52 protein-coding genes and 1 tRNA gene are annotated in these 51,168 nt (G+C 55.2%); 39 read left to right on the top strand and 14 right to left on the bottom strand.

Annotated elements, in window-relative coordinates; all coding sequences use genetic code 11:
* The first annotated feature begins 121 nt into the window (after positions 1–121).
* Together LIO98_RS13055 and LIO98_RS13050 are read left to right on the top strand one after the other, a co-directional pair.
* Entirely contained in the window at positions 122–853 is a 732-nt protein-coding gene (locus LIO98_RS13055; protein ID WP_291957980.1) for an oligopeptide/dipeptide ABC transporter ATP-binding protein, read from the top strand.
* A 44-nt stretch (positions 854–897) separates the two neighbouring features.
* Complete coding sequence (locus tag LIO98_RS13050) at positions 898–1,989, top strand: dipeptide epimerase (RefSeq protein WP_291957975.1); 1,092 nt, start codon at positions 898–900, stop codon at positions 1,987–1,989.
* Between the two features lie 117 nt (positions 1,990–2,106).
* Here the strand turns inward: LIO98_RS13050 and LIO98_RS13045 are convergent, their stop codons facing one another.
* Positions 2,107–2,664: an XRE family transcriptional regulator gene (locus tag LIO98_RS13045; RefSeq protein WP_291957971.1), complete on the bottom strand. Its 558-nt coding sequence runs from the start codon at positions 2,662–2,664 to the stop codon at positions 2,107–2,109.
* Between the two features lie 371 nt (positions 2,665–3,035).
* On the opposite strand from LIO98_RS13045, the gene LIO98_RS13040 reads away from it, so the two are divergent.
* The 4 genes from LIO98_RS13040 (at position 3,036) to LIO98_RS13025 (ending at position 7,688) form a co-directional block, all read left to right on the top strand.
* Positions 3,036–3,545, top strand: a complete 510-nt coding sequence (locus LIO98_RS13040; protein ID WP_291957968.1) for a TRAP transporter small permease — start codon at positions 3,036–3,038, stop codon at positions 3,543–3,545.
* Positions 3,535–4,851, top strand: coding sequence for a TRAP transporter large permease subunit (locus LIO98_RS13035; protein WP_291957966.1), 1,317 nt, complete (start codon positions 3,535–3,537; stop codon positions 4,849–4,851). The genes LIO98_RS13040 and LIO98_RS13035 overlap by 11 nt, the downstream gene beginning before the upstream one ends.
* 59 nt (positions 4,852–4,910) lie before the next feature.
* On the top strand, positions 4,911–5,744 hold the full coding sequence (gene dctP / locus LIO98_RS13030; RefSeq protein WP_291957964.1) for a TRAP transporter substrate-binding protein DctP: 834 nt from the start codon (positions 4,911–4,913) through the stop codon (positions 5,742–5,744).
* Positions 5,745–6,236: 492 nt separating this feature from the next.
* Positions 6,237–7,688 carry a sodium/proline symporter gene (locus LIO98_RS13025; RefSeq protein WP_291957961.1) on the top strand — a complete coding sequence of 484 codons (1,452 nt, stop codon included), beginning with the start codon at positions 6,237–6,239 and terminating at the stop codon, positions 7,686–7,688.
* 119 nt (positions 7,689–7,807) lie between these two features.
* Here LIO98_RS13025 and LIO98_RS13020 read toward each other — a convergent pair whose 3' ends face one another.
* Entirely contained in the window at positions 7,808–9,352 is a 1,545-nt protein-coding gene (locus LIO98_RS13020; protein WP_291957958.1) for a serpin family protein, read from the bottom strand.
* A 265-nt stretch (positions 9,353–9,617) separates the two neighbouring features.
* On the opposite strand from LIO98_RS13020, the gene LIO98_RS13015 reads away from it, so the two are divergent.
* From LIO98_RS13015 to LIO98_RS12990, 6 genes are read left to right on the top strand one after another with little or no spacing between them, the layout of a single operon-like run.
* Positions 9,618–10,439, top strand: coding sequence for a nitroreductase family protein (locus LIO98_RS13015; RefSeq protein WP_291957955.1), 822 nt, complete (start codon positions 9,618–9,620; stop codon positions 10,437–10,439).
* Entirely contained in the window at positions 10,430–12,343 is a 1,914-nt protein-coding gene (locus LIO98_RS13010; protein WP_291957954.1) for a TetM/TetW/TetO/TetS family tetracycline resistance ribosomal protection protein, read from the top strand. The genes LIO98_RS13015 and LIO98_RS13010 overlap by 10 nt, the downstream gene beginning before the upstream one ends.
* A gap of 16 nt (positions 12,344–12,359) precedes the next feature.
* A complete protein-coding gene (locus LIO98_RS13005) occupies positions 12,360–12,785 on the top strand; it encodes a thioesterase family protein (protein ID WP_291957951.1) in 426 nt (141 codons plus the stop codon).
* A complete protein-coding gene (locus LIO98_RS13000; protein ID WP_291957948.1) occupies positions 12,775–13,251 on the top strand; it encodes a prepilin-type N-terminal cleavage/methylation domain-containing protein in 477 nt (158 codons plus the stop codon). Before LIO98_RS13005 ends, LIO98_RS13000 begins: the two co-directional genes overlap by 11 nt.
* Before the next feature lie 13 nt (positions 13,252–13,264).
* Positions 13,265–13,876 (top strand): hypothetical protein, encoded by a 612-nt coding sequence (locus LIO98_RS12995; RefSeq protein ID WP_291957946.1) that lies wholly within the window; start codon positions 13,265–13,267, stop codon positions 13,874–13,876.
* 10 nt (positions 13,877–13,886) lie between these two features.
* Positions 13,887–14,621: a papain-like cysteine protease family protein gene (locus LIO98_RS12990; protein ID WP_291957944.1), complete on the top strand. Its 735-nt coding sequence runs from the start codon at positions 13,887–13,889 to the stop codon at positions 14,619–14,621.
* A gap of 74 nt (positions 14,622–14,695) precedes the next feature.
* On the opposite strand, the gene grdA is transcribed toward LIO98_RS12990, so the two are convergent.
* The 5 genes from grdA to LIO98_RS12965 form a co-directional block, all read right to left on the bottom strand.
* Positions 14,696–15,172: a glycine/sarcosine/betaine reductase complex selenoprotein A gene (grdA, locus tag LIO98_RS12985; RefSeq protein ID WP_291957941.1), complete on the bottom strand. Its 477-nt coding sequence runs from the start codon at positions 15,170–15,172 to the stop codon at positions 14,696–14,698.
* Positions 15,173–15,233: 61 nt separating this feature from the next.
* Complete coding sequence (locus LIO98_RS12980) at positions 15,234–15,557, bottom strand: thioredoxin family protein (RefSeq protein ID WP_291957938.1); 324 nt, start codon at positions 15,555–15,557, stop codon at positions 15,234–15,236.
* A 99-nt stretch (positions 15,558–15,656) separates the two neighbouring features.
* Positions 15,657–16,055, bottom strand: coding sequence for a GrdX family protein (locus LIO98_RS12975; protein WP_291957935.1), 399 nt, complete (start codon positions 16,053–16,055; stop codon positions 15,657–15,659).
* Positions 16,056–16,245: 190 nt separating this feature from the next.
* Positions 16,246–17,559, bottom strand: coding sequence for a glycine/betaine/sarcosine/D-proline family reductase selenoprotein B (locus LIO98_RS12970; RefSeq protein ID WP_291957932.1), 1,314 nt, complete (start codon positions 17,557–17,559; stop codon positions 16,246–16,248).
* A 13-nt stretch (positions 17,560–17,572) separates the two neighbouring features.
* Positions 17,573–18,862, bottom strand: a complete 1,290-nt coding sequence (locus LIO98_RS12965) for a glycine/sarcosine/betaine reductase component B subunit (protein WP_291957929.1) — start codon at positions 18,860–18,862, stop codon at positions 17,573–17,575.
* A 195-nt stretch (positions 18,863–19,057) separates the two neighbouring features.
* On the opposite strand from LIO98_RS12965, the gene LIO98_RS12960 reads away from it, so the two are divergent.
* The 3 genes from LIO98_RS12960 to holA all read left to right on the top strand — a co-directional run bounded on the left by LIO98_RS12960 (position 19,058) and on the right by holA (position 23,988).
* Positions 19,058–20,224 carry a sugar diacid recognition domain-containing protein gene (locus tag LIO98_RS12960; protein ID WP_291957926.1) on the top strand — a complete coding sequence of 389 codons (1,167 nt, stop codon included), beginning with the start codon at positions 19,058–19,060 and terminating at the stop codon, positions 20,222–20,224.
* A gap of 324 nt (positions 20,225–20,548) precedes the next feature.
* On the top strand, positions 20,549–23,047 hold the full coding sequence (gene leuS / locus LIO98_RS12955) for a leucine--tRNA ligase (RefSeq protein ID WP_291957923.1): 2,499 nt from the start codon (positions 20,549–20,551) through the stop codon (positions 23,045–23,047).
* Positions 23,047–23,988 carry a DNA polymerase III subunit delta gene (holA, locus tag LIO98_RS12950; protein WP_291957920.1) on the top strand — a complete coding sequence of 314 codons (942 nt, stop codon included), beginning with the start codon at positions 23,047–23,049 and terminating at the stop codon, positions 23,986–23,988. Before leuS ends, holA begins: the two co-directional genes overlap by 1 nt.
* Positions 23,989–24,114: 126 nt before the next feature.
* On the opposite strand, the gene rpsT is transcribed toward holA, so the two are convergent.
* Entirely contained in the window at positions 24,115–24,381 is a 267-nt protein-coding gene (gene rpsT / locus LIO98_RS12945) for a 30S ribosomal protein S20 (RefSeq protein ID WP_291957988.1), read from the bottom strand.
* Positions 24,382–24,592: 211 nt separating this feature from the next.
* Between rpsT and rpmH the strand changes: the two genes are divergently transcribed.
* From rpmH to LIO98_RS12915, 6 genes are read left to right on the top strand one after another with little or no spacing between them, the layout of a single operon-like run.
* Positions 24,593–24,727, top strand: coding sequence for a 50S ribosomal protein L34 (rpmH, locus tag LIO98_RS12940; RefSeq protein ID WP_083829738.1), 135 nt, complete (start codon positions 24,593–24,595; stop codon positions 24,725–24,727).
* A 7-nt stretch (positions 24,728–24,734) separates the two neighbouring features.
* Positions 24,735–25,127 carry a ribonuclease P protein component gene (locus tag LIO98_RS12935; RefSeq protein WP_291957910.1) on the top strand — a complete coding sequence of 131 codons (393 nt, stop codon included), beginning with the start codon at positions 24,735–24,737 and terminating at the stop codon, positions 25,125–25,127.
* A 23-nt stretch (positions 25,128–25,150) separates the two neighbouring features.
* Positions 25,151–25,423 (top strand): membrane protein insertion efficiency factor YidD, encoded by a 273-nt coding sequence (gene yidD / locus LIO98_RS12930; RefSeq protein ID WP_291957907.1) that lies wholly within the window; start codon positions 25,151–25,153, stop codon positions 25,421–25,423.
* Positions 25,424–25,432: 9 nt separating this feature from the next.
* Positions 25,433–26,248 carry a YidC/Oxa1 family membrane protein insertase gene (locus LIO98_RS12925; RefSeq protein ID WP_291957983.1) on the top strand — a complete coding sequence of 272 codons (816 nt, stop codon included), beginning with the start codon at positions 25,433–25,435 and terminating at the stop codon, positions 26,246–26,248.
* A 1-nt stretch (position 26,249) separates the two neighbouring features.
* Positions 26,250–26,951, top strand: a complete 702-nt coding sequence (jag, locus tag LIO98_RS12920) for an RNA-binding cell elongation regulator Jag/EloR (protein WP_291957904.1) — start codon at positions 26,250–26,252, stop codon at positions 26,949–26,951.
* 12 nt (positions 26,952–26,963) lie between these two features.
* Positions 26,964–27,743, top strand: coding sequence for a prolipoprotein diacylglyceryl transferase family protein (locus LIO98_RS12915; RefSeq protein ID WP_291957902.1), 780 nt, complete (start codon positions 26,964–26,966; stop codon positions 27,741–27,743).
* Here LIO98_RS12915 and LIO98_RS12910 read toward each other — a convergent pair.
* Positions 27,712–30,366: an EAL domain-containing protein gene (locus LIO98_RS12910; protein ID WP_291957899.1), complete on the bottom strand. Its 2,655-nt coding sequence runs from the start codon at positions 30,364–30,366 to the stop codon at positions 27,712–27,714. The two genes, LIO98_RS12915 and LIO98_RS12910, sit on opposite strands and share 32 nt — an antisense overlap.
* Positions 30,367–30,534: 168 nt before the next feature.
* On the opposite strand from LIO98_RS12910, the gene LIO98_RS12905 reads away from it, so the two are divergent.
* Positions 30,535–32,064 (top strand): Do family serine endopeptidase, encoded by a 1,530-nt coding sequence (locus LIO98_RS12905; protein ID WP_291957897.1) that lies wholly within the window; start codon positions 30,535–30,537, stop codon positions 32,062–32,064.
* 153 nt (positions 32,065–32,217) lie between these two features.
* On the opposite strand, the gene LIO98_RS12900 is transcribed toward LIO98_RS12905, so the two are convergent.
* On the bottom strand, positions 32,218–32,691 hold the full coding sequence (locus LIO98_RS12900) for an L-2-amino-thiazoline-4-carboxylic acid hydrolase (RefSeq protein WP_291957893.1): 474 nt from the start codon (positions 32,689–32,691) through the stop codon (positions 32,218–32,220).
* Between the two features lie 308 nt (positions 32,692–32,999).
* Here LIO98_RS12900 and LIO98_RS12895 point away from each other — a divergent pair, with 308 nt between their 5' ends.
* The 4 genes from LIO98_RS12895 to LIO98_RS12880 all read left to right on the top strand — a co-directional run bounded on the left by LIO98_RS12895 (position 33,000) and on the right by LIO98_RS12880 (position 35,513).
* The gene (locus LIO98_RS12895; RefSeq protein ID WP_291957891.1) at positions 33,000–34,460 is read left to right on the top strand and encodes a diguanylate cyclase; all 1,461 of its coding nucleotides are present in this window, start codon (positions 33,000–33,002) and stop codon (positions 34,458–34,460) included.
* A 121-nt stretch (positions 34,461–34,581) separates the two neighbouring features.
* Complete coding sequence (locus LIO98_RS12890; protein ID WP_291957888.1) at positions 34,582–34,935, top strand: hypothetical protein; 354 nt, start codon at positions 34,582–34,584, stop codon at positions 34,933–34,935.
* A gap of 55 nt (positions 34,936–34,990) precedes the next feature.
* Complete coding sequence (locus LIO98_RS12885; protein ID WP_291957885.1) at positions 34,991–35,293, top strand: phage holin family protein; 303 nt, start codon at positions 34,991–34,993, stop codon at positions 35,291–35,293.
* Positions 35,277–35,513 carry a hypothetical protein gene (locus tag LIO98_RS12880; protein WP_291957883.1) on the top strand — a complete coding sequence of 79 codons (237 nt, stop codon included), beginning with the start codon at positions 35,277–35,279 and terminating at the stop codon, positions 35,511–35,513. Before LIO98_RS12885 ends, LIO98_RS12880 begins: the two co-directional genes overlap by 17 nt.
* A gap of 6 nt (positions 35,514–35,519) precedes the next feature.
* Here the strand turns inward: LIO98_RS12880 and LIO98_RS12875 are convergent, their stop codons facing one another.
* On the bottom strand, positions 35,520–36,257 hold the full coding sequence (locus LIO98_RS12875) for a hypothetical protein (RefSeq protein ID WP_291957880.1): 738 nt from the start codon (positions 36,255–36,257) through the stop codon (positions 35,520–35,522).
* 223 nt (positions 36,258–36,480) lie between these two features.
* On the opposite strand from LIO98_RS12875, the gene LIO98_RS12870 reads away from it, so the two are divergent.
* Positions 36,481–37,431, top strand: coding sequence for a hypothetical protein (locus LIO98_RS12870; protein ID WP_291957878.1), 951 nt, complete (start codon positions 36,481–36,483; stop codon positions 37,429–37,431).
* 107 nt (positions 37,432–37,538) lie between these two features.
* On the opposite strand, the gene LIO98_RS12865 is transcribed toward LIO98_RS12870, so the two are convergent.
* Positions 37,539–37,612: transfer RNA gene (locus LIO98_RS12865), tRNA-Cys, on the bottom strand.
* A gap of 381 nt (positions 37,613–37,993) precedes the next feature.
* Here LIO98_RS12865 and LIO98_RS12860 point away from each other — a divergent pair.
* The 10 genes from LIO98_RS12860 to LIO98_RS12815 all read left to right on the top strand — a co-directional run bounded on the left by LIO98_RS12860 (position 37,994) and on the right by LIO98_RS12815 (position 47,403).
* A complete protein-coding gene (locus LIO98_RS12860; protein ID WP_291957875.1) occupies positions 37,994–38,644 on the top strand; it encodes a hypothetical protein in 651 nt (216 codons plus the stop codon).
* Positions 38,645–38,809: 165 nt separating this feature from the next.
* Complete coding sequence (locus LIO98_RS12855) at positions 38,810–39,493, top strand: response regulator transcription factor (protein ID WP_291957873.1); 684 nt, start codon at positions 38,810–38,812, stop codon at positions 39,491–39,493.
* Positions 39,494–39,499: 6 nt separating this feature from the next.
* Entirely contained in the window at positions 39,500–40,882 is a 1,383-nt protein-coding gene (locus LIO98_RS12850) for a HAMP domain-containing sensor histidine kinase (RefSeq protein WP_291957871.1), read from the top strand.
* Positions 40,883–40,900: 18 nt separating this feature from the next.
* Positions 40,901–42,169: a TolC family protein gene (locus LIO98_RS12845; protein WP_291957869.1), complete on the top strand. Its 1,269-nt coding sequence runs from the start codon at positions 40,901–40,903 to the stop codon at positions 42,167–42,169.
* A complete protein-coding gene (locus tag LIO98_RS12840) occupies positions 42,159–43,358 on the top strand; it encodes an efflux RND transporter periplasmic adaptor subunit (RefSeq protein WP_291957867.1) in 1,200 nt (399 codons plus the stop codon). The genes LIO98_RS12845 and LIO98_RS12840 overlap by 11 nt, the downstream gene beginning before the upstream one ends.
* A 1-nt stretch (position 43,359) precedes the next feature.
* Positions 43,360–44,094: an ABC transporter ATP-binding protein gene (locus LIO98_RS12835; protein ID WP_291957865.1), complete on the top strand. Its 735-nt coding sequence runs from the start codon at positions 43,360–43,362 to the stop codon at positions 44,092–44,094.
* On the top strand, positions 44,091–45,308 hold the full coding sequence (locus LIO98_RS12830) for an ABC transporter permease (protein WP_291957863.1): 1,218 nt from the start codon (positions 44,091–44,093) through the stop codon (positions 45,306–45,308). Before LIO98_RS12835 ends, LIO98_RS12830 begins: the two co-directional genes overlap by 4 nt.
* Before the next feature lie 144 nt (positions 45,309–45,452).
* A complete protein-coding gene (locus tag LIO98_RS12825) occupies positions 45,453–46,655 on the top strand; it encodes a DUF3084 domain-containing protein (RefSeq protein WP_291957860.1) in 1,203 nt (400 codons plus the stop codon).
* An 84-nt stretch (positions 46,656–46,739) separates the two neighbouring features.
* Positions 46,740–46,994 (top strand): alcohol dehydrogenase, encoded by a 255-nt coding sequence (locus tag LIO98_RS12820; protein ID WP_291957858.1) that lies wholly within the window; start codon positions 46,740–46,742, stop codon positions 46,992–46,994.
* Positions 46,978–47,403: a GNAT family N-acetyltransferase gene (locus tag LIO98_RS12815; RefSeq protein ID WP_291957856.1), complete on the top strand. Its 426-nt coding sequence runs from the start codon at positions 46,978–46,980 to the stop codon at positions 47,401–47,403. The genes LIO98_RS12820 and LIO98_RS12815 overlap by 17 nt, the downstream gene beginning before the upstream one ends.
* Before the next feature lie 130 nt (positions 47,404–47,533).
* Here LIO98_RS12815 and LIO98_RS12810 read toward each other — a convergent pair whose 3' ends face one another.
* Positions 47,534–48,133 carry a hypothetical protein gene (locus tag LIO98_RS12810; RefSeq protein ID WP_291957854.1) on the bottom strand — a complete coding sequence of 200 codons (600 nt, stop codon included), beginning with the start codon at positions 48,131–48,133 and terminating at the stop codon, positions 47,534–47,536.
* A gap of 60 nt (positions 48,134–48,193) precedes the next feature.
* On the opposite strand from LIO98_RS12810, the gene LIO98_RS12805 reads away from it, so the two are divergent.
* Together LIO98_RS12805 and LIO98_RS12800 are read left to right on the top strand one after the other, a co-directional pair.
* Positions 48,194–49,615 carry a chloride channel protein gene (locus LIO98_RS12805; RefSeq protein WP_291957849.1) on the top strand — a complete coding sequence of 474 codons (1,422 nt, stop codon included), beginning with the start codon at positions 48,194–48,196 and terminating at the stop codon, positions 49,613–49,615.
* Between the two features lie 3 nt (positions 49,616–49,618).
* On the top strand, positions 49,619–49,897 hold the full coding sequence (locus LIO98_RS12800) for a hypothetical protein (protein ID WP_291957847.1): 279 nt from the start codon (positions 49,619–49,621) through the stop codon (positions 49,895–49,897).
* A 9-nt stretch (positions 49,898–49,906) separates the two neighbouring features.
* Here LIO98_RS12800 and LIO98_RS12795 read toward each other — a convergent pair whose 3' ends face one another.
* Positions 49,907–50,128: a DUF3343 domain-containing protein gene (locus tag LIO98_RS12795; protein WP_291957844.1), complete on the bottom strand. Its 222-nt coding sequence runs from the start codon at positions 50,126–50,128 to the stop codon at positions 49,907–49,909.
* Positions 50,129–51,168: the final 1,040 nt, after the last annotated feature.

Below are 51,168 nucleotides of genomic sequence, written 5' to 3'. Positions count from 1 at the left end.
TGTAGGAGAGTCAGGCTGTGGTTAGTCAACCACTGGCATTGCAATTCTACGGCTTCTTGAACGGACGTCTGGCGAAATATTTTTTAACTGCTAGAATATACTGAAGTATGAAAAAAAGCAGATGCGTAAGCTTAGAAAAGAAATGCAGATCATATTTCAGGACCCATTTTCATCCCTGGACCCGCGAATGTCGGTTGGAAAGATAATCGCCGAGCCTATCATCATTAATAAGCTCATACAGGACAAAGATGTATTAGAGAATCGTGTGTGTGAACTTATGGAGATCGTTGGTCTTGCACCGCGCCTGATCAACAGTTATCCACATGAGCTTGACGGCGGCCGCCGCCAGCGTATAGGCATTGCCAGAGCCCTTGCCTTGGAGCCGCAGTTTATTGTCTGCGACGAGCCGGTGTCAGCGCTTGACGTGTCGATACAGGCTCAGATACTGAATCTCCTAAAAACCCTGCAGAGGGATATGAAGCTGACATATCTTTTTATCACTCACAATTTAAGTGTTGTAAATTACTTCTCAGATGATATAGCAGTGATGTATTTAGGGACAATAATAGAAAAAGCGCCTGCTGAAGTGTTGTTTGATAATCCTATCCACCCATATACGAAGGCGCTTATCTCCGCTATCCCTGTGCCGGAGCTTCGTAATAGGCGGGAACGTGTCGTATTGAGAGGAGAAATCACCTCTCCTATCGATCTTCCAGACAATTGTCGTTTCAGCCCCAGATGTAATTATGCAAGAGATCTGTGTCGTGAATGCCAGCCCAAATTAATTGAGTATGAGCCAGGACATTTTGTTGCCTGCCATGATGCTGATATTCACAGTCATGGCAGCGATTAGACAGTAAAAGCGAGAGCTTTTCTTTTATGTAAAGGAAGATATAAATGAAAATAAAATCTATCAATACAGGCCTTTTATTGTCCCCGCTGAAAACACCGTTTATAACAGCAGTGCGGAGCGTAGATGTACTGACTGACGTGATCGTTCGAATAGAAACAGATTCCGGTTTAGTAGGCTGGGGAGCGGCACCGCCAACGGCGAAGGTAACTGGGGAAACGGTAGGCTCCATCACGGGGGCGGTCAATGAAGTAATTGCGCCGCTGCTGTTGGGAAGCGACTGCGAATATCTGGAGGGGAACCTAGAACTCCTTGATGGTGCGTTACTGCACAACACTAGCGCAAAAGCGGCTGTGGATATAGCGCTACATGATATATGGGGAAAATCCATAGGGCAACCCGTTTGGAAATTATTTGGAGGGAACGGTAAAAGTATAGCTTCTGACGTAACGATAAGCCTTAACAGCCCTGAAGTCATGGCAGCGGATACAATCGCCGCGGTAGAAAGAGGTTTCTCCATTGTAAAAATAAAGGTTGGAGGTGAGGTCTCTCTGGATTTTGAAAGGCTGAAGACAATATTTAACGCTGTCGGTTCTGATGTCAAGGTTCGCTTGGATGCCAACCAAGGGTGGAAACCCAACGAGGCGGTGAAGATATTGAACGAGATGGAAGCCGCGGGTTTCGCCATAGAGCTTGTGGAACAGCCTGTAAAAAGCTTTGATATGGATGGATTGAGATTTGTTACGGAGCGTTCTCCGTTTCCGGTAATGGCTGATGAAAGCTGCCAAAGTGTCAAAGATGCTATTGACGTAATAAAAACACACGCTGCCGATATGATAAATATAAAGCTGATGAAATGCGGTGGGGTCAGGGGGGCACTGCGGATAATATCTGTTGCTCAGGCTTTTGGGGTCAAGGTTATGGTAGGGGCTATGCTGGAAGGCAAGGTGTCCGCGGCTGCGGCGGCGCATATCGCATCGTCTTTTAGCTGTGTTGCCAGCGTAGATCTTGATGGCCCCAATTTATGTTCTGAGCATCAGGTGAGCGGTGGACCTGCCTTCACTAACGGCCCTGAGATACACATGAACGACAATGCCGGATTTGGAATAACGGATGTTCCAGGAGCTGTTTGGAATTGACTTGCATTATTCCTAAGGTGTTTTAATCAAAGCGCAGCACACATCATTAGCAATATAGCTGAGGCGATAAAAAAATCCGGAAGAATATCTTCAGGATTTTTTTATCGCCTGTATCTTTTATTCCTCTTCCAGCTGCCGGTGCGGCGGGGTGCATACGCCGACTATTACGGCTTCGGTATCGCAGGGATTGAAGAGGCGGAACGGTTTTGAACACTCATAGTAGATGTTGTCGCCCTCGTTCAACGTGTAAACGCTGCCTTCCTGCTCGAACTCCACTGTGCCGCTGAGGACGAGGAAGGATTCTTCGCCGGGGTAAGAGGTGTATACGCCCTCAGGGTCCTGATAATGGGGAGCAAGTCTCATTATCGCGCACTCCATCTTTTTATTTTTTACATTATGCTGGAGCAGTTCGTACATAAGTGGATCTCCCGGGCTGCCTATAATCCGGCGTTCATCTTTTCTGACGACAATATTATCCACCGGATCGGTGTCAAAGAAATAGAGCATGAGCACCTTGTAATAAGAGGCCAGCTTTCGGAGCACAGATATGGAAGGCTCGACCTTATCCGTCTCTATCTGGCTCAGGTAACCCTGCGACAGGCCAGTTGCCTCTGCAACCTCTTTCAGTGTGGCTCCGCGCTCTTTACGAAGTTTTTTTATGCGCCCTCCTATCAACTGCTCTCCCTCCTGCCTGGTGGAAATTTGTAATTCTATAATAATGATATACCTAAATCGGACAGGTTTCAATAGATGTGAGAAATAATTTTTTAAAATTAAAATTTTATCTACACCAAATATTTGACAAAATCTAAAATGCACTATATACTTTCACGCGGGTCAGAAAAAATACGGTTAAAAATAAAATATTAGAGTGAATATCAGTGGTACAAGACAGCGCTTTGTCGAGCCTTTGTGTTCACGCGCTTTTGTTTGGATGAAACTATTGTGTCATCAAATGTTTTGTATATAAAAATATAAGGGAGGGCAGTCGATTTATATTTGTGGAGGGAAAAGTACCATAATTTTTGGGAAAGGGGTAATTAAAATTGAGAAAGTTCGCGCATATAATCTCTCTTTTAATTCTTCCGCTGATCGTTGAGATCGTCTACAGCACGCTGAAGAGCTTTTTGCTTAACGACACTCCTATCTGGAGTTTTGAGGTAACAATATTTCTTTACGGGACATTTTTTATGTTGGGAGCGGCCTATTGCCATATGAAAAAGGCGCATGTCGCCGTAGAGGCGCTTGCTCCCTATCTCAGTATCAAATGGCGCAGGAGATTCGCCGTATTTTCAGAGGCGGTAGTCCTTTTCGTCGTCCTGACGCTTTTGGTTGTAAGTATCCCCAACGCCTGGCGTTCTACGATGATGCTTGAGCGTTCCACGCACCAGACTCCCTTCAATCCGCATGTATGGTGGTACCGGTGGATCATACCTATTTCGTGCCTGCTTTTGTCCTACCAGTCTGTCCGTGATATGGTCGGAATCATTACGGGCAGAGGCACGGATAAAGAGAGAGAAGATGCTTTAGAGGAGGAACGCTCGGATGTCAAGTGATCTCTATCCGCTGCTGATGTTTGTCTTACTCTTCGTACTGCTCGCAGTCGGAGTGCCGATAGCTTTTTCGCTGGCGGCTGTTTCTATAATTTTTGCCTATTTTCTCTGGGGATGGGGAGCTCTCAACCTGCTGGTCTCCGCAACCTGGGGGGCGATGAACAACTTTGTGATCGTGGCTGTGCCGCTCTTCATATATATGGCCTATATATTACAAAAGACTAATGTCGTCGCCGACCTCTATGACACTATTTTCAAGTGGTCCGGCGGGCTGCGCGGCGGTCTGGCGATCGCGACGGTCATCGTCGGCGCCATCCTCGGCGCGGTTTCGGGCGTCGTCGCCGCGGGCGTTATCGGCCTCGGGCTTATCGGCCTGCCGCAGATGCTCAAGCATGGGTACAATAAAAAACTTGCGCTTGGCTGCGTCCTGGGCGGCGGTACTCTTGGCCAGCTTATTCCGCCAAGCACTAACATGGTCCTTTATGGATGTGTGACCGGGGTTTCCATCGGCGGCCTTTTCGCCGGAGGGCTCTGCGCCGGAGGTCTGCTGGCGGTACTTTATATCGGCTATGTGCTAATCGGGGCTCTTTTTAATAAAGATTTCGCGCCGGCGCTTCCTCTGGAAGAGCGCGCGAGCTGGGGCGAGAAATTCCGCTCGCTGCGGGGTGTGGCGCTTCCCGCGCTGCTTATCGCGATCGTTCTCGGTTCGATACTCAACGGTATCGCGACACCTACGGAGGCGGCGGCCTTCGGCGCTGCGGGAGCCATCATCATTGGCCTGTTAAACAGGCGCCTTACCTGGGATATCGTCTGGAGCTCCTGTTATGAGACGCTCTCGATCACGGCGATGGTCGGCTGGACGATGATCGGCGCCTCGGCCTTTGGCTCGGTATTTTCCGGCCTCGGCGGCAACACGATAATTGCCGATATGGCGATGAACATGCCCGGCGGCGCGACGATGGTTTTTTTTGTCTCCGCGGCCTTCATCTTCTTTCTGGGGATGTTCCTCGAGCCGGGAGCGATCATCTTCCTCGCGGTGCCTATCCTTGCGCCAATCCTCTCGCAGCTCGGCTATGATCCGCTTTGGGTCGGCCTCGTATTTAACGTGCTGCTGCAGTGCGGCTATCTCTCTCCCCCGTTTGGCTTCAGCCTTTTTTATCTCAAGGGCTGCGCGCCGAAGGATGTGGACATCATGGAGATATACCGGGCCGCTCTGCCCTTCCTTGCCCTGCAGGTTGTATCTGTAGTATTGATCTTCCTATTTCCGAATCTTGTGCTTTGGCTGCCCAGACTTGCGATGGGACGCTAAGTTATAGAGCAGTAAAAAACTTTAAGGGGGAAACAGTAATTATGAAGAGTTTTAAGGTTATGGCACTTGTTGCGCTTCTTCTCGCGGCCTTTTCCGCGCAGAGCGCGGACGCGGCGATCAGATGGCGCGTTGTTACCCACGCGATGCCTGGTACCGAGCAGCAGAAGATCGCCGAGGATTTCTGCAAGACGGTCAAGACGCTCTCACAGGGAGAGCTGGTGATCGAGCCCTATGCGGCGGGAGTCCTCTTCCCGGTATTCGAGACATTCGACAATGTGGCGAACGGCGTCGTCGATATGGCGATGGTCTACGGAGCTTACTGGACCGGCAAAGATCCGCTCTTTAATCTCCAGACACGCCCAGGCTGCCCGCTCAACACCTACGCGGAGGGCGCTTACCTCGATGAAAAGCTCAAGCCCTTTTTCTCGAAGCTCTACGCCAAGCACCGCATCAAGTACCTTGGCCATATCATGGAAAGCCCTATCTATGAGCAGCTGATGTCAGTCGTTCCGATCAACAAGATCTCCGACATCAAGGGCAAGAAGATCCGTACCTCCGGTTTTGGCGCGCTTTACTACCGCGTGCTTGGCGCGACGACCGTCTCGCTCTCCGCTCCTGAGATTTACACCGCCTTCCAGACGAAGAACATCGACGCCGCGGAATGGACCTTCTGGGATGAGAACATGCGCATGGGCTTCCACGAAGTCGCCAAGTATGTCGTCGATCCCGCCTTCCAGAACGGGACCTGCGAATACTTCCCGCTCGTCGTAAACCCCGGGAAATGGGAGAAGCTCCCGCAGCACCTTAAAGATATCATCATCGTCGCCCGTGACCGCGCCCGCTACCAGTCGGCGATGGTATATGTCGCCGAGGTAAAGGCGCGCGAGAAGTGAAAGGAAAATCCGAAGATCAAGATCGTCAGATGGAGCCCCGAAGATGAGAAAAAGGCGCGTGAGACCGGTCTTAAGCTCATCGTCAACGAGTGCAGCAAGACCCCCGAGGGAAAAGAGTATCTCAGAATATACCGCGAAACCCTGTGGGAGCTCGGCTACAAACAGGAGGCTAAGTTTATAGGCTACACGCCTAAGAAGAAATAACGCCGCAATATGCGAAATGGCCGGGTCTTTAATGAGCTCCGGCCATTTTCGCCTCTGAGGGGTTTGCGTAAAAAATTGTACTGTGTTAGTCTACTTTAAATTAAATGGTGTATTTATAATTGATGGAATCAGGAAGGCGGCCTGACTGGTGAATATTTTACCGGAAATACCATTTTTAATAACCTTCATGTTCATAATTTTTCCTCTGACGGCCCTGGCAGCGATCACGATTTACTATTATTACGCGATGAAGGCGGAGAGGGCGCGCGAAAGGGAGGTACGCGGCGAATGAATACTATGCTCACGGTATCCGCCATTTATCTTGTGATATTTATAATGATAGGTTTTATCGCGACCCGCTATTTTTCCAGCTCCGCCGAGGGCTTTTACCTCGGTGACCGTGATTTCGGCGCGATACCGACGGCGCTCAGCGCGGGCGCGACCGATTCGAGCGGCTGGATATTTACCGGCGCGGTGGGGTTTGCCTACGCCTTCGGTGTTTCGATGATGTGGATATGCGTGGGCTACACCTTCGGTTATTTCTTCAACTACATTTGCCTGGCGCCGGCGCTGCGCCGCTACACCAAATGCACGGGCGCGATGTCGATACCGCATTTTTTCGGCGTACGCTTCAAAGAACACTCTAAGCTGCTGCGCGGCGTCTCCTCGCTGATCATCACCCTTTTCTTTGTCATCTACACCTCCGCGCAGCTCACAAGCGCCGGTAAGGCCTTCGAGGCCCTCGTCGGCTGGGATTACGAACATGCGATATGGGTCTCCGCCTTCCTTGGCACCTCCTATGCATTTCTTGGCGGCTACCGGGCCGTCGTCTGGACCGATGTGGTGCAGGGCTCGATCATGTTGCTTGTGCTGCTCGTCTCGCCTTTTATCTTTATCTTCTATCTCGGCGGCTGGCATGCCTTTTGGGAGCGCGCCTTCGCGCTCGATCCCATGCTGCTGAACGCGACAGCGGGTATCGGCGGATACGCCGGTTTTGCCTTTGCCTTCGGCCTCGCCGCCGGCGGGATCGGTCTTATGGGGCAGCCTCAGATACTGCAGCGCTTTATAACGGCTCGCGACGACAGGACGCTCATCACCTCCGCCGTTATCGGCGTATTCTGGATGGTCACCGTCGTCAGCGGGGCTACTCTGATCGGCCTTATCTGCCGGGTCATCATGCCGACGATCCACGACCCGGAGTTTGCCTTTCCCGTGCTGATAAAGGACAGGCTGCATCCGATGGTCGCCGGCGTTGTGCTGGCCGCGGTATTCTCGGCGATCCTTTCTACGCTTGATTCTCTGATAATGGTAGTTTCCCAGACGGTGCACCTGGACATCATAGAGGGTGTATTCAACAAAAAGCTCTCCGACAGGTGGGCGACAGTAGTGGGACGTATCGTGATCGTCTCCGTTGGTGTCTGCGGAGCCTGCATCGCCCTTTCAAATACGCGCATGGTATTTTGGTTCGTTCTCTACGCCTGGGCGGTAATGGGGGCCTCCTTCGCGCCGCCGCTGATCCTCGGTTTGTACTGGAAACGGGTCACGGCGCTTGGCGCGTTGGGGGGCATCATCACAGGCGGCGTCGTGACGGTGCTCTGGTATAATACGCCGTTCCTGAAGGATATCATGTATGAGATGCTTCCCGCGGCACTCTCTTCGACCTTTGTCACCGTGGCGGTGAGCCTCATGCAGAGCCAGCCGCCGGACGGCGAGGCGCAGATCGCGCTCGCGAAGCGCTGACGGCTGTTAATTGATAAGAGAAAAACAGCGGCGTCCCGCCTGCCTAATTTCCTGTCCGCTACTGCGGACAAGGGCCGGCAGGGAATGCCGCTGTTTTGTGCTTTAAGGGGATTTTTATTCTATGGCCTTGTGTACCTGCCGATGAAGATTATCGCGCCCGTCGTGTTGTCCCTGATGATGTAGATGAAGGGACGCTCGGCGCGGAAAACGACCGCGTCGTCGTCGGGTGCGGGCATCGAGGTGCGCATCATGATGACCGCCGTCGCCGCCGCCGCTTCTGTTCCCTCTTCCGCCACTTCAATAAAGGTCTTGTGTACGATGTTGCTGATGTAGAGATCATCCAGACCGGTAATGCCGGAGAAGTCGGCCGCCTCGGGGCTGAAGGCGGATGGCATGCCCATTTTTGCCAATGTCTGCGCCAGCTCATAGTCGTTTTCCTGCTTGAATTTCGGCAGATATATCTTTACCTTCTGCGGCGTCATCGCCGCGATCCACTTCGAGAGCTGCTCGGCGCTCAGCGCCTTTTCCAGCGTTTCAATGTCGGATTTTTTATCGGGAAGCAGCACGAGCATGGAAAAACGCCCTCCCTTGTAGGGCAGCTCCACGATCTCCGCGTCGCTGAGTTTTGCGTAATCGACCTGCTCTCCGGTGCGGTTCATCGTCAGCACTTTAACGGAGCGATCCGGGCTTATCCAGAAGGGGCGCGGCACGGTATTTACCGACTGGAACTCCTCAAGCCAGGAGGATTTGAAGTACACGGCGTTCGTGAGCACCATCAGCGTCTCTTTGCTGAGCACGCCGGGGCCGATGATGTCTTTTATCCTCTGCTGCGTCTGCTTTTCCACCCATTTGTTTATCGTCTTGCGCGCCGACTCGGGGTTGGCTCTGTAATTGAGCGGCGTCAGTCCCGCGTTATAATAGTCGCGGACTGTCTGCGCGTATTCGGGCAGGATCTTCTCCTGTTTCGCGGGCCAGACGGCGTTTGCCGTGTGCACCTGCGCGATATCCTGTGGCACCGAGTTTATCTCGTTGATGAGCGCGCCCATATTCTTGTGGATATCCGGCGACAGAGAGAGCACCTTTTCCATCTGCTGCTCCGTAATGCCGCGCGCGCCGGCGTAGGTCATCGCGAGCGCCGAGGTGACGCTGTAGGGCGAGATAAAAAGATTGCGGTGTCCGCGCTCAGCAGCCACCTGCCGGTAAAGGTCGAAGGTAAACTTGTTGACGGCGTAGGCAGCCTTTGCCGAGAGAGTTTTGGGGTTCGGCGTAAAGCCGCCGTTCGTCTCGATAGCCGTCAGCCCCGCGCGGATCGCCACCATTTCTATGTCGTTGCGTATGGTGTTATAGTCGTAGCCCGCCTCTTTGAAATATGGGCGGTAGGCGCTCGCCAACTGACGCATGCTGGACAGCTCCGCGTCTCCGAGCTTTGTAATGTCGTTTTCCGCGTGTTTGAGCGCCATCACCACAAGTGCCACCACCTGCTCGGGCGTGAAGGCGCTCTTGCCGGGGACGACCTGCTCGCCGATCAGCCCTTTGGCCGAGAGATTGCTTAGAGAATGATAGGTCCAGTGAAAGGGCGGTATCAGATTCGATATATTCGCCATCGCGATATTTGGCGACAATAGTGCCGTGACCAGCACCAGCGTAATGATTATTCGTTTCATCAAATTACCTCCTGTAATTGGCTGCATTTCTGCTCCAATCACAGATTATAGCCTAAAACGCGGACGAGCGCTCCTTGGTTTTGCGTGATTGGAGGATAAAAATTTGTTCCATAGTGTTAAAATTATTCAGGAAGCGCCGGTTAAATCGTTTTATCGGCTAAATAGCTAAGGTGTATTCCGCTGATTGGATGTGTCTGCCGCGAGGCGTACGGCGCATATGGCCGGCGGACCAATATATAAAAGATACTTAGGAGTGTGAGACCAGATGAACGAACTGCGAATCGACCGTGAAAAATGCACCAAATGCGGAACATGCCTGCGCATCTGCCCCGCGGGGATAATAAAGTTTGGCGACGACGGGTTCCCGGAAATGTCGGAGAAGCACAGCGGACGCTGTATCCAGTGCGCCCAGTGCGTGCTCTTCTGTCCGACATATGCCGATACCCTCTCCTTCATGGATCAGGGAAAGATCGTGAGGAGCGAGGATATAGTGATGCCCACGGCGGAACAGGCGGAAAATCTGCTCAAGACGCGCCGCAGCATCCGTAAGTTCAAGGATGAACGTATTCCGCGCGAGCTTTTCGCGCGGATATTCGAAACGGTGCGCCAGGCGCCGACGGCGGTGAACTATCAGCCCATACGCTGGGTGGTCTCGGACGAGCCGGAAAAGACCAAGGAGATAACGAACCTTATCCTCTGCTGGTTCCGCGAGGAGATATTCAAGAACCCCACGGACCCCGGCTCGCTGCTCGGCGCGGCGATGATCGCGAAGGCCAAGGCGGGGGAGGACGCGCTGCTGCGCGGCGCGCCGCATGTCGCGGTCGCGGTTGTGCCGAAAGAACACCGCTGGCCGGAGGACGGGGCTATCGCCCTTACCTATCTTGAACTTGCAGCTCATGGACTGGGGATAGGCTGCTGCTGGGGCGGTTACCTGACGATGGCGATCAGGAGCTTCGCGCCGCTGCGGGAATATCTTGGGATCGGTGAGGACGAACACGTCTGCGGCGCGCAGATGATGGGCTGGCCCCAGCTTCGCCCGCTGCGTCAGTACCCCCCGCGCCGGGAAGCAAACATACATTGGCTGTAAACGAAGCCTGCCCGCTGACGATCGGCATTCTGGCCCACGTCGACGGCGGAAAGACCACTCTGACGGAACAGATGCTCTTTAAGGCCGGCGCCGTTCGTTTGCTGGGGCGCGTGGACGACGGCAGCGCGCATACTGATTTTATGGACTTTGAGCGGCGGCGCGGCATCTCGGTCCGTGCCGCCTCCGCGCTCCTAGAATGGCGGGGCGTAAAGATATATATCATCGATACTCCCGGCCACAGCGACTTTTCCGCCGAGGTGCAGCGTGCTGTGCGCACGATGGACCTCGCCGTGATCGTCGTCTCCGCCGTAGAGGGAGTACAGTCGCAGACTGAGCTCATCTGGCGCTCCATCGATAAGATGGGCATTCCGGCGCTCTTCTTCATCAACAAGACCGACCGCGTCGGAGCCGACGTCAAGTCGGTTATGGCGGAGATAGGGGAGCTGACTGGAACCGCGTCGCGCCTGATCGATCTGGAGGATAAAGAGTCTCTTGCGGAGACGCTTGCCGAATATGACGACGCGGCGCTGGAAAAATACTTTGACGAAGGAGCCGGTGCTTTCGGCGAAGATGAGCTTGACACGCTTCTGAGAGATTCCTTTTACGCGCGAAAACTCATTCCCTCCCTTTGCGGGGCGGCGCTGAAGGGCGAGGGCGTCGAGCCGCTTCTGGAGCTGCTCGCACGGCTGGCAAGGGCGCAGGACGCCGCCGGGCCTCTTTCAGGAGTCGTTTTCAAAGTGGAACATAACCCCTCGCTCGGACGCGTGGCGCATCTGCGCCTCTTCTCAGAAACGCTGAAAAACCGCGACAGCGTGCGCAATGTCACCCTGGGACGCGACGAGAAGGTGACGCAGATACGCGATGTGCTGGGCTCTAAGGAAAAGGACAAGGGCAGCCTTTGCGCCGGAGAGGTGGGGGCGGTCTACGGTCTGACGGGGACCGTCAGCGGAGACATCATAGGCGACCCCTCTTGCGCGCCCCCCGTGGCGGAGATCGCCGCGCCGGTGCTGCGCGTGAAGGTGACGCCCGCGGAACCGGCGCAGTATCCCGCGCTGGTGGCCGCCCTTTCGGAGCTCTCCGCCGAGGACCCGCTGCTGGACGTCATCTGGGAAAAAGAGCCGCGCGAGCTGCTTGTGCGCGTGACTGGACTGCTGCAGATAGAGATACTGCAGATGCTGCTTGCCGAGCGCTTCGGCCTTGAGGCGGCTCTCGGCGAGCCGATGGTCGTCTATAAAGAGCGTCCGCTCAAACGCGCGCACGGCTACGTCGAATACACCATGCCCAAACCCTGCTGGGCGGTGATGGACTTTGAGATCGAACCGCTGCCGCTCGGAGCCGGCGTCGTCTTTGAGAGCACCGTGGCAAACGATAAAATATATACGCGCTACCAGGCGCAGGTGCGCCAGACCATCCCGGAGGCGCTGCGGCAGGGGCCGAAGGGCTGGGAGGTCACGGACGTCAGGATCAGGCTTGTCGGCGGCGAACACCATACTGTGCATACACATCCCCTGGATTTCATGCTCGCGACGCCGATGGGGATCATGGACGGCCTCGTGGCAAGCGGCACGGAACTTCTGGAGCCGATGCAGAAATTTCGCCTCACCTTCCCGGAGGAGGCGAGCGGCAGGCTTATCGGGGAAATCGTCACGATGCGCGGCACCTTTGACAGCCCCGTCGTGCGCAAGGGCAGCTTTACGATGGAGGGGCTGCTGCCTGTCGCCTCCAGCATGGACTTTCCGCTGCGCGTGGCCTCGCTCACCGGAGGCCGGGGCACGCTATCCACAACCGCCGCCGGGTACGCTCCCTGCCCGCCAGGCGAAGGATTTGAGGTGCCCTACCGCGGGGTCTCGCCGCTGGACCGCGCGAAATATATTTTGTACAAACGCGGAGCCTTAGGCGCATAAAGAGAGGAGAATGACGATGGAAGATAAATATACGCTGGCCACTAAGATAAGGGTGCGTTACAGCGAGACCGATCAGATGAAGATCGTCTACAATGCCAACTACCTTGACTGGTTCGAGGTGACCCGCACCGAACTCTGCCGCGGCTGGGGCCGCCCCTATACCGAATGGGAAAAAAACGGGATGATGCTCCCCGTCGTCGAGGCCTACTGCCGCTATAAGCATCCGGCCTGCTACGACGACGAGATAGAGCTGTGGGGCCGCGTCTCTGAGCTCAAGGTCCACAGCATTAAGTTTGAATACCGTGTCGTGCGCGCCTCCGACGGCAAGCTGCTCACAGAGGGGTGGACAAAGCACGGCTGTACAGACCTGAACGGCAAATTATTCAAAAAAGAGCATCCCTTCTATCTGTGGGTCCTTTCGCTGCTGGGGAATGAGGGCTGAGGCCGCCAGAAAAAGGGGCTTTCTGCTTGTTGAGCTGATCGCGGTGCTGGTGATCATCGGAAGCCTCTCCTGCATCTCTCTTCAGGCCCTTTCAGATTCGCCCGCGAGAGAACGGCGTATAATACAAAACGAGGCGAAAAATTTTTGTACCTGGATAAAGTACCGGATGGCCGCAGCGGCGCGCGAGAGTGCGGAATTTCGCGTCATGCTCACGCAGAACACAGACCGCAGCTATGAGGTGACCATAATCTGGCTCGGCGGCGCGAAAAATTTACGGCACGAGATATATTCTTTCGATGAGGCGGCACTGGCCTACGAGGGCGTCCACGAATTAATTTTCTCCGGTCGTTGGTTTACGCTGACCCCAGCGGCCACTTTTATAGTAAAATCAAGGAAGATTCCGGAGGTCAGGTATTTTGTGACGATCTCCGGTACCGGATATATGGATATCAAAGATAAATTATAGGAGCGGGTCTGTCGTGGATAAAAAATCATGGCATAACGAAATAGATTTTCATTGCAGCTTTGGCCTTTGGCCCTTTAAAAAAAGCCTCGACATTACCCCTGCCGGTTTTTTGTACTGCGGAGAACTATTTCCCCTTAAAACGATCACCCGGCTCCGCTGGGGCGTGGATCAGAGGCGTGGCGGCCCCTTCCCGAAGATGCGCTATCTCGCCACCTTCGGCACCGAGACCCGTGAATTTACGATCAAGACCAAACAGAAAGATTTCTATGAACATCTTACACAACGCTTCTGGCGCGCGGTGGGGAAGCGTCTGATGGCTGAGATGCTTGACGGCCTGCGGAAGGGAAAGGACTACCGTTTCGGAGACTTCTCCGTCTCCGACAATGGTCTTACCGTGACGCAGAGAGGGCTCTTCAAGGGGTCGCAGTCTGAATTTTATGAATGGAAGCGGCTTAAATGGGGCATCGTGAACGGGAACCTTGTATTCACCCCCGCGGAGGCCACCGATAAACTGCTTACAAGCGCCTCCTTCCTGTGGGTGGACAACACGCATATCCTGAGCGTCGCGCTGGCGCTCCTCCAGAAACAGACGAAGCTTGAGCGGCTCAGCTCCATCGCCGACTGAGGCTTTTACGATGCAGAAGCGTGTAAGGCGTGTCCCGCGCCCCGACTACATAATTCCCCATCCTGAAAGCGGCGCCGCTTACGAGGGCGTCGCGGACGTAAAAAACTCACCGTACTTCAAGGCTCCGGATTTCTTTACCATGGAGAGCAACGACAGGGGACTGACGATACTCACGAACTATCCCACCTATCAGCAGACCGCCTGCTACAGCTGCGGCCCCGCGGCGGCGCTGACGGTGCTCTGGTACTTCGGCGTTACCGATTATGACGAACCGGAGCTGATGCGGCGAATGGGTTCCAGCGGCACCCCCAACGAAAGGGGCGAGGGCGGTACCTGCACCGCGGGGATGTGCCGCTTCTTTGAAGAGATCGGCTGGAGGGTGAGCTCAAGCCTGCATGAATGCCGCGGCGGCGAGCGTCTCTTTAAGGATGCCGCCACGTTCAGGGACTTTGTTATCCGTAATCTGCGGGCTGGGCTGCCCATCATGGTGGAGAACATGCGCTTCGGCGGCCACTGGCGCGTCATCATCGGTTACGATACCATGGGCACAGAAACGACGGCTGACGACGTGCTTATCTTTATGGACAGCGACGACGTCTGCGACCACTGCCAGGACGGTTATACGGTCGCCTCCGCCGAGGAATTCTTTCACACCTGGCGCGATATCGGGGCGCTGCCTCCTGACCAGCGTGTGCAGCAGTACCTGATCGCCTATCCGCCGGATTTCAAATCTCGGGAAGAATAAAGCAATCGGATAAGACAAAAGAGAAGAGCCATGCGGCTCTTCTCTTTTGCTAAATCCTGTTAAATAAGTAAGGCTTACAGAGCAACCTTGCTGTACTGGTCACGCATGCCTTTTACTGCGGCTGCGAGTGCCTCGGGATCGAGGACCATTTCCATCATGGAAATCTGCTCTTCCCACTGCGCGGGATCGCACTCTGAACGAATAGCTTCATCAAAGATGTGATACACGGGGAGTCCCAACGAGACTCCAGCAAGCGGGCCTGCGAAGGTCGGATCGCCGTTCGTGACGGTTTCGGCGTAGATTTCTGCGCCTTCCGCGTCTGAAGAACCTAATACTACTACACAGTTCTCGGCTCCAAACTTCTCAGCGGCGTCTTTAATACGCTGCTGGTTCTGCAGGTCCATTGCTCCTGCCGCGGTTCAGACAAAGCATTCTGTCGCTGAGAATACTATCTCTGCTCCAGAATCCTTAAGGCACGCTTCCATCGCGGGCCCAGGTACGCCGTCTCTTTCGCCAAGCAGGAGAAGTTTCTTACCACTTAATTTGCCCATGGACAAGATACCTCCTATTTGTGTTTTATGCTAAATTGGACGCGTTCGTCCAACTATCGCCTTACTTAATAAGGTTTTCAATCTCCGCTCTGATCGACTCGGCTGTGCACTCTTCCTTTGAGAGGCGCTTTACCTCTACTCCGTCCTTCCAGAAGAGGAAGGTGGGAAGGCCCATTACGCGGAAGCCCATTGCCACTCTCTTGTTGGTTGAGCAGTCGACGGAGGTGAACTTCACTTTACCCTCGAATTCCTTCTCCATCTCGTGATAGTGGGACATAAGACCCATGCAGGGAACGCACTGAGGTCCCCAGAAATCCACTACTACGGGTATTGACTTCTCTTCGCGTACTTCGGCGTCGCAGTTTTCTTTTGTAAGTGCAATCATTGTAGTTTGCCTCCTGTTTATATTTTAAAAGTCACAGCTTTTAATATCTATTTCTTATCATATCATCCGCCAGTCAGAAAGTCGACCTTAAAATGATATTTAATTTCCCTTTTCAGCCTCGATAATCATAGCGTCGCGCAGCGTCCGCTGGAGCATCTGGCGGTCAATTACTCCGAAGTCCTCGCCGGGCTCCGGTAAATTGTGGTTCTCCCGCTCCATCCGGTAGCGTTCTCTCGCCTTGCCGAGCGATATCAGCCCGTCCCTGTCATACTGTCGGTCATTTTTCTCTACAACCAAAGACCGGTAGGGGCCGCGCATAATCGGCACATTCGAAGGCAAAGGGGCGGATACGAGCTTCCATCCCTGCTGAAGCATATCTTCTGTCTTGTCGAGAACCTCCATCGGCGTCCCCTCGACGAAAACTATCTCATGCGGCACCGCGGGGCCTGTCTCTATCCAGCTGTTGTTTGTAACGATACGTAACTCTTTTGCCGTCATCTCTATCACCCGGTCTCCTTAGCTCGTGCCGCTTTGTATAATATGATATTTTACAGCAAAATGCAAAGGCTGTTTTTGTGCATTTTTATAAAAATGATAAGAGAATTGCTGAAATATGTGGATTTTTTGTTCGGATAAATATTTCTGGAGAAGAGGGCGGCGTTTGAAGCCGCCCCCTGATAGTTTAAGTCTAGTTCTTTTCGAAGATTGTCTGCTCTTCGATAGGCGTTGTCATTGCCTTGAAGGCGCGCATGAGCAGCTCTCTGCGCGTCGCCTTGTCGACCTCGGGGCCGAGTTCGGGGTTTCCGGCGGGATGGGGGATCGCCACGCCGGGGACTATTCTGTTCGTTCCGACTGTGAGCATGATAGGAACAATCGTCGCTATCTGGACGACGGGGATGCCTGCCGCGTTTTCGATCTCTCTTATCATCGATGCACCGCACCGAGTACAAGTTCCTCAGGTGGAGGTGAGGATCACGCCGTCAACGCCGGCCTCTTTCAGCTTCGCGCCGATCTCCTGCCCAAACTTCTCTCCGAAGGCGACGGCCGTGCCGGTGCCGGTCGTGGTGTAGAACTTGTCGTGGAGTTTGCCGAATACGCCCTCTTTTTCAAGTTCGCGCATGACGTCGATGGGAACGACTACATCGGGGTCGAGGTTTGCCCACTGACGGTCGTAGCCGCCGTGGATCGACTCGTAATTATCGGGCGTCATATCGTAGAGGCTGGAGATATCATACTCGCCGAAGCTCTCCGCCGAGGAGACGCGGATGCGGTCGGGGTTGCCCTTCGGGACGATACCGCCGGAGGTGACGAGCGCGATCTTCGCGTGCTTCAGATCCTTGATCGGCGCTGCCGGGGGGATCTTCTTGAAGGTCGGCATCTCGTACTCCGTCTGGAACTCTTCGCCGCGGAGCTTCTTGATGAGCATCTCTACCGCGCGCTCAGCGCCGCTCTTCTCATGGAAGAAAGACTTGCGCATGCCGCGGTGAATATAACCCTCGGCCTTCGCAGGGCCCATCGGTTCGCCCTTCGCAAGCTTGAGGCCGAGCTTCGCCATTACGGGAAGGGCCTGGCCCATGCCGCGCGCCGAATCGGCGCAGGGAACGATATAGGTCTTCTTGGAATAGAGCTCCACTCCGGGGTTCTCAGGGTACATTGAAGTTACCGTGGGGATTCCGAGCTCGGCGGCTACCGTGGCCGCGATATCGCCGCAGGCGAATCCGTAGCGTCCGGCGTTGAAGGCGGGGCCGGCGATGAAGAGGTCGGGCTTCTTAGCCGCCACCATCTCCAGGCACTTGGCGCGGGCCTCTTCCGTGTGCTCTCCGTAGTAACCGTCGCCGCAGATGACGGTGGCGACTATCTCAGCCTCGCCGCCGAAAGCGGCGTTAAGGCCCATTCCGGGACCGACAATACCCTCGCGTATCTCGGGCTGGTGGTCGGCCTTCTCTTCTCCGCCGATACCGGCGTAGAACTGGTTGATATAATGAACAACTTTTAAGGTCATTGTGATTACCTCCCTATACCCATTCGCAGCCGAGCTTGTTGAAGCCGATTTCAGCTGTGGAAGCGATGATGGACTGAAGCTCTACGTACATTGAGCCGTCGGGACGCAGGCTTTCCTCCGCGCCGCCGGAAAGGACCGCGATCGATTCGGGGTAGCCGATGACCTTGTCCATGGCGGAAACTTCGATCATCTCGTTGACGTTGCCCGTGGAGATGAAGCCCGTGAGCTCCGGCGTGGCGTCGGCAAGGCTCTGGCTCGCGCCGTCCGTACCGGCCGATTCGTCGGATACGAGGACCGCCTTGATGCCGGCGTTCTCAAAATTCTTCGCGTTGAGGCAGAGGTCCGTATCGGGGTTGCCGTAGCCCTCTTCCGAGACGATGACGCCGTCGGCGCCGAGCTGCTGCGCGATCGAGAGGTTCATCTGCGAGGCGCGGATCTTACCGGCGAGCACCGTGCTCTCCTGCGTGGGAACCATGCCGAGGAAGTTGATCTCTTTGCCGTGGCGGGCATACAGCGCCTGGACTATGGGGTTGTGGCAGTGATGCCAGGTGGTGTTCTTGTCGCAGGCCGAGACGCAGTTTCCTGAGACCATCGCGCCGTCGAGGACTTCGTTCGGGTGGATGAGCGTCGGAAGCGAGGGACGGAGGTCTGCAGCATAGAGATAGGTGTCGTGCAGCAGTCCCTGCGTGATGTTCATGCAGACATAGATGACCTTCGGGAGATCGGGATACTTCTGGCTCTCCTCAAAGGTGTCGCCCTTTTCAAATACCGCGACCTCGTCGGCCTTCGCGCCGTTCTCTTCCGCGCAGCGGGCGAGGTAGACGGCGAGCTTAAGTCCGGCTTCGCGGAGCGAAGTTTCGTAAAGGTGCTTCTCAAGATTCTCTACGGGCTCTACCGAGAGGACGATGTTATATGTTTCTGAGAAGGGTGAATAGGGGGCTGCGGGGCCGCTCATGTCGATGAAGCCCTCCTGGAAGGCGACGATCGGGCCGCAGGTGACTACCGCGGTGCCGTCAAGGACGAGGGTCTCTCCGTTTCCCGCCTTCTCCATGGGAGCCATGAAGCCTGGGAAATAATTGCCCTTGCCGATCTTAACGCGGGGTTCGACCGCATCCTTGACCGGAATGATGCGCATCTTCTCACCGGGGCGGGCAAAGTCTATGCTCACCTTCGAGAAGTTCCTGTCCTCGGCGACGAGGGCCTCGGCTTCTTCTTTGTTGACATAGAGCACGCCGTTCTTTACGTGGGTTTTCTCTGCAAAATCAAGTCCCTTGATGTGGACCTTATGCAACTCCAAACGCATTTTGCATTCCTCCTTTTTATTGATAAAACAAACATTAAATTCTTTTTGGAAGATTAGGTGCTTCAGCCACTTTGTCTCCCTATTCACATTCTAACTATATGCGGGGCAAAATACATTATTCCTAAGAACATAAAAATGATATATAATAAAAAATGAACTATGCTCTTGAATAAAAAATCCGGGAGTAGTTTCTCGATGTTTAAGAAAATGGCGCAGAATATCGCAGAGAGTACAAGCGAGGTTATCGGACGCGGCGTTCTCGTTACCGATGAAAACGGCATCATTATCGGCTGTAATGTAAAGAAAAGGGTTGGGACCTTCCACGAACCCTCCATGAAGGTGATGCAGGAGAACAAACCATGCGTCACCTACAGCGACGAGGCGAAAAAAATGCCCGGCGTCTACCCAAGCTACACTCTGCCTATACAATTCTTCGACAAAGTCATCGGCTCCATCTCGATAACCGGCATGCCCGATGAGGTCAAGCGTTTTGGGCTTCTCGTGCAGAAACAGGCGGAGATCATGCTGCGCGAACAGGCCTTCCTCGAATCAAACCTTATGCGCGAGCTCGCGCTGCGCAACCTTGTTGAAAACGTCGCCTCCTACGACGCCTCGCAGGGTATGGGCGAACTCATCACCCTTCAGGGCAAAGAGCTTGGCGTTACCCTCACGCGCTGCAAAGCCTCCGTCGTCGTCGAGATGAAAAAATGGAAAGACGAGTCGAGCGAAAACGCCTATCAGATTATGGTGCGCGAGCTGCGCTCCGCCTTCTCCCATCCGCGTAATGTCATCTGCCCTCAGCGGAACCGGCGCGTCACGATCTTCGTCACGCCGAATCGCCCGGGAACCAACGACGACATCACACAGAACATCGAGGGCATCGCCCACGGCTTTATAGAGAACCTGGAAGACAAAGGCATCACCGCCGACATCGCCGTAGGCTTTCCCGCAAACGATTTGAACGGACTCGCCATCTCCCTGCGCTCCGCGCGCGACGCGATGCGCCTCGCGGGCCAGCTCAAACTTTCCGGCGTCATTTCCGCGCGCAGCCTCATCAGCGAGGCGCTGCTCGACCTGCTCCCGGTGGGTAAACGTGAAGAATTCGCCGACCGCACCCTCGCGGGGCTCGAGGGACGCAACGACTACGAGGAGATGCGCGACACCTTCCTCGGCTGGTGCGAATCCCCCTTCGCGAGCGGCGAAGTGGCCGAGCGCCTCGCGATGCACAGAAACAGCCTTCAGTACCGCCTCAAAAAAATCCGCGCCCTCACCGGCAAAGACCCCTGGAACTTCAAAGACGCCTTTGAGCTGTGGGCCGCCTTTGTGCTGAAGAACATCAGCAGCGGGGAGAAGAAAGTGTAAATCGCTATTTATCTCTTTATTCTGTCCGAAGGGAATCGGCGTTTAGAAGTGCGAGTTGCTAAATAACTTTGGGCTCTGGAACCGGAGCCGTATTTTCATACGGCGATTGCAAGGCAATGTCCCCGCCACAGGGCGGGGACATTTTCAAATTATCCATATTGCCGCAGCATGCGGGTGCGCCTGCAGCAGGATACCAGAGCCCAAAGTTATAACGCAAATCGTGCTTATAAACGCCGATTTACCATGTTTGACCTCTCATAACCGAGTGTATATAATACCATGATGTATAAATGAAAATTCTTCATCTAAGAGGGAGAGATATAGATGCCGTATGATTTTTCCGCCATTGAACCGAAATGGCAGAAAGCGTGGGCCGACTCGAAGATTTTTGAGGTAGAGGTCGACCACAGCAAAGAGAAGTTTTATTGCCTTGAAATGTTCCCCTATCCGAGCGGGGCGCTTCACATGGGGCACCTGCGCAATTATTCGATCGGCGATTTGCTGGCAAGGTTCCTGCGTATGCAGGGGCTAAACGTCCTCTATCCGATGGGCTTCGACGCCTTCGGCATGCCGGCGGAGAACGCGGCTATCAAGAATAAGACGGCTCCCTCCGACTGGACCTGGAGCAATATCGAGCATATGACGCAGCAGCTCAAGCACGCGGGCTATAGCTACGACTGGCGCCGCCGCGTTGAGACCTGCAACGTTAACTATTATAGATGGAACCAGTGGCTCTTCCTGCAGTTCTACAAGAAAGGGCTCGTATACCGTAAGCATGCGCCCGTCAACTGGTGCGACAAGTGCCAGACGGTGCTCGCCAACGAGCAGGTCGTCGACGACGGCGTCTGCTGGCGCTGCGGCACTCCGGTCACGAAGCGCGACCTCGACCAGTGGTTCATCCGTATCACGGACTACGCGCAGGAGCTGGTTGACTGCCTCGACGACCTCAAGGGCTGGCCGGAGCGCGTCGTCACGATGCAGCGCAACTGGATAGGCCGCTCCGAGGGCGTTCACTTCGAGATGGATATCGCCGATACTGATCTCAAGCTTGAGGCCTTTACGACGCGCATTGACACGATCTTTGGCGTCACCTTCGTCGCGATGGCCGCGGAACATCCCTATGTGGAGAAGTTCGCGGAGATGGCGGGCGGCGAAAAGGCCGCGGAGATGCGCGCCTTCGCCAAGCGGATGGCCTCGCGCAGCACAATCGAGCGTACCGCCGTCGGCACCGATAAAGAGGGTATGGATACCGGCTTTTTCGCCGTCAACCCCGTCACGGGGGAGAAGTCGCCGATTTGGATCGCCGACTATATCCTCACCGATTACGGTACTGGGGCGATCATGGGCGTTCCCGCGCACGACCAGCGCGACTTCGATTTCGCGCGCAAATATAATATCCCAGTCATCACCGTCGTCCGCCCTGTCGACGAACCGGCTCCCGACGGAGCGACAATGCCCGCGGCGGTGGCCGCCGACGGCGTAGCCTGCAACTCCGGTTTCCTCGACGGCCTGCCCACGGAAGAGGCGATCGCCAGGGCCGCCGAGTGGTTCGAGGAACACGGCAAGGGCAAAAAAGAGGTGCAGTTCCGGCTCCGCGACTGGCTCATTTCGCGCCAGCGTTATTGGGGAACGCCGATCCCGATGGTCTACTGCGACCACTGCGGCATCGTCCCCGTGCCGGAAGAGCAGCTTCCCGTCGAGCTGCCGCTTGACATCGAGATGCCCGCGAACGGCGGCAATCCGCTTGCGCAGCGCCCCGACTGGTACAATACGACCTGCCCTGTCTGCGGCGGTCCGGCGCGCCGTGAAACGGATACGATAGATACATTCTTCTGTTCTTCATGGTATTTTGACCGTTACACCTCCCCCTGGAGCACGGATATGCCATTCGACAAGGAGGCGGCGGCCTACTGGATGACTGTTGACCAGTATATCGGCGGCATCGAGCACGCCTGTCTGCACCTTATTTACGCGCGCTTCTTTACTAAGGTGCTCTCCGACCTCGGCCTTCTGCCCGCCGATATGCGCGAGCCGTTCAAGCGTCTGCTGACGCAGGGCATGGTCATCAAGGACGGAGCCAAGATGTCAAAGTCGATCGGCAACGTCGTCGACCCCGACGAGATAATCAAGAAATTTGGCGCGGATACGGCGCGCCTCTTTATCCTCTTTGCCGCGCCGCCTGAAAAGGACCTCGACTGGTCCGAGCGCGGCGTGGAGGGGGCGAACCGCTTCCTCGGACGTGTCTGGCGTCTTGTCGAGCAGAATCTCGACGGTCTGAGGACCGCCTCCGCTGAACGCGCGGCGATGGATTCCCTGACGCTGCCGGCGGAGCGCGATATGAAGCGCATCATCCACAGCACACTTGACCGGGTCACGAAGGATATCCGCGAAGAGCGGCAGTTCAACACCGCCGTCGCCCGTCTGATGGAGCTGACGAACGCCCTCATCTCCTTCGCGCCGGAGGACGCGAAGGGCTGGAGCATCAAACGCGAGGGCGTCGAGACGCTGCTTTGCTGCCTCTCTCCCTTTGCGCCGCATATCACGGAGGAGCTCTGGCATCAGCTCGGCAACGAGGATTTCCTCTCCGTCCACCGGTGGTTCGAGGTGGATAAGGGCGCGCTTGTCGAGGACAGCGCCACCGTCGTGCTTCAGATAAACGGCAAGGTGCGCGAGCAGTTTACCGTTTCCGCGGGGCTTTCAAAGGAGGACCTGCTCGCCGAGGTGATGTCCCGTGAAGAGACCAAGAAGCGTTTGGAGGGCAAGGAGATCGTCAAGACGATCGCCGTTCCCGGCAAGCTTGTAAATATAGTGGTGAAGGGCTGATGCCGGCTCTCCTCCTGATCGCCGCCTCGGGGACAGCTCAAAGGCGCCTTCTCGAGGAGACCGCCGCCGAGCTTGAAAAAAAAGGATATGTGGCCGCCGGGAAACAGGAGGGAGGGGAGTGGAGCTCCCTCCTCTCCGACAACATGACCGGCGGCCTTTTTGACGAGAGCCGCTTCATCATCGTGGAGTCAGCGCCGCTTTTCGGCCCATTTCCCGAAAAACTTTCCTCTATGATAGACGCCGATTCCTCGGTGACGCTAGTTCTGGTCTATGAGAGCGAGATAAAATCTCAGCCCGCCAAGTTTATACCAAAAGATGTCCTTGCGAAGTGCCGCCTGCTCAAAGCCGCGGAGTTTCCGCGCTGGCCGCGCGAGCGTCAGATATGGGTGGCGAATCTCGCTAAGGAGCTTGGCGTGGACCTCGCGCCGCAGGGCGCGGCGATGATCGTCGAGCTGCTGGAGGACCCGGAGGAGATCCGCGCCCAGCTGAAGAGCCTTGGGTTCCTGAAAAAAAATTCCCCCGTCACCGCCTGTGATGTGGAGGAGCTCTGTCTTGACGACGGAAGCCGAAACCTCCTGCGCCTGCTTGACGGCCTCTGTACCGGGGATTACGCAGGGGTGCTGAAGAGCCTGCACGCGATGGCGCGCACAGGAGACTTGATCCCGACGCTGACGCCGATCCACAACCGCATGCGTCTTGCCTGGTATTCGGGGCTCGGTAAGGACGCCACCGCCTTTGCCAAGGCGCTTGGCGCGAAGGATTACGCTTGGCGCATGGCGAAGCAGGCCGACCAGAGATATGGTCACGGGGCGGTCACGGATTTTATCGCCGCGCTTATCAGGATGAATATAGAGGAAAGAAGCGGGATCGGTTCCGGCTGGCAGGGGCTGGAGACGGCGATAATAGGGCTCATGGGTTCCGCGGGCCATACGCGCCGCTGAAATATGATCTATATTCTAACGACGTATCCGACCGGACATTGATAAAATAAATTTATAAAATAAAAACAGCGGAGCCTCCCATGTGGGATTCCGCTGTTATTTTTCTAATAAAATATAGATATTAGCCTAGGCAGAGAGAGCCTTGACTTTTGCAGCCATGTTCAACTTGCGGCGGGCCGCTGTATTACGGTGGACGACGCCCTTAACTACCGCCTTATCCAGTACGCCCTGAGCCTCGTTCAGCCTCTTTGTCGCAAGATCAAGATCCTTGCTCGCTACCGCCTCCAGGAGCTTCTTCACCGCGTTCTTGCAGCGGGTCTTCCAAAAGCGGTTGTAGATGCGGTTTCTCTCAGTGACCAGGACTCGTTTTTTTGCTGATTTCTTGTTTGGCAATGCCGTCACCTCCTTCACAAAGACAACGAATATCTTAGCACAAAAGTGGGCCGTTGCGCAATAGTTCAAAAAAAAATCGCCAAAAAGATTATTCTTTTCTTGCCGCGGGGGCAAGTCTATGTTATATTTATCAGGTTGTTTATGGGCCAATTATTCTGCAAAGAATTTTTGATAGTTTGATAATGATGACAAAACGCAGGAGGTGTAGTCTGTGAAACGAACATTTCAGCCGCACAATATAAGACGCAAGCGCTCAATGGGCTTCCTTGAACGCTCTGCATCCCCCAGCGGACGCCGTATTCTTAGAAATCGTCGCCGTAAAGGTAGAGCGCGTCTCGCCGTCTAATTTAGCTGTGGATTTCGGTTTTTCATCTGCTAAAAGACTAAAGAGCGGGTGGCAATTTGATCTCGTATTCCGCACCGGACGTCGTGAAACAGGCGCACTGGTGCGGTTGTTGTTTCTTACGAAGGCGGAGGGTCCCGCTATCGCGGGCGTTACGGTGGGCAAGAAGATCGCCGGCGCGGTGAGACGGACGCGCGGACGCCGCGTGATGCGCGAGTCGTTCCGCAGGCTTCTGCCGTGGATCAAAGATGGGACGTGGATTGTCGCCTCTCTGCGGGAGAACGCTCTTGGAGCGAAGGCCGACGAGGTTTACGCGGATATGGCTCTTTCCCTGAAGCGCAGGGGGCTGCTGAAAGCGGAATGGCCCGGCGCTGATTGGAATGTGGATTGCCGGGACGACTGACCGTGCGCTTGGTTTCTTATTGTATGATATTCTGCATCAGGGCCTATCAGGCAGTCCTTTCCCCGCTTTTGGGCGGCGGCAAGTGCAGATTTTATCCTACCTGTTCCGAGTACGCGGCGGAGGCGCTGCGGCGGTATGGTCCCATTACGGGCCTATGGCTTACGATGGCCCGGCTGGTGAAGTGCGGCCCGTGGCACGAGGGGGGCTTCGACCCCGTGCCTGAACCGGCCGAGATAGCAGAACGGAAATGGTTAGGAATGCTCTACGAAAAGACGGAGCAAACTTCGAAAGGTTAGGTGAAAGTTTTGGGCGCGATATGGCACGGAGCTAGCGAGCTCCTTCTGACAATACTCGAGTTCTTTTACGGTATCACTCATTCGTACGGATTGGCGATAATACTTCTCACGATAGCGGTGAGGATTGCGCTTTACCCGCTCAACCAGAAACAGATGCTTTCAATGCAGCATATGCAGAAGATACAGCCTATGCTGAAGGTTATCCAGGAAAAATATGCTAACGACAAGGAAAAAATGAACCAGGAGACGATGCGTCTCTACAAGGAATATAAGGTCAACCCCGCCGCGGGATGTCTGCCGCTTATCGTTCAGCTCCCGATACTCATTCTTCTCTTCAATGTACTGCGTACCTATGATTTTGCGGATACTTCGTTCTTCGGCGTCCTTCTTGGCTCCTCAACGACGGCCGGACTTGCGAAGGCGCTCGGCGTAGCGGCGGCCGCCAACGGCGAATACAGCATAATGTCCGTCCTCTCCGCCGTTCTTACGAATCCCGCCGGACTTTCACATGTTAACTTCTATCTTGGCAATCTGATCCTGCTCATCGGCATCTCCGTGCTTACCTGGGCGCAGCAGAAGCTCTCGGGCGGCAACAATCCCCAGATGGCGATGATGAATACGATTATGCCGTTCTTTATGGCCTTCATCTGCCTTTCGATGCCGGGCGGCGTAATGCTATACTGGGGCCTCTCTTCGCTGATAGGCGTCGGGCAGCAGTATTTTGTCATGAAGAAGACCAGCGAGCAGCTTGCGGTAAAGCCGACGCTCCACAAGAACAAACCGGTCAACACCGCGGACGACGATGATGAGGATGACGAGGATTAATATGAAAGAGACAGATTTAATACCGATGCCTGAAATAGAGAGCGCCGTGGTGGACTGTTCTTCGCTTGAAGAGGCCAAAGCTAAAGGCGCCCAGATGTGGGATATCCAAGCCGAGGATGTGGATGCCACCGTATTGTCCGAAGATAAGAAGCTCTTCGGCCTGCTCGGTTCTACCTATAAGATCGAGATACGTCCCTTCGCGCCGCTGTCCTATATAAAGTCGTGCCATTTCGTCAATGATATACTCGACAAGATGGATCTTGACCTCATCCCCGAACTCACAGACGACGGCATGATAAATCTCGTCGGTGAGGACGCGGGAGTCGTCATCGGCCGCTACGGAGAGACGCTCAAGGCGCTTGAGTACATCACGAATCTCGTCTGTCACGAAGATATGTCGACGAGGCGCGTCCGCTTTGACTGCGGCGGTTACCGCGCCCGCCGTGAACAGACGCTGCGCCGGCTCGCGGAGTCCATCGCGCGCGAGGCGAAGCACAAGGGGACGCCCGTCAGCCTGGAGCCGATGTCGAGCTGGGAGCGCCGCCTCATCCATATCGCGCTGCGCGACAACAAGGATGTGGAGACGCGCTCAATAGGCGAAGAGCCGCTGCGCCGGGTCCTCGTCTGCCCGGTTGGCGCGTCCGCGCGCGGACGCGGAACTGACCGTGGCCGGAGACATTCCCAGCACGGAAAGTTCAATTAACAAAAGGGGAAGATGTACCCGATAATTTTTAAAATTTCGTTTGTGGAAGCCCGTAGCTATTATCTGCTGTGGGCTTCCGCTTTGCTTATTTTCGTATTTTGGACATGCCGCCGCGCCGAGAGGATTTGGGGCATGGACGACGACGCGGTAACCTCCGTACTGCTTTGGGTCTACTGCGCGGGCATCCTCGGCTCCTTTGCGGCAGGCGTCGCGGAGAAGCTACCGCTCTATTTCAGCGGCGAGCTGACACTCAAGATGACGCTGCGCGGCCTCTCTTCCGGCGGCGGTATGCTTGCCGGCGGGCTTGTGGGAGTATGGCGGCTGTGGAAATACAAAATAAACATCGAGGATTTTGCGGAGGCGGCCGCGATTCCCTCTGCCGCGCTGCTTGGTGTGGGCCGTATCGGCTGTCTCATGGAGGGCTGCTGCGAGGGGATCGGAAAGTATTGCAGTGACGCGCCCTGGTGGGCGGTGCATCTGCATTATGACCCCGCGGGCTTTTACCGGTATCCATCACAGCTTTCCGAGTCCCTCGCCTCTTTTGGAATATTGCTCTTGCTGCTGGCGGTCGAGAGAGTGGCGGGGAGAATAAGGGGAGAGCGGAGCTTTGCCGTGACCTTCCCTCTTTTCATGACGCTTTACGGCTTTTACAGGCTCATATTTGACAGTTTCAGGGAGCCGTCGGCCGATGCATCCGGCAGCGGCGAATTGATATGGCTCTTTGCCGTAGCTTTCGGCCTTCTATGGCTTGCCTTCTCCGTTATGCGTCTTTTAAAGACTCGATGCCGCTGAAATCGGCCAGGAACCGCAGCAAGGCTTCAGCATTCATTGGCCTTGCTATCAGATAGCCCTGGATGTACAGGCAGCCGAGCTCCAATACCGTTTCCAGCTCTTCACGGCTCTCCACGCCTTCGGCGATGGTCTTCATCCCCATAGTCTGCGCCACCGCGCTGATCGCCCTGAATATTTCTCTCTTCTCTTTCGAGCCGTCTATGCCGTGGATAAAGCTCTTGTCTATTTTGAGCCATTCGGCCTCCATATCCTTTAAGTATGTGAATGAAGAATAGCCGGTGCCGAAATCGTCGATGTATATGGACATTCCCGCGCCTCTGACTGCTTCAAGCTTCTCCCGTGTCGACGCCTCCCGTCCGAAGGCTATTGACGACTCAGTTATTTCGAGGCCCAGCGCGTGCGGCGGCAGCCCGGAGTTTTTGACGCGCGATGCGAACTTCTCCGCGAAGTCGATCTGTAGCAGCTGTATCGCGGAGACGTTGAACTCTATGCAGACGTCCATCTTCGACAATGTCCGCGCGAACTCGATGCAGCTGTCGAGTACCCAGTCTCCCAGCGTGTTGATAAAGCCGTTTTTTTCGGCGATGGGTATAAAGACGTCAGGCGGTACCGGTCCGAAGGCGGGGCTGTTCCAGCGCGCCAGCGCCTCGACTGCGCATATTTTGTCGGCTATCGCGTCATATATCGGCTGGTAGTGGAGTGCAAGCTCGCCGTTCTTTACGGCGTGAAGCAGCGCGTGCTCCAGTTCAATGTTGTGGAGGACGGAGTCGTAGGTATCACGGTCGAGAACAAATATTCCCTCATTTTCCCTCACCAAATTCATGGCGATGATCCCGTTCCTGAAAACTTCGTCGACAGTGGGGGTATTGTTCTTGATATACTCCTGATAAGTGATCACGCCTATGGAAGAGGCGATCTCTATCACATGGTTCTCTATCTTGAAGGGTGCGCGGAGCGCGTTCCTCAGTTCTTCAACTATGGAACGCAGGGGGCGGGGATCGTCGTCTTCGTAATAGAGTACGAAATCCCCATAGTCCAGGCTGTAGGCCTCGCCGCCGAATTTGCGCGCGGCCTCCGCGACCAGAGTGGCGGTTTTGATTAACACCTTCTGCAAAACGATTCTGCCGAAGACTTCCGATATCCGGTCTTTTTCATCGAGCCCGATAAAAAAGCAGGCCGCGCCGTAGTCCGCGCCGGCGGCGGCTATTTTATCTTTCAGCATGATGGAGAAGCTCTCCACGTTAGGGAGGTGCGTCAGCTGATTGACGTAGGCCAGTTCACGTTCGCGCCGCTGTAAATTTTCGTCGGCGGTGACGTCGAGCGCGACGGCCTCTCCGATACCGCTGGAAGCTGCCTCGGCGATCTGGATGAGTAGATATATATTCCTTCCGTCAGGCGCAGTACAGCATAAGCGCAGGGATTCGCCTCCCTTAAAGGGGGCGTGCGGGAACATTTTCCGTCCTTCCGTGTTCATCTCGTCAAAGTTGAAGCGCCGCGTCTGCTGCGGCAGGCCCAGCAGTTCCGCGAAACGCCCGTCGAAATCTTCGGCCAGCCCCGAGGGATGAAGCGTCAGCAGATGCAGGCCGGTGGTGTTGAGCATCGCGTTGGAGATATGCTGGAGGCGTGAGGAGCGCCAAGCGTAGAAATATACGACAAGGATGATGGTCATCAGCAGCAGCGCCAGTACAACGAAGGTGATCCCCAGCGTCATCAGCAGTTTTTGCTGCGAGTTCCTGATGCTGTTGCTTGACGAGACGGCGATGAGTTTCCAGTTGTTGGTATGCGGCAGGGTCACGTAGGATATGAAGCGTCCCGTGCTCTTTGAGGCGTAATCATAGACGGAGGAATCTCCGGCGGAGGCCATTTGCATGGCAAGCTCCCCGCGCTCCTGTTCGGAAAGGATACCGCCCATAAATTTGAAGACGTTCGTCGGGGCGCTGACGTACATATTAAGATCTCTGAATACTCCGGAATTGGATATCACGGTATTCTCCCTATCAACAAGGAAGAGGACCGCTCCGTTGTACCTAATATTTATATCCTTCAGGAATAGGGCGGCGTAACGAAGATCCATAACGGTGCTGAGTGTGCCGATGACCTCCGCGCCCATGTGAACCGGGACGCAGATCGCAATGAATCCGCCGCAGTGTCTGTGGTCACCGGATGGGTCTGATATCACGGAAGATGTTGTAGCGGAGCCGCGCAGCGCCTGCTGGAAGAAATCATAGGCGCCGATGTTGTAGGAGCCGCCCTCCGGGGTCGTAACCTCCCCGTCTGCGTCGGCAACGGAGAGGTGCTTGTAATTCATATCATTTTTTGTCTTTGCGTAGTACATGAGGCGCTCTTTTAGTTCAGCCAGCACTCTGCGGGGCTCTCGGATGGTTGCTCCGCTGTGTATTCGCGTGATGGATGAGAGCATCTGGATACGGGTGTTTATTCTTTCACCGACGATGTTCGCGGCTAGGGAGACTACGGAATCGGTTTGGGCGTCGTCCTGTTCCATGTACAGCTCCCGTGTGCGCAGCAACAGCATAACGCCCAGACAGCTGAATAGAAGGAGCATTATTATTAGAAGAACGAAGGTACGTGTCAGGAAAAACCGTGGCTTTATCTTATTCTTCAATCTTTTATAAATCCTCCCCGGCTCCATGTGCCATTGATTGATTATAACATAGATGGCATTGCCACCTCCACAAATATTCCACAAAAAACCACGTTGACTTTCGTTGACCATCTGGTATTATTATGAGCCATGCAGTAAATAGAAAGTAAAAATTTTGGAGGTGTTTACATGGAGAAATTCAATCTGAACAGCAGTTTGAAAAAGTTCGGAGCTGCTGCGCTTGCCGCCCTGATTTTATTTGCTGGCGGGGCCGCGGGGTCCTATATAGCAACAAGATATACAGTAACAGAGGCGGGCATAAGCACGGCGACAAATCCCGGCGGGGCGGCGGTAGCCTCTACCCCGACCGCGTATGACCAGAGAAATCCCTATGTGGCGATCGTAAAAAGAAGTTCGCCCGCGGTCGTCAATATTGACGTTGAGACGATGGTGACGGAGCAGCCGATGGTCAACCCGTTCCAGGGCAACCCGTTCTTTGAGGAGTTCTTCGGCGAGGAGTTCTTCGGTCCCCAGCAGCGCCAGAGCCAGCCCCGTAAGGTGCCGCGCCGCGGTAAGGGGTCGGGATTCATCGTTAGCAAAGAGGGCTATATCCTTACGAATAACCATGTCGTAGAGGATGCCGATAAGATAAAGGTGACGATGCTCGATGGAAGGACCTTTGACGCGAAGAAGGTGGGGCAGGACCCGACATTCGACCTTGCCATCATCCAGATAAAGGCTAAAGACCTTCCCGTTTTGCAGCTTGGCGACTCCAGCGCCACCGAAGTCGGCGAGCAGGTGGTCGCGATCGGGAACCCGCATGGTTTTGAGAATACGGTGACCGCTGGTATCATCTCCGCGAAAAATAGGACTCTGCAGGCCCCTGGAATAAACTTCCAGGGCTTCCTCCAGACCGACGCGGCGATCAACCCCGGAAACAGCGGCGGTCCGCTCATCGACCTCAACGGCAACGTCATAGGGATCAACACTGCTATCGTTCCCTACGCCCAGGGCATCGGTTTTGCGATCCCCGTCAACATGGCGAAGCAGATAATGGATGACCTCATCAAGCACGGAGAGGTACGCCGCGGATGGCTGGGCGTCACGGTGCAGCCGCTTACCGCTTCGCTTGTGGAGGCGTATAAGATCCCCACTAAGGAAGGTTCTATCGTAGCCGACGTCCAGAAGGGCTCCCCGGCGGAGAAGTTTGGACTCAAGCGCGGAGATGTGATCATATCGGTAGGCGACAGCAAGGTCAAGAACAGCGAGGACGTGGTCTTCGCGGTACGCAACAGGCTGGCGGGCGAGAAGGTCCCCTTCGAGATCTACCGCGACGGCAAGAAGATGACAGTCGAGGTTACCCTTGGAGATATGGACAGCGTCCCCGGAGCCAGACGCCAGAGCGGCAGCTCACGCGGCGGCCAGCAGAACGCGCCGAAAGAATCTACGCAGATGGGTATCACGGTGGTCCTCAACAGCCCTGAGTTCAGTAAGCAGTACGAACTTTCAGAGACGGGCGGCGTGGTCGTGACGAAGATCGCCCAGGGGTCGCAGGGACAGCGCCTCGGCCTGCGTCCCGGAGACGTGATCCTGGAGATTAACCGCCAGAAGATTAACTCCATCGCCGACTGGGAGCGCATGATGAGCGCCAAGAAGGGCGCGCTTGGCTTCCTAGTCTCGCGGGACGGACAGACGCTCTTCATCTCCGTCGGCAAGTAAAGCGCCGCGGGAGATACGCAGTATCCGCATCGCCTCCGCGAGCGGAGCGGCGAAGAGAGCTGACGGATAGCTACTGAAAAATCCACAATAAACAAAGGCCCCGCCCCGCCGGTCGAAATGATTACCGGCGGGGCGGGGCCTTTATTTAGTAGGTTATTTTTTCCTGCGGTAGCAGAAGTCGCAGCAGTCTCCACCCTCCATCAGCGTCTTGCTGCGGACGAGTTCAAGATTCTCGTCGAAGCCGTTGAGAAAGGCCTCGTCGCGCTCGCAGGAGATGATGGTCCCAATATCGCCGTAACCGAGCTCCCGGTAAATTTCGGCGAAGGCGCAGTAAGTGACGTCGAAGCTGCAGCAGTCCGCGCTGTCTTCTTTGGGGGTCGATTTCTGCGCGCCGCCCTCGCCCCAGCGTGAGATGCAGTTTTTCCTCAGTGAATCCAGGCCGCCTCCGCAGCGTTCACTAAGCTCTTTCCCCGTTTGGCGCGAGACCTCTTTGAGCGTGCGTCTGACGACCTCGTAGGTGCGCTCCTCGCCAAATTCGCGGCAGAAGGCGCGTATCAACGGACCCATCGCCTTTGCTTCGATCTCTCTCTGCTGAAGCAGCGGTATCTCTTTGAAATTTTCCCTCAAGATAAAAACCTCCCTATATTCAACGGAATAACAATATTATTATTCTATCCTGAAAGTTCTTTCTTAGCATCATTTTACTCATATCCGCCGGGAACGGTACTTGCCGCCTGGCGCAGCGGGCGCGGAGGGAATATTTGTGCGCTTGCCCTCCTATAAAGTATATTTGGGTGCTTCAAATTTAATTCTGCCGTTTGCTATCCAGCCAAAATAGATATATATTTGTATAAAAGAGCGGCGAATGTTAATAGGCAATGTTACGGAGCGCCCTCCATTATTAAAGACAGAAAGATTTGCAGGAGGTTTGGGAGATGCGGCGAAATATCATTCCCGTTTGTTTGGTCATTGCCTTTGTAATAATTGGCGGCTTTACCTTATCGGCTTTTTTCTCATATTTATCCTTTCAAGCGTTATTCAAAAGAGATGTAGAGGCCGTATCTGAGCTGACCTCCGAGAATATCTTCGTAAATATCAACAATCTGATGGACAGACCGATCAATGTTTCGCTGGCGATGGCGAACGACACCTTTCTGCGCAGCTTCATGCTGAAAGAGGAGGAGCGGAAGCTGACGTCCGACGATCTTGAGCTGCTGAGAAACTATCTTGAGTCCTATCAAAAAAAATACCGCTTTGACTCGGTATTCCTGGTCTCAGTAAAGACCGGGGCATATTATCATTACAAGAACGGCGTCGACCGCTACATGCGCCCCGGCGACCCGGAAAACGAATGGTATTTCAACTTTCTTGAGGAGCCACAGGAATGCTCCCTCAATGTAGATAATGACGAGGCAAAGGATAATATAATTACAGTATTCGTTAACTGTAAACTTACAGATAGTGACGGCAAGCTGCTGGCGGTCGTAGGCGTCGGCATGGAGACCCCCTACGTCCAGCAGTTTCTGGTAGAAAACGAAAAAAGATACGGCATCAGCGCCTTTTTGATCGACGAACAGGGAAAGATCCAGCTATCTTCGGAGCTGACGGAATTCGCCGGGGTGAATCTCTTCAAAGACAAGACCTTTAAAGCTATGGCCGCGGCGATCGTGAGAAATACGGCGGCGCCGGAATACAAATGGTACCACAGCAGAGAGGCGGACGGATATGTAATCACGAAATATGTTCCCAACCTGAACTGGTACCTTGTGGTGGAAAAGAATACGCGGGACTTTAAAATAAAAATGTTCTCCCAGCTTGGACTTGAGCTTATTTTTACATTGCTGGTGGTCATCCTTGTCGTTACGGTGACCACGGTCATCATAAGGAGGTACAACCGCGAGGTGATGGACCTCGCGGAAAAAGACCTCCTGACGGGAGTCAAGAACCGTACCAGCTATGAACGCGAGACGATCAAGCATAGTCTGAATATGGCGAAGTATGAGCATTTTGGGATCGGCGTCTTTGACCTGAACAACCTGAAAATGGTAAACGACATCTACGGGCATCAGGCGGGAGATTCCTATATAAAGAAGTTCTCCGCCATGCTATGCGGCGCCTTTGGACGTGACGCCGTATTCCGGATCGGCGGCGACGAGTTTGCCGTCCTCTTTATCAATATAAAAGAGGCTGAGGTGCGTGACCGCTGGCAGGTGCTGCTGGAAAAATTCAAAGAGATGGGCAGGCCGGGCGAACCGAAGATCAGCGCCGCCTTCGGGTCGGCTTTCCGTGATGCCGCGGAATTAAATACGATAAGTAAAATATTCAAAACCGCCGACGACAATATGTATCTCGATAAAGAGCGTATCAAGGGAAAGCCGCACAACGAGACGCGTTAACCGTTGATTTTGCTGTTTTTTTTCAGGCAATTCCTTATAACTATCCGCGGGGCCTGATGTTAGAATAGAGTCATATCAAAACGGCGATAAAAATGACTGCCGTTTGAAGGAGGTCATATAAATGAGCGATCAACTTATGGAGACAAGCCAGGCGAAGATCGAGGCTCTGGAGGCAAAGATACTGGAGCTTGAGGCAAAACTGCAGGCGCAGGCTCAGGAAGCCAGTGAAGAGCTGCATGGGGGCAAAGAGGCGCTTATCGGAAATATAAAAAACGGTGCTGAGCGTCTCTACAAAGACGTATCGCCGCTTGTAGAAAAATACAAGGAAGAGCAGGACGAAGTCCTGCGCGCGGTGGGTGCCAAGATCTGCGAACATCCCTTTGTTTCGGTGACGGCGGCCTTTGGCGTCGGGCTTATACTTGCGAAACTGATGGAAAATACGGTCTGTCACGGCGGGCATTCGCACCGTTCCTGATGACGGAGGCAAAAAGCGGCGCTGTGAAGCTGCTACTTAGCAAAGGCACGCTTGAATGAACCGGCTGACGGAACTTGTTATCAGCTTTTTTGAGCTTGTGGAGGCGGAGGGCCGCGAACTTCGCGTACAGGCGCAGGACGTCCTGCGGGGGGCCGCCATGTTCTTTTTTGGCGGGGTATTACTCTCGGCAGGCGTGCTTACAGCCGTCTATGCCCTCTACCTTATGCTTGCCTCGCGGCTGGGCCGCCCCGCGGCGGCGCTCATAGCGGCGCTGCTTCTGGGGGCGGTGGGAGTGGCTCTTATCTTAAAGTCGCCGCCGGCGAAGGACGGTGAAACGCAAAATGAAGACAAGGGTTAAACCGGCAGATATCGCCGAGGCGAAGAAAAATTTTGCCGCGGCGATGGATGAGATGAGCCCAGCAAAGATAATCAAGAGCCGTCCGCTGGAGAGCGCCGCGGCTGCGGCTGCGGCCGGAGTGCTGACGGCGCTTTCGGGCAGAAGGCTTCTGACGCTTATCTTTCCCATAACCGAACTTCTTTCGCTATATGGCAAATTTAAGAGCGGCGGCGCGCAATAGGCGGCTTTAAGCCGTCGCTGTTTTTGCATAGAGAAGGTGAAAGCCGCTCTTGTGCTTGCGGACCAGCTTGTACCCCGCGTATCCATCGGCGATGGCTTTCATCTGCGCGGACCTGTCCCTGATGGGAATCTGCAGATGTCCGTGTGTCCAGATCGGCAGCAGCGAGGGGCGGAAATCCTTTTTCAGGATAAAACGCAGATAGCCGCCGTAAACCTCTTTTATGCCGACGATCCGGAAATTACAGGTGAGGATGTTCTTGAGGCTGAAGATGTTCTTTGGCGAAACGGTAGTTATCAGCGAGGTGTGTGTCTCCGCGACGATATCCTCGACAAGATACTGCGTCAGATACTGCACGTTGTTGCCGCGGAACTCCCAGTCTACGACACAGAAACCGGTGACGGCCGGCCTCTCGTCATCGTCAAGTTTTATTTCGTATGCCTCCAGCGCCTCGTTCGTCCACGCGCGCCCCATCTTTATCGTGCGCGCAGTGACGAGTTTTCCTTTATGGCGTATCCCGATGGACAGCCCCTCGTCGCCGAGAAAGCGTTCCAGCTCCTCGTAAGTGCTCGCGGCAAATATGTCGCGCGAAAGTCCCTTCGCCACCCCGTTGTGAAGAGCGGCCATCTCTTCGATATCCTCCGGCCCGAGCCGGCAAAGCTCACATTCCGCGATCTGCGAAGCGCCCTCCGCGCTGTGGCGTCTGATAAATATCTTTCTGGAGTTGCTCTCCTTAAATAGATTCATATCCGTCCCTCCTTTTCATGGCAGAATTAATCTCTGGAGAAGGAAATGTAAGACGGTAAAATTATAATTGTAGAGCTGCGAGCAGTTCAAGAGCCTCATAGTCTATTTTATCCATGTCAATTGTGATGATTTTCGATTATTGCCGCATGCCGCCGGGAAATATGGCATATTATGAAACGATAAAGTATAATTGTTCACCGTTATTGAGAGAAGGCGGGAGATAATGATGATCTACGCGGTATATTTGATAATAGCGGCATCCGTGGTCTGGTGCTCGATCAGGGCCTCGGAGTATGTCGATATAATGGAAAAGCATACGACTCTTTCCGGAGCCTTTATCGGAGGAGTCGTGCTCTCCGCCGTCACCTCGCTGCCGGAGCTCTTTACAAGCCTTACCTCGACGATGCTTCTCGACAAACCGGGGCTGGCAATCGGCAACATCCTGGGCAGCAATATCTTCAACTGCGCGATGCTCGCGGTTTTCATAATCATCTATTACCGTGGTTTCCGTTCATTTAAAATATCTAAGAGCCATATAACGGTGACGATAACCGTTGCCGCCGTATACGCGGTCCTCTTCCTGAATATGGCTGGTATTTTGAACGTTGAATACTTTAGTATCAATATCGCCTCGGTCATCATCGCAGCCCTCTATATCTACGGCGTATTCCACATGTCGGGAGAAAACGGAGCGGAGCCCGAGCCGTCCGCATCTTTGGGGAAGCTATCTCTGAAAGAGGTGAAGCGGCGTTTTGCTCTCGCGGCGGTGGGGCTCGTCCTGCTCAGCATAATACTGACCTACCTCACTGACGGCATCGCGACGCACCACCATCTTGGCGAGGGGCTTGCAGGAGCGCTCTTCCTCGGAGTCGCCACCTCCCTGCCGGAGGCCGCCTCGACGATGATGCTCTTCCGCCTCGGTAGCTATAATATCGCGGTTGGCAACATCGTCGGCAGCAACTTGTTCAACTTTGTCATCCTGGCCTTCGCCGACATCACATACATCGGCAAGGGGGTATACGATTACTCCGACCCCAAAACGCTCAGCCTGCTCATCTTCGGCGCGCTGGCGAACCTGATTTTTCTGCGTCTGATCTGGAACCGTAACGTGCGCCTGCGCTGGTTATGCCCCATACTGATAATTGCCTGCTACCTCGCATTCCTTCTGATATAAAAAGATAAGAACGCCGCGGCAGTCTGCCGTAATATAAAAAACATAAAACAAAAAAGCCTATCCAAGACAGGCTTTCAATGTATTAAATACAGCATAATTATCAATATTGGAGGCGGCACCCAGACTCGAACTGGGGATAAAGGATTTGCAGTCCTCTGCCTTACCACTTGGCTATGCCGCCGTAACGAGAGAAAGTATAACAATCATAACCTGTGGTGTCAAGGAAGCCGCGGGGAATTTTACGTGCATTTGTTGAAAATGTCATTTTTGGCAATATTGCGAAATGGTTTACGCGGAGTTAAATTCAGATATCTGCGCCTGGCCGGCCTTTAGGGCTCGCGGCGCGCAGCTTCTGTCTCCCTGAACGGAGCTGGCGTAAGGGTGCAAAGAGGCCGCGCGGAATGATGCGGCCGACGGTTTTTCATCCTCACAAAACTCCCACATTTCGGTCATAAAATCTTCATAGCCTCTTGTTATTATATGTCCAGCGAATAACAGGGCGGCGGCCTCAGGGCATGAAGCGGGGGCAGCCAAGGTAAAATTTTCTGGGAGGAAGATATATATGAAAGGTAAGATCATTGGCGCATTATTGATGGTTATGGCGATTGCGGGGACGGCGGCCGCCTATCAGCCGTGCGGGGAGGCTCCGCGGCATAGGGGGTACCGCGACGGAAGGCCGGAGCTTTCGCAGGAGGGGCGCGCGCAGTTTGAGACGATGAGGAATCTGCGCGGCGAGATCAGAGCCGAGCTCGGCAAGGAGAAGCCGGACAAGGCGAAGGCCAGAAAGCTCTTTGAGAAGGAGCTGGACATCAGAGAGAAATTTGCCGCGGCGCGTTTCAACGACTGCCTTGCCAACCACGGCAAGGACGATAATTGCCGCTGGCGCAGTTTCGGCGGCAGGGACAAAAACTTCCGCGGGGAAAGCAACAGCGCGTGGCGCGAGCTTCGTGAGGAGATGAGCAAGGATTACCCCAATAAGGCGAAGGCGCGCGAGCTCTATCAGGAGGCGGCAAAGGTACGCCGCGAATACGCGAAGGCACGCTTTGAAGAGGTGCTCAAGGATCCCGCCAATTTTATGCAGAGGCTGAGCCCCAGACATGGGCACGGACACGGATATCACGACGGACATCGCTACTACTGCGGTTCGCACATAGACTGCCCCGACTGCCACAGACAGGGCACCTGCCCGCAGCACAACTGCGTCATCAACTAAATTAAAATATCGCATGAGGCTCCCAAAGGAGCCCCTGCGTTTATTATAGAGACCAACAGGAGGATTTGGGCGGATTCTTGATCCGCCCAAATCGTAAAAGAGACAGAGGAGACGTTTCTGGAATATAATTAACGAAATACATATGCAGGGGAGCGACGGTCGGTCATGAAGATACTTATCATTGAGGATGAATTGGCGATAGCGGAGGTCGAAAAGGCCTATATAGAACGCGAGGGCTACGGAGCGGAGATCGCTCAGGACGGCCTGGATGGACTCGCCAAGTTTCGCGCCGACTCTTTTGACCTTGTGCTGCTCGATCTGATGCTCCCCGGTATGGCCGGCACCGATGTCTGCCGGGAGATACGCCGCAGCTCCAACGCCCCGATCCTCATGGTGACGGCGAAGAGCGGCGAGGACGATATCGTCGCCGGGCTCGACGCGGGGGCGGACGATTATATTGTGAAGCCATTTTCACCAAAGATATTGATGGCGCGCATTCGGGCGAACCTGCGCAAGAACGGCGCAGCCGAGGGCGGCGCCGGCTCGGATGTCATTACAGTGGGCGATTCGCTTGTGATCGACCCGCAGAATTTTACCGTTAAGAAGAACGGCGAAGAGATTTCCCTTACACGCAACGAATTTATGATCCTTTCAAAGATGGCGGCGCGTCCCGAAAAGACGTGGAGCCGCGACGACCTTATCACCTACGCGCTTGGCTATGAATATGACGGCTTTGAGCGCTCAATCGACAGCTATATCAAGAATATCCGCAAAAAACTATGTGACCCGGAGCATGAGAACGGCTATATACGCACCGTTCACGGCTTTGGATACAAGATATCGGAGTAGCCGTTGATGAATGTAAAGCGCTCCCTGCGGACGAAGCTGATCTTTCAATATATGGTGATCGTCATCGTCTGCATGCTCGTCATTCCGACGGCCATCTCCGAACTGCTCGACCGGCAGTTCCGCGGTTTTGCGACCGACCGCCTGCGTGAGAACGAGGTGGAGATCGCGGAGTTTTTCGCCAAGATGTACATTGAAAACGGTTCGTGGCACGGATGCAGCTTCTTTCCGCGCGGCTCCGACTTTTTGCGCTGGCCGATGGTGATGGTGCAGCTTTTTGACGCGGACGGCATCGAGGTGCGCTCATACAGCCGCATGATGAAGCGTGAGGGGCATCACAATAAGAACCCTCAGCCGATGGTATTCAAAGGAGACTTGGTCGTCAGCAGCAGGGAGATCGTTATTGACGGCGTGCGGGTGGGCGAGGTGCGCTTTACCTGTCTGCCCTTTAATAACAGTCCCGAGGGCGGGTTCCTGCGCAAGTTCAACCGCATCATGTATTACGCGGTCGCCCTTATGCTCGTCATCGCCGCGATGATCGCGGTCTTTATGGCCTACCGCATCAGCCGCCCCGTCCTGAACGCGGCAAAGCGCGCGCAGCAGATCAGCCACGGCAAGTACCGCATGGAGGACAGGATGGAGTCTGATATCACTGAGCTGCAGGCACTGATCGACAGCGTAGACCGTCTCGGCGACAGCCTTGAGGCTCAGGAGGAGCTGCGTAAGCGGCTGTTAAGCGATATCGCTCATGAACTGCGTAATCCTGTGACTATAATTAAGTCGCACCTTGAGGCGATCGAAGATGGGGTATGGGAGCCGACGCCGGAGCGTATCCGGCTCACGGTGAGCGAAGTGGACCGTCTTTCGCAGCTTATCTGCGAGGTGGAGAAGCTGACCTATATCGAGAGCGCGGGGCATTCCCTGGCTCTTGAGAATATAGACGCCACATCGGTGATCGAAAGGGCGGCGCTGGTATTCGATCCGCTCTATAAGAACAAGGGAGTCGAACTTAAGCGTGATATCGAACCGAACGTGATGATGGTCATGGACGGCGCGAAGATCCGCCAGGTGATTGAGAACCTTCTCTCGAACGCGCTGCGCTATACGGACCCCGGAGGTACGGTCTCGGTGTCGATGCACAGCGACGCGGATGAGATGAGGATTGATGTTGCCGACAGCGGTATCGGTATCGCCAAGGAGGACCTTCCATATATATTTGAACGCTTCTATCGGACGGATGTCTCTCGGGCAAGGACGAGCGGCGGGATCGGCATCGGCCTCGCCATCGTGAAGGCGATCGTCGAGGCGCATGACGGGACGATAACCGTCACGAGCGTACACGGCGAAGGCAGCCGTTTCACCGTCAGGATACCAAGGAAAAACCGGGAATAAAGAAGGAGAGTGTATCCCATGAAAATAGCCGCATTACGATGGCCTCTGGCCTGCGCGGCGCTGATGTTCTGCGCCGCGGCCTCCTGGGGGGCGCCGCTGACGATCGAGGAGTGTCTTTCCTCCGCGATGAAAAATAATCCTGACCTCCTGGCCGCGGAGGAAAAAATCACGGCGCAGCGCGCCACTATCGGGCAGGCGGCCTCTGCCGGACGCCCGCAGCTTTCGGCGGGAAGCTCCTATTCACGCGGAGGAGACGGACTGTCGGAAGATAACAACAGCGGTTCCTATTCCGGCAATGTGAGGGTCGAACAGTCGATCAGCGACTGGGGACGCCGCGAGGCGAAGGTGGAGGGCGCGCAGCTCTCTACGGAAGCGGCGGCGGCGGACTACCGGAGCACGCGTGAAGGCGTGATCCAGGACGTTTACAGCGCCTACTACGGACTTAACCGCGCGATGCGTGAAAATATAGTCGCCAAGACCCGCTATGATAACTTTGAAAAACGCCTTAAATGGGCGCAGTCTTACTACGAAGTCGGAACCAAGCCCAAGATCGAAGTTACGAAGGCGGAGGCCGATCTCGCCGCCTCAAAGCTGGCGGTCGTCAAAAGCCAGGCCTCGATGGAGCAGTTCAAGGCGGAGCTCGCGAACGCGATAGGCCAGCCGATGCTTGAGATCAGCGAGGTGGAGGATATCCTCGGCTATGAGGAATGGAACATTCCGCTAGACGAAGCCGTGAAAAGGGCGATGGCACAGCGACCCGAACTGATCGCGAAACAGCGGCGCGTCGAATATGCCTCCACGAACCTCACAGTGCAGATGAAGGGACTCTCCCCTTCGATCTCCGCCTCCGCGGGCTACGACATATACGGATCGTCGCCCCTTGACAGCAGCGAATGGAGCGCGAAGCTCTCCCTCTCGGTGCCAATCTCCGATGGCGGTTTGACTAAGAGCAGGGTAGAACAGGCGAGCGCCGAGCTCCGCACCGCGCAGGCCGAGATAAAGAGCCTCTCAAACAGCGTTACGCTTGAGGTGCGCAAGGCCTGGGAGGCGCTGCGCGAGGCGAAAGAATCGCTTGTCTCCTCTCTGGAGGCGGAGCGCAGCGCGAAGGCGACGCTGGACCTCGCCGAGGGGCGTTACGCCGCCGGTGTCGGTGATAACCTTGAAATTTCAGACGCGGTCGACAGCTACGCGACGGCGTCCGCCAACAGGGTGCTTGCCCTGTACAACTGCAAGACGGCACAGCTTGACCTTGAAAAGGCCATGGGAGGTCTGAAATATGGAGAATAAGACAGTGAAGAGGGGCAAAACTCTTAAATTGGCCGCGGCAATCGCCGCGGCGGCGGTGGTGGCCGCCGGAGGCTTTTATTACTGGAGCACCCGCGAGGATGAGATACAGTACAAGACCGTAGCCGTGACGCGCTCCGATATCCGCTCGACGATACAGGCCACCGGCACACTGAACCCGGTCGAAACGGTCGACGTCGGTACGCAGATATCCGGCACGATCAAGGAACTCTATTTTGACTACAACAGCCGTGTGAAAGAGGGGCAGCTGATCGCCCTCATGGACTCCGCCACGCAGGCGGCGGAGGTGTCGCAGGCGGAGGCGACCGTGGCCTCCGCGCAGGCGGACGTGCTTAACGCCCAGGCCGCGCTTGACGTTGCGGCCAAAGACCTGTCGCGCACCCGCGAGCTTGCGAAGCGCGACCTTATCGCGAAGGCCGATGTGGATACGGATACCAGCACCTGGCTCAAGGCGAAGGCAAACCTCGCGGCGGCGGAGGCGAAGGTGGCGCAGTACCGCGCGACGCTGGAAAAATCGCGGATCAACCTCAATTATACGAGAATATATTCGCCGGTTGACGGCGTAGTCGTGGCAAAGAACGTTGAAGAGGGGCAGACGGTGGCCGCCAGCTACCAGACTCCCTCCATCGCGGAGATCGCGCGCGACCTGACCCAGATGCAGGTCGAGGTGAATGTGGACGAGGCGGATATCGGCGGCGTCCACGAGGGACAGCAGACGATATTCAACGTCGACACCTATCCTGCCGACAGCTTCGAGGGCAAGGTGACGCAGGTGCGCCTCTCGCCCACGACGACGGATAACGTCGTGACCTACACGGTCATCGTAAAGGTACAGAACCCGGACGGCAAGCTGCTGCCCGGCATGACGGCGAACGTTTCGCTCATACTTGAAAGCCGCGAAGATGTCCTCGTCGTTCCCAACAGCGCCTTCCGCTTCAAACCGTCAAACGGCCAGTCAGCGGAGATGGGGATGCCCGGCCCAGGAGGCGGACATAAACAGAACGTCGCCGCGGTGACTAAACCCGCCGTCTACACGCTCGATAAGAAAAAACCCGTGAAGGTGGAGGTGGAGAAAGGCATCACCGACGGACAGAACACCGAAATACTTTCCGGAATCAAGGAGGGCGAGCGCGTAATAACGGGCATCATCGTTCCCAAGGAGGAGAGTTAGGATGGCTCTTGTTGAACTCAAGGATATAAAAAAGAGCTTTTTGCTGGGAGGCGAAGAGGTCGAGATACTCCACGGAGTCAATCTCAGCGTAGAGGAGGGGGAGTTTGTCGCGATGATGGGCCCCTCCGGCTCGGGGAAGTCGACGACGATGAACATCCTTGGCTGCCTCGACCGTCCGACGGGCGGAGAGTACCTCCTTGACGGCGTGCGGGTCGCGGAGATGGACAGCGACGAGCTGGCCCACATCAGAAACAGAATGATAGGCTTTGTCTTTCAGGGCTTCAACCTGCTGCCAAAGACGACGGCGCTGGAAAATGTGGAGCTTCCGCTGCTCTATGCGGGAGTGCCGCGCTCGGAGCGCCACGAAAAAGCGAAACAGGCGCTGGTAGAGATGGGGCTGCAGGAGCGCCTCTATCACGAACCCTCCCAGCTCTCCGGCGGCCAGCAGCAGCGGGTGGCGATCGCGCGCGGCATCGTCAACCGCGCGCCGATACTGATGGCGGACGAGCCTACGGGAAACCTGGACTCTAAAACCAGCGACGAGATAATGGCCCTCTTCCACCGCCTCAATGACGAGGGGATGACGATCATACTGGTCACGCACGAATATGACGTCGCCCTCTACGCGAAGCGCATCCTGCACTTCCGCGACGGGCTGATCATAAAGGACGAGATAAACGAAAAAAGGCGCAGCGTTTCGCCGGTACAGAGCGCGCAGGGGAGGGCAGTCGCATGATAGCCATATCCGAAGTATTTTTAGCCTCCCTCACGGCGCTGCGCCGTAACAAGACCCGCTCCATGCTGACGGCGCTCGGGATAATCATCGGCGTCGCCGCCGTCATCGCGGCCTTCGCAGTCGGCGCGGGAGCCAACAAAAGTATCGACGAGCAGATATCCTCTTTCGGAAGCAACTTTATCATGGTCTTTCCCGACAGGCCCGGCCGTTCGACGACGGGAGTCACGCGCTACCTGACCTACGACGACGCCCAGGCGATCGAAAAAGAGGTCTCCGGCGTGGACGCCGTGGCTCCGATGATAAACCTCTCCGCGACGCTCATCTATGAAAACACAAACTGGAGCTCGAGCGTCGTCGGCAGCACGAAAGAATACTCTTACGTGCAGGAATGGAACATAGAATCCGGCCGCGACATCAATGCGAGCGACGTGCGCCAGGGCGCGAAAGTCACCGTCATCGGCAAAACGGTTGTGGACAAGCTCTTTGGCGGTGAAAACCCCGTAGGCAAGGCGATCAGAATAAATAAGATCCCCTATACGGTGGTCGGCATCTTTGAGGCGAAGGGGCTATCCGCGATGGGAAGCGATCAGGATGATTTCGTCCTCGTACCGCTGACGTCGGCGCAGAGAAGGCTTGTGCGCTGGAAGACCGCGGGACGCATCGGCAACATCTACATAAAGGGCGTCTCGATGGAGGCCCTCTCCTACATACAGAACGAGACCGAGGCCCTTCTGCGCGAACGGCACAAGATAAAGCCGGGCGACGCCGACGACTTCGCGGTGCGCAACGTCTCGCAGATGCTCGAGGCGCGCCGCAAGACGACGACGATAATGTCGATGCTGCTCGGCTCGATCGCCTTCATCTCGCTTGTCGTCGGCGGCATCGGGATAATGAACATCATGCTTGTCTCGGTGACCGAGCGCACGCGCGAGATAGGCATCAGGATGGCCGTAGGGGCGACGGAGAGGGACATCAGGATGCAGTTCCTCATCGAAGCCGTCGTCCTCTCGATGATCGGCGGCACGATCGGGATAATGCTCGGCGTGGCAGCGGGATATGCCCTGTCCTCCTTCACCTCAGCGCCGCCGGTCTTCACGCTGATGTCGATCGTGCTTGCCTTCGTCTTCTCGGCGATGGTCGGCGTGGGTTTCGGCTACTACCCGGCCTACAAGGCTTCCCTGCTGAATCCGATCGACGCGCTGAAATACGAATAAACTACGAAGAGAAGGGGGCTGAAACATCCTCCTTCTCTTCTCTGTAAAATTGCATACAGCTGATTTTCTTCAAAAGCATCTGGTATAATAAGACCGTATATGATATGTAATGTACATAAAATCTTTTAAGAGCGAGGTAACTCATTGTTTGAGATTTTTCATGACATAAACTGGATATTGCTCGGCGCGCTGATCATCGTCAGCGCTCTCGTCTCATGGGCCGGCGACGTCATCGGCATGAAACTCGGCAAAAAACGTATAACATTCTTAAAGATCCGTCCTAAATATACCTCACGCATCATATCGGTGCTGACCGGCGTCGGCATCGCCATTGCCACGATCTTCGTCCTCAGCGCCGCCTCCGAACAGGTGCGCACGGCGCTCTTCAGCATGCAGGTCATCCAGCGCCAGCTGATATCGACAAGGGAAGAGCTCAAAAAGAACGAAGAATCTATGGGGCGCATGGAGATAGACCTCTTCCAGAGCCGCGGCGACCTCTCGGAAAAAGAGTCGGAGCTGCGGCAGGTCGAAGAAAAACTGGAGAACGGCATGAAAAGCCTCAACGAAACGCGCGCCAAGCTTGCCGCGATGACGCGGATGCGCGACGAAACGGAGGCCGAACAGGCCGTCCTGCAAAAAGAAAACGACAGACTGCTCGCCGAGAGCAAAAAACTTGACGCCTCGGTCAAAGCGCTCAAAGCGGAGTCCGAATCGCTCAAGTCCGGTATCCAGCGTCTGCGCGAGGGACGCATCGCCGCCTTTACAGGAGAGATATTGGCCCAGGGGGTGATGACCGATTCCATCATCACGGCGCAGCAGGTAGACCAGTACATTGACAGGCTGCGCAGCGAGGCGCGCGCGCTGCTCGCCTACCGTTTTGGCGGAAAAACACCTGAGTCGGTGAAGCTGCCGGAGGTGGCGGCGGAATCAGCCGCCAAGGTCAGAGAACGCCTGACACACAGCCCAGGGCGCTGGCTGCTGCGGCTTACGGCGCTGAGCAACGCGGTGGAGGGGGAGGCGGTACAGGCACAGATAGAGGCTTACCGTTCGCGGCTGATATACAGAGAAAAACAACTGCTCTACTCGCATACCTTTGAGCCGGACACGCCGCGGCATAAGATAGAGGAGACGGTATTCCAGGCATTGAAGTCGCTCAACCAGAAGGCCGCCAACGACGGCGTGCTGCGCGACCCGATCTCCGGCAACGTCGGCTCCATCGACACGGGAGAATTTATCACGGCGCTCGATAAAATATCACAGGTCAAAAGCAGCATAAAGCTGGAGATACTTACCGCGAGGGATATTTACAGCGAAGGGCCTCTGAGGGTAAAATTTGTCCTAAAGTAACCGTAAGCCGATATCCGAGGCCCGCGGAGAATACGCAGGAGAGGCCGCCTGAGAGACGAGCCTCCCGGAAAGAAGTAATTTTTAATGCTTATTTTAGCCTGTCAAAAATGCGGCGAGCTTGTGGTGCTCGCCGGTTCGCCGGACGCCAGCGGCACGGCGCGCGCCATGTGGACCTGCAGCAAGTGCGGGGCCGGGCAGTTGCTTGAGCTGACGATCACAAAAGATACAAGACGCGGGGACCTGCGCAAGATCGTCGGCGGCATGGTGCTCGCGGCAAAGCCAAATAATAAGAGGTACGCCTTCATAAAGGAAGGGATGCCTGATGAAATCAAATCCTGAATATTACTTCTACGACAGCAAACTGGCCATATCTCCCGCCGATCTGCAGGATCTATACCGTTTTACACGCTGGGGCAGGAGCCGCTCGCTCGAGCAGATCGAAAAAATGCTGAAAGGAACTAGCATGTGCTTCTCGATCCGCCACAACGGAAAACTGATCGCCTTCTGCCGCGTGCTCACGGACTTTGTATTCCGCGGCTCGCTGTGGGATATCCTCGTTCACCCCGACTATCAGGGCAAGGGCATAGGCTCGCAGCTGCTGGAATACGCGCTCGGCCACCCCGCGCTCAGGAACGTTCCCGTGATAGTCACCTACACAAGCGAGCTGACCTCCTTCATGGGGCGTCTGGGCTTCGAGCCGCGCGAAGGCTTGCTGATACTGCAGCGCCGGCCGATGGAGTATTCATAACCTTACCTTTTAGCGGAATAAAGATAATAACATAACGCTGGCCGGAATGCTGAATACACTCTGGCCAATTTTGTCGTTTTGGCTAATATCAAGCGTGGATGTCTATGCCGGTTTCTATTGCACGCGGTCTTTATTCATTTAAGATCAGGATATAGACCGGCTTGTCTGAAAGTCCGGAGGCCTTTGCCGTTATGGCCGTGAATGGCGCGGGGCAGGGGCGTTCGTGGGGAAATGTGAAAATGTGCTCTTTTGATTGATCTTTCTTTGAAATACCGGCGCGCGCGGCGCGTATGCGAGACGCCCTCTTTATATCATCGTCGCCTTTGAATGTGATTTCGCCGCCGGGGCGAAGGCTCAGCGCAAACTCCGCGCTCTGAGGGCTGCGCGAGTTCCAGCCCGAGGCGGCCTTTGACCTTATCAGGAAGCCTCCGCGCTCCGCGCCTATCGTTACGGAGACGGTATTATTACCGGGCATCGACATGTGATCCGTGACAAACTCCGCCTCGCCGAGCTGCCTCACGAGCTGCGCCAGGGCCTCATCTCTTGAAACCGCCTCCGCGGCGGTGAGAGCGGCGCTCACGGCAAGCGCTTCGCACTGCGCCCTCTCGTGCTCCACGTAGGCCCGCTTCGTCATTACGCGCCATCCGAAGAAGACAAATGAGGCAAGCACCGCGGCTAAAAAAATATATTTTGCCGTCTGTTCGACTAGGCTCGAAATTTTTACGTTCATGAAGGCTATTATATCAGCAATCGCGGAAACTTTATGCTAGAATACGGGACGGTGATTATTATGGAAAATTTAAATAATAAGCAGGAAGATGATAATTCTGTCAGAATAGATATAGAAAAGCCAGACAGCGCAAACATTGTGCGTGACGAGATCTGGCTTATGTGCACGGTCGTCAAGTGGTGCTTCATCTCGATCGTGACCGGCGTCGCCGTAGGCCTTGTCGCTGGAGGCTTCCTGCTCGCGCTGCGGTACTCGATGAAAATTACCTCAACACTGGGCACGCTGCATTATCTGCTGCTGTTTCCCGGCCTTCTCCTCAGCTATTATCTTGTGCGGATGCTCGCGCCGCAGTCCGCGGGCCACGGTACTGAGGCGGTGATCGACGCCATCCACAACCGACACAGGACGCTGATCGACGTCAAGGCCGTCCCCGTGAAGATCGTCGCTACGATCGTGACGATATCGTCGGGCGGCTCCGTCGGCATAGAGGGGCCGTGCGCCCAGATCGGCTCAGGCGTCTCCTATCTGCTTGGCCGCATATTCAATATGGACGACTCGGATATGAAAAAGATAATAATCTGCGGCATCGCGGCGGGTTTCTGCGCCGTCTTCGGCACGCCGGTGGCGGGCGCGATCTTCGCCGTCGAGGTGCTTTTTGTGGGACAGATATTTTACGATGTGCTTCTTCCGGCGCTTATCAGCGGCATCGTCGGCTATTTCACCGCCTCCAGCATCGGAGCGGGACATCTGCCCTCCTATCTGGTTGAGATACCGCAGATCGGTCCGGGAGTGCTGGCGATGGTCCTCATCGCTGGTGTATTCTTTGGCCTGGTGGCGATAATGAATGTCGAGGGCATCCATTTCATAAATAAGATGTTCATCTACTATCAGATAACAGGGTGGAAGCGCCCCGTAGGCGGCGCCGTGCTGCTTCTCGCTACCGGCATCCTGTTCGGCGGTGATTTTCTCGGCCTCGGAAGCGACGTCATCCAGTCGATGGTCATGGGAGAGAGAAACCTTCCGTTGGGCTTTCTCATTAAGATTGTTGCGATGGGCATCACCCTTTCCGCGGGCGGCTGCGGCGGCGAGATAACGCCTACGCTCTTTGTCGGGGCCTCGTCTGGTCTGCTTTTCGCGGCGATATTCGGCCTGGATCCCTCCTTCTGCAGCGCGCTCGGCGTCAGCGCCGTGCTCGCCGCTTCGACGAACACGCCTATATCTGGTACGATCCTTGCCATGGAGCTCTTTGGGGCGCATATCGCGGCCTTTGCCGGCGTCGCCTGTGCGATATCCTATCTTGTCGTCGGACATAGAAGCCTATATCCAACGCAGGTCCTGCTCTCTCCGAAGTCGCGTACCTTCGTCATCAAAAAGACGGAGGGCGGCGAGCAGTTGGTGCGGCGCTTTGACAGCATCTCGCTGCACCGTATCATGCGCTTTTATCTGGAGAGGATAAAGGCGAAGCTTATTGAGAGGAGATAGACGATGAACGGTGATTCGGCCCGCAGGATGATAAACAGAATATTGACGGCGGTAGCCGTCGTAATGATGATGGTATGGGCCTGGAAATTTTTCGGCCCCGGCAGCGCGCATACCCGCCGGAGCGGGATGGCGGCGCTGCGCGGAGCCGGAATGGACTTCGCCACGCTGTTTTGGATCTCGATCGCCGTGGTCTGCGGCGGTTACCTTCTCTGGCGTTTCCTCGGCTGGCTCTTCTGGCACAAATACTTCAAAGGCGAAAAGCCGCCCGAGGACGAGGAGTAGCGGTTTCCTTTAAGAGGCGAGCTCGTGATACTCGGCGACATCTATCTCCTTGTCGCCGACAATATTTTTTATATGTTCAAGCTCGCCGCAGGGATAGCTGCAGGCGAGGCCGCAGCTTGCCGATATCTGGCGCGGTACGGGAACTATCTTGACGCTCAGCCCCTCCGCGCGGCAGGCCTTCTCAAAGAACAGGGCCATATGTGTCGTATCAAATGTTGCAAGGCATTCCATCTATTGACCTCCTCCCGATATTTCATCTGGACGGTATCTCTGTATATTTCTATCATACATCCTTACATAGATAAATAACATAATCGCCGCTCTTATGCAACGTCACAAAACGGATTTCATATCGGAAGAGTCCGGTATCTTTCGGTTTTGCCTCACGAAATGCGGGAGAAACAAAACTCACGACACTGGACATCGGCTCGTGGGCCGGTGTGACAACGCAGGGGCAAACGGCATAAACATAAGGTCAACGCTCCTTCCGTCTCGCCGCAAAAGCAGCGGCGATCCACCTCTGATGTAACTACCAGCCGAATCGCACAAATCAGAAGAACTCTGATTTGGCTCTCTGGCCGCCTCAGAGAGGGAGGCTGCAAAGTCAAAAGCTAAACCGTGATTTATCTTTTGACTTTGCCCTTAAAGGTGCCCTCTGTGAGGGAGCTGGCTCGGCGGTGTTTTTTCGCCGAGACTGAGGGAGAGTTGACCTTAGGTTCTTCCGCGGCTTTTGCCGCGGGCTATGTATGCCGCGGTTCCCGCGTCACACATAGCAACACTCCTTCCGTCTCGCCGCAAAAGCAGCGGCGATCCACCTCCCTCAGAGAGGGAGGCTATAAGGGCAAAGTCAGAAGCAAACTGTGATTTATCAAAGAATTTTGGCTCCCTCTCTGAGGCGGCCAGGGAGCCGAAATCTTTGATTTTGTGCGATAAGTGAGACAGAAAATCTATTGATTTTCGTCGTCGAACTTAGTTTTTCCATCATTCGGCTGGTAGTTACGTCAGAGCTGGCTCGGCGATGTTTTCGCCGAGACTGAGGGAGTTTTGACCTTAACGGTTTGCCTTTATTCCGTCTCCCCGGGCTTGACCCGGGGGCCAGCGGCTTGGGGTTGTTTTTCCAGTATTTTGTGGGACAGCCCAGGGGGCGCTGGGCTCCGGCTCGGGGGCCGGAGCGACGGGACAGCGGCGAACGGCGCGTATGATAAAGGGCGCGAGCCTTTCGCCCGCGCCCTTTCATTGTCTTTTATCTGTCCTTTTTTCTTACTTTATCC

Source organism: Cloacibacillus sp. (assembly GCF_020860125.1).
Lineage (GTDB): Bacteria > Synergistota > Synergistia > Synergistales > Synergistaceae > Cloacibacillus.
This window is presented reverse-complemented; position numbering and strand designations above follow the sequence as displayed.

Coding starts and splice junctions, on each gene's coding strand:
- LIO98_RS13055 (WP_291957980.1), top strand. CDS start 122: ATGCGTAAGCTTAGAAAAGAAATGCAGATCATATTTCAGGACCCATTT.
- LIO98_RS13050 (WP_291957975.1), top strand. CDS start 898: ATGAAAATAAAATCTATCAATACAGGCCTTTTATTGTCCCCGCTGAAA.
- LIO98_RS13035 (WP_291957966.1), top strand. CDS start 3,535: ATGTCAAGTGATCTCTATCCGCTGCTGATGTTTGTCTTACTCTTCGTA.
- dctP (WP_291957964.1), top strand. CDS start 4,911: ATGGCACTTGTTGCGCTTCTTCTCGCGGCCTTTTCCGCGCAGAGCGCG.
- LIO98_RS13025 (WP_291957961.1), top strand. CDS start 6,237: ATGAATACTATGCTCACGGTATCCGCCATTTATCTTGTGATATTTATA.
- LIO98_RS13020 (WP_291957958.1), bottom strand. CDS start 9,352: ATGAAACGAATAATCATTACGCTGGTGCTGGTCACGGCACTATTGTCG.
- LIO98_RS13015 (WP_291957955.1), top strand. CDS start 9,618: ATGAACGAACTGCGAATCGACCGTGAAAAATGCACCAAATGCGGAACA.
- LIO98_RS13005 (WP_291957951.1), top strand. CDS start 12,360: ATGGAAGATAAATATACGCTGGCCACTAAGATAAGGGTGCGTTACAGC.
- LIO98_RS13000 (WP_291957948.1), top strand. CDS start 12,775: ATGAGGGCTGAGGCCGCCAGAAAAAGGGGCTTTCTGCTTGTTGAGCTG.
- LIO98_RS12990 (WP_291957944.1), top strand. CDS start 13,887: ATGCAGAAGCGTGTAAGGCGTGTCCCGCGCCCCGACTACATAATTCCC.
- LIO98_RS12980 (WP_291957938.1), bottom strand. CDS start 15,557: ATGATTGCACTTACAAAAGAAAACTGCGACGCCGAAGTACGCGAAGAG.
- LIO98_RS12975 (WP_291957935.1), bottom strand. CDS start 16,055: ATGACGGCAAAAGAGTTACGTATCGTTACAAACAACAGCTGGATAGAG.
- LIO98_RS12965 (WP_291957929.1), bottom strand. CDS start 18,862: ATGCGTTTGGAGTTGCATAAGGTCCACATCAAGGGACTTGATTTTGCA.
- LIO98_RS12960 (WP_291957926.1), top strand. CDS start 19,058: ATGTTTAAGAAAATGGCGCAGAATATCGCAGAGAGTACAAGCGAGGTT.
- leuS (WP_291957923.1), top strand. CDS start 20,549: ATGCCGTATGATTTTTCCGCCATTGAACCGAAATGGCAGAAAGCGTGG.
- holA (WP_291957920.1), top strand. CDS start 23,047: ATGCCGGCTCTCCTCCTGATCGCCGCCTCGGGGACAGCTCAAAGGCGC.
- yidD (WP_291957907.1), top strand. CDS start 25,151: ATGATATTCTGCATCAGGGCCTATCAGGCAGTCCTTTCCCCGCTTTTG.
- jag (WP_291957904.1), top strand. CDS start 26,250: ATGAAAGAGACAGATTTAATACCGATGCCTGAAATAGAGAGCGCCGTG.
- LIO98_RS12915 (WP_291957902.1), top strand. CDS start 26,964: ATGTACCCGATAATTTTTAAAATTTCGTTTGTGGAAGCCCGTAGCTAT.
- LIO98_RS12905 (WP_291957897.1), top strand. CDS start 30,535: ATGGAGAAATTCAATCTGAACAGCAGTTTGAAAAAGTTCGGAGCTGCT.
- LIO98_RS12895 (WP_291957891.1), top strand. CDS start 33,000: ATGCGGCGAAATATCATTCCCGTTTGTTTGGTCATTGCCTTTGTAATA.
- LIO98_RS12890 (WP_291957888.1), top strand. CDS start 34,582: ATGAGCGATCAACTTATGGAGACAAGCCAGGCGAAGATCGAGGCTCTG.
- LIO98_RS12885 (WP_291957885.1), top strand. CDS start 34,991: ATGAACCGGCTGACGGAACTTGTTATCAGCTTTTTTGAGCTTGTGGAG.
- LIO98_RS12880 (WP_291957883.1), top strand. CDS start 35,277: ATGAAGACAAGGGTTAAACCGGCAGATATCGCCGAGGCGAAGAAAAAT.
- LIO98_RS12875 (WP_291957880.1), bottom strand. CDS start 36,257: ATGAATCTATTTAAGGAGAGCAACTCCAGAAAGATATTTATCAGACGC.
- LIO98_RS12870 (WP_291957878.1), top strand. CDS start 36,481: ATGATGATCTACGCGGTATATTTGATAATAGCGGCATCCGTGGTCTGG.
- LIO98_RS12860 (WP_291957875.1), top strand. CDS start 37,994: ATGAAAGGTAAGATCATTGGCGCATTATTGATGGTTATGGCGATTGCG.
- LIO98_RS12855 (WP_291957873.1), top strand. CDS start 38,810: ATGAAGATACTTATCATTGAGGATGAATTGGCGATAGCGGAGGTCGAA.
- LIO98_RS12850 (WP_291957871.1), top strand. CDS start 39,500: ATGAATGTAAAGCGCTCCCTGCGGACGAAGCTGATCTTTCAATATATG.
- LIO98_RS12845 (WP_291957869.1), top strand. CDS start 40,901: ATGAAAATAGCCGCATTACGATGGCCTCTGGCCTGCGCGGCGCTGATG.
- LIO98_RS12840 (WP_291957867.1), top strand. CDS start 42,159: ATGGAGAATAAGACAGTGAAGAGGGGCAAAACTCTTAAATTGGCCGCG.
- LIO98_RS12835 (WP_291957865.1), top strand. CDS start 43,360: ATGGCTCTTGTTGAACTCAAGGATATAAAAAAGAGCTTTTTGCTGGGA.
- LIO98_RS12830 (WP_291957863.1), top strand. CDS start 44,091: ATGATAGCCATATCCGAAGTATTTTTAGCCTCCCTCACGGCGCTGCGC.
- LIO98_RS12820 (WP_291957858.1), top strand. CDS start 46,740: ATGCTTATTTTAGCCTGTCAAAAATGCGGCGAGCTTGTGGTGCTCGCC.
- LIO98_RS12815 (WP_291957856.1), top strand. CDS start 46,978: ATGAAATCAAATCCTGAATATTACTTCTACGACAGCAAACTGGCCATA.
- LIO98_RS12810 (WP_291957854.1), bottom strand. CDS start 48,133: ATGAACGTAAAAATTTCGAGCCTAGTCGAACAGACGGCAAAATATATT.
- LIO98_RS12805 (WP_291957849.1), top strand. CDS start 48,194: ATGGAAAATTTAAATAATAAGCAGGAAGATGATAATTCTGTCAGAATA.
- LIO98_RS12800 (WP_291957847.1), top strand. CDS start 49,619: ATGAACGGTGATTCGGCCCGCAGGATGATAAACAGAATATTGACGGCG.
- LIO98_RS12795 (WP_291957844.1), bottom strand. CDS start 50,128: ATGGAATGCCTTGCAACATTTGATACGACACATATGGCCCTGTTCTTT.